Annotated in this window: 44 protein-coding genes and 2 pseudogenes; 30 read left to right on the top strand and 16 right to left on the bottom strand. The window is 35.6% G+C overall.

Features of this window, described 5'->3' with window-relative positions; translation table 11 throughout:
* Window positions 1-187: 187 nt before the first annotated feature.
* A complete protein-coding gene (locus ADH31_RS06765; protein ID WP_049509710.1) occupies window positions 188-997 on the bottom strand; it encodes a Cof-type HAD-IIB family hydrolase in 810 nt (269 codons plus the stop codon).
* 179 nt (window positions 998-1,176) lie between these two features.
* Between ADH31_RS06765 and ADH31_RS10260 the strand changes: the two are divergent.
* The 24 genes and pseudogenes from ADH31_RS10260 to msr(D) all read left to right on the top strand — a co-directional run bounded on the left by ADH31_RS10260 (window position 1,177) and on the right by msr(D) (window position 32,264).
* A pseudogene (locus ADH31_RS10260) lies at window positions 1,177-1,842 on the top strand (CPBP family intramembrane glutamic endopeptidase).
* A 137-nt stretch (window positions 1,843-1,979) separates the two neighbouring features.
* On the top strand, window positions 1,980-5,231 hold the full coding sequence (rexB, locus tag ADH31_RS06755) for an ATP-dependent nuclease subunit B (protein ID WP_049509713.1): 3,252 nt from the start codon (window positions 1,980-1,982) through the stop codon (window positions 5,229-5,231).
* Window positions 5,228-8,875 carry a helicase-exonuclease AddAB subunit AddA gene (gene addA, locus ADH31_RS06750; protein WP_049509709.1) on the top strand — a complete coding sequence of 1,216 codons (3,648 nt, stop codon included), beginning with the start codon at window positions 5,228-5,230 and terminating at the stop codon, window positions 8,873-8,875. The genes rexB and addA overlap by 4 nt, the downstream gene beginning before the upstream one ends.
* 16 nt (window positions 8,876-8,891) lie before the next feature.
* The gene (locus tag ADH31_RS06745; RefSeq protein ID WP_049509708.1) at window positions 8,892-10,076 is read left to right on the top strand and encodes a hypothetical protein; all 1,185 of its coding nucleotides are present in this window, start codon (window positions 8,892-8,894) and stop codon (window positions 10,074-10,076) included.
* A 109-nt stretch (window positions 10,077-10,185) separates the two neighbouring features.
* A complete protein-coding gene (locus ADH31_RS06740; RefSeq protein ID WP_049509707.1) occupies window positions 10,186-10,683 on the top strand; it encodes a YkgJ family cysteine cluster protein in 498 nt (165 codons plus the stop codon).
* 224 nt (window positions 10,684-10,907) lie between these two features.
* Window positions 10,908-11,951: pseudogene (locus tag ADH31_RS06735) on the top strand (glycosyltransferase).
* Window positions 11,948-12,859 carry a phosphodiester glycosidase family protein gene (locus ADH31_RS06730; protein ID WP_049509706.1) on the top strand — a complete coding sequence of 304 codons (912 nt, stop codon included), beginning with the start codon at window positions 11,948-11,950 and terminating at the stop codon, window positions 12,857-12,859. The pseudogene ADH31_RS06735 and the gene ADH31_RS06730 overlap by 4 nt, the downstream one beginning before the upstream one ends.
* Entirely contained in the window at window positions 12,840-13,286 is a 447-nt protein-coding gene (locus ADH31_RS06725; protein WP_049509712.1) for a hypothetical protein, read from the top strand. Before ADH31_RS06730 ends, ADH31_RS06725 begins: the two co-directional genes overlap by 20 nt.
* Window positions 13,287-13,500: 214 nt before the next feature.
* Window positions 13,501-15,513, top strand: a complete 2,013-nt coding sequence (locus ADH31_RS06720) for a glucosaminidase domain-containing protein (protein ID WP_049509704.1) — start codon at window positions 13,501-13,503, stop codon at window positions 15,511-15,513.
* A 76-nt stretch (window positions 15,514-15,589) separates the two neighbouring features.
* On the top strand, window positions 15,590-15,922 hold the full coding sequence (gene imm40, locus ADH31_RS06715; protein WP_049509702.1) for an Imm40 family immunity protein: 333 nt from the start codon (window positions 15,590-15,592) through the stop codon (window positions 15,920-15,922).
* 168 nt (window positions 15,923-16,090) lie between these two features.
* Window positions 16,091-16,942 carry a ribosome biogenesis GTPase YlqF gene (gene ylqF, locus ADH31_RS06710; RefSeq protein ID WP_049509700.1) on the top strand — a complete coding sequence of 284 codons (852 nt, stop codon included), beginning with the start codon at window positions 16,091-16,093 and terminating at the stop codon, window positions 16,940-16,942.
* Window positions 16,929-17,711 carry a ribonuclease HII gene (locus tag ADH31_RS06705; RefSeq protein WP_049509699.1) on the top strand — a complete coding sequence of 261 codons (783 nt, stop codon included), beginning with the start codon at window positions 16,929-16,931 and terminating at the stop codon, window positions 17,709-17,711. Before ylqF ends, ADH31_RS06705 begins: the two co-directional genes overlap by 14 nt.
* A gap of 11 nt (window positions 17,712-17,722) precedes the next feature.
* Window positions 17,723-19,273 (top strand): ClC family H(+)/Cl(-) exchange transporter, encoded by a 1,551-nt coding sequence (locus tag ADH31_RS06700; RefSeq protein WP_000392581.1) that lies wholly within the window; start codon window positions 17,723-17,725, stop codon window positions 19,271-19,273.
* 1,062 nt (window positions 19,274-20,335) lie between these two features.
* Entirely contained in the window at window positions 20,336-21,343 is a 1,008-nt protein-coding gene (locus ADH31_RS06695; protein ID WP_000763879.1) for a DUF5677 domain-containing protein, read from the top strand.
* Window positions 21,344-21,869: 526 nt separating this feature from the next.
* A complete protein-coding gene (locus ADH31_RS06690; RefSeq protein WP_000933618.1) occupies window positions 21,870-22,556 on the top strand; it encodes a DUF3800 domain-containing protein in 687 nt (228 codons plus the stop codon).
* Entirely contained in the window at window positions 22,546-23,067 is a 522-nt protein-coding gene (locus ADH31_RS06685) for a hypothetical protein (protein ID WP_000097857.1), read from the top strand. The genes ADH31_RS06690 and ADH31_RS06685 overlap by 11 nt, the downstream gene beginning before the upstream one ends.
* Window positions 23,068-23,271: 204 nt before the next feature.
* Window positions 23,272-23,412: a hypothetical protein gene (locus ADH31_RS10105; protein WP_006151551.1), complete on the top strand. Its 141-nt coding sequence runs from the start codon at window positions 23,272-23,274 to the stop codon at window positions 23,410-23,412.
* Between the two features lie 661 nt (window positions 23,413-24,073).
* On the top strand, window positions 24,074-24,703 hold the full coding sequence (locus ADH31_RS06680; RefSeq protein ID WP_000113543.1) for a TetR/AcrR family transcriptional regulator: 630 nt from the start codon (window positions 24,074-24,076) through the stop codon (window positions 24,701-24,703).
* Window positions 24,704-24,980: 277 nt separating this feature from the next.
* On the top strand, window positions 24,981-25,721 hold the full coding sequence (locus tag ADH31_RS06675; RefSeq protein ID WP_049509698.1) for an ABC transporter permease: 741 nt from the start codon (window positions 24,981-24,983) through the stop codon (window positions 25,719-25,721).
* 135 nt (window positions 25,722-25,856) lie between these two features.
* Window positions 25,857-26,594 (top strand): ABC transporter ATP-binding protein, encoded by a 738-nt coding sequence (locus ADH31_RS06670; protein ID WP_001244586.1) that lies wholly within the window; start codon window positions 25,857-25,859, stop codon window positions 26,592-26,594.
* 2 nt (window positions 26,595-26,596) lie between these two features.
* Window positions 26,597-28,279 carry an ABC transporter ATP-binding protein gene (locus tag ADH31_RS06665; protein ID WP_000811441.1) on the top strand — a complete coding sequence of 561 codons (1,683 nt, stop codon included), beginning with the start codon at window positions 26,597-26,599 and terminating at the stop codon, window positions 28,277-28,279.
* Between the two features lie 628 nt (window positions 28,280-28,907).
* Window positions 28,908-29,078: a hypothetical protein gene (locus ADH31_RS06660; protein WP_000873143.1), complete on the top strand. Its 171-nt coding sequence runs from the start codon at window positions 28,908-28,910 to the stop codon at window positions 29,076-29,078.
* Window positions 29,079-29,463: 385 nt separating this feature from the next.
* A complete protein-coding gene (gene mef(A) / locus ADH31_RS06655) occupies window positions 29,464-30,681 on the top strand; it encodes a macrolide efflux MFS transporter Mef(A) (protein ID WP_000417519.1) in 1,218 nt (405 codons plus the stop codon).
* A 119-nt stretch (window positions 30,682-30,800) separates the two neighbouring features.
* A complete protein-coding gene (gene msr(D) / locus ADH31_RS06650) occupies window positions 30,801-32,264 on the top strand; it encodes an ABC-F type ribosomal protection protein Msr(D) (protein WP_049509696.1) in 1,464 nt (487 codons plus the stop codon).
* A 117-nt stretch (window positions 32,265-32,381) separates the two neighbouring features.
* On the opposite strand, the gene ADH31_RS06645 is transcribed toward msr(D), so the two are convergent.
* From ADH31_RS06645 to ADH31_RS06630, 4 genes are read right to left on the bottom strand one after another with little or no spacing between them, the layout of a single operon-like run.
* Entirely contained in the window at window positions 32,382-32,681 is a 300-nt protein-coding gene (locus tag ADH31_RS06645) for a DUF5960 family protein (RefSeq protein WP_001072467.1), read from the bottom strand.
* Entirely contained in the window at window positions 32,668-33,036 is a 369-nt protein-coding gene (locus ADH31_RS06640; RefSeq protein ID WP_000567222.1) for a hypothetical protein, read from the bottom strand. The genes ADH31_RS06645 and ADH31_RS06640 overlap by 14 nt, the downstream gene beginning before the upstream one ends.
* Window positions 33,037-33,048: 12 nt before the next feature.
* Window positions 33,049-33,384: a hypothetical protein gene (locus ADH31_RS06635; RefSeq protein ID WP_000806926.1), complete on the bottom strand. Its 336-nt coding sequence runs from the start codon at window positions 33,382-33,384 to the stop codon at window positions 33,049-33,051.
* Window positions 33,381-33,626, bottom strand: a complete 246-nt coding sequence (locus ADH31_RS06630; RefSeq protein WP_001813542.1) for a hypothetical protein — start codon at window positions 33,624-33,626, stop codon at window positions 33,381-33,383. The genes ADH31_RS06635 and ADH31_RS06630 overlap by 4 nt, the downstream gene beginning before the upstream one ends.
* Window positions 33,627-34,526: 900 nt before the next feature.
* Between ADH31_RS06630 and ADH31_RS06620 the strand changes: the two genes are divergently transcribed.
* From ADH31_RS06620 to xerS, 6 genes are all read left to right on the top strand, one after another.
* Complete coding sequence (locus ADH31_RS06620; RefSeq protein ID WP_049509692.1) at window positions 34,527-35,795, top strand: site-specific integrase; 1,269 nt, start codon at window positions 34,527-34,529, stop codon at window positions 35,793-35,795.
* Between the two features lie 3 nt (window positions 35,796-35,798).
* A complete protein-coding gene (locus ADH31_RS06615) occupies window positions 35,799-37,649 on the top strand; it encodes a hypothetical protein (RefSeq protein ID WP_049509691.1) in 1,851 nt (616 codons plus the stop codon).
* Window positions 37,646-39,316, top strand: coding sequence for a hypothetical protein (locus ADH31_RS06610; RefSeq protein ID WP_049509690.1), 1,671 nt, complete (start codon window positions 37,646-37,648; stop codon window positions 39,314-39,316). Before ADH31_RS06615 ends, ADH31_RS06610 begins: the two co-directional genes overlap by 4 nt.
* A complete protein-coding gene (locus tag ADH31_RS06605) occupies window positions 39,309-40,022 on the top strand; it encodes a hypothetical protein (protein WP_049509688.1) in 714 nt (237 codons plus the stop codon). The genes ADH31_RS06610 and ADH31_RS06605 overlap by 8 nt, the downstream gene beginning before the upstream one ends.
* Window positions 40,023-40,030: 8 nt before the next feature.
* Window positions 40,031-41,878, top strand: a complete 1,848-nt coding sequence (locus ADH31_RS06600) for a zinc-ribbon domain-containing protein (RefSeq protein ID WP_049509687.1) — start codon at window positions 40,031-40,033, stop codon at window positions 41,876-41,878.
* A 276-nt stretch (window positions 41,879-42,154) separates the two neighbouring features.
* Window positions 42,155-43,225, top strand: coding sequence for a tyrosine recombinase XerS (xerS, locus tag ADH31_RS06595; protein ID WP_049509685.1), 1,071 nt, complete (start codon window positions 42,155-42,157; stop codon window positions 43,223-43,225).
* Between the two features lie 82 nt (window positions 43,226-43,307).
* Here xerS and ADH31_RS06590 read toward each other — a convergent pair whose 3' ends face one another.
* The 11 genes from ADH31_RS06590 to ADH31_RS06540 form a co-directional block, all read right to left on the bottom strand.
* Window positions 43,308-43,949: a hypothetical protein gene (locus tag ADH31_RS06590; RefSeq protein ID WP_049509683.1), complete on the bottom strand. Its 642-nt coding sequence runs from the start codon at window positions 43,947-43,949 to the stop codon at window positions 43,308-43,310.
* 107 nt (window positions 43,950-44,056) lie between these two features.
* A complete protein-coding gene (locus ADH31_RS06585; protein WP_006150700.1) occupies window positions 44,057-45,046 on the bottom strand; it encodes a lipoate--protein ligase in 990 nt (329 codons plus the stop codon).
* A 58-nt stretch (window positions 45,047-45,104) separates the two neighbouring features.
* Window positions 45,105-46,808: a dihydrolipoyl dehydrogenase gene (gene lpdA, locus ADH31_RS06580; RefSeq protein WP_049509681.1), complete on the bottom strand. Its 1,704-nt coding sequence runs from the start codon at window positions 46,806-46,808 to the stop codon at window positions 45,105-45,107.
* 38 nt (window positions 46,809-46,846) lie between these two features.
* Window positions 46,847-47,890, bottom strand: coding sequence for a dihydrolipoamide acetyltransferase (locus ADH31_RS06575; protein WP_049509678.1), 1,044 nt, complete (start codon window positions 47,888-47,890; stop codon window positions 46,847-46,849).
* 441 nt (window positions 47,891-48,331) lie between these two features.
* The gene (locus ADH31_RS06570) at window positions 48,332-49,324 is read right to left on the bottom strand and encodes an alpha-ketoacid dehydrogenase subunit beta (RefSeq protein WP_049503338.1); all 993 of its coding nucleotides are present in this window, start codon (window positions 49,322-49,324) and stop codon (window positions 48,332-48,334) included.
* A gap of 17 nt (window positions 49,325-49,341) precedes the next feature.
* Window positions 49,342-50,310 carry a thiamine pyrophosphate-dependent dehydrogenase E1 component subunit alpha gene (locus ADH31_RS06565; protein ID WP_000105346.1) on the bottom strand — a complete coding sequence of 323 codons (969 nt, stop codon included), beginning with the start codon at window positions 50,308-50,310 and terminating at the stop codon, window positions 49,342-49,344.
* A 177-nt stretch (window positions 50,311-50,487) separates the two neighbouring features.
* On the bottom strand, window positions 50,488-51,828 hold the full coding sequence (locus ADH31_RS06560) for an MATE family efflux transporter (protein WP_049509676.1): 1,341 nt from the start codon (window positions 51,826-51,828) through the stop codon (window positions 50,488-50,490).
* Between the two features lie 11 nt (window positions 51,829-51,839).
* On the bottom strand, window positions 51,840-52,100 hold the full coding sequence (locus tag ADH31_RS06555; protein ID WP_001105917.1) for a hypothetical protein: 261 nt from the start codon (window positions 52,098-52,100) through the stop codon (window positions 51,840-51,842).
* 10 nt (window positions 52,101-52,110) lie between these two features.
* On the bottom strand, window positions 52,111-53,382 hold the full coding sequence (locus ADH31_RS06550) for a dihydroorotase (RefSeq protein WP_049509673.1): 1,272 nt from the start codon (window positions 53,380-53,382) through the stop codon (window positions 52,111-52,113).
* 12 nt (window positions 53,383-53,394) lie between these two features.
* A complete protein-coding gene (locus ADH31_RS06545; RefSeq protein WP_001135775.1) occupies window positions 53,395-53,859 on the bottom strand; it encodes an NUDIX hydrolase in 465 nt (154 codons plus the stop codon).
* Between the two features lie 9 nt (window positions 53,860-53,868).
* Entirely contained in the window at window positions 53,869-54,522 is a 654-nt protein-coding gene (locus tag ADH31_RS06540; protein ID WP_049509671.1) for a uracil-DNA glycosylase, read from the bottom strand.
* Between the last annotated feature and the right edge of the window lie 237 nt (window positions 54,523-54,759).

The raw sequence follows: 54,759 nt of genomic DNA, 5'->3' as shown, positions 1-54,759 counted from the left end.
CAAGGCGAAGCTGACGTGGTTTGAATTTGATTTTCGAAGAGTATAAGATGTTTTATTTTTATAATTCTAGTATAAAGCATAGATATCAAAGAATCGTCAAGCATTTCTAAAGTGTTTCTAAAGTTTTTAAGTTTCTAAAAATAAAAAGCCCAGTTGGCTAGAAATACTAGTTGACTGGGCTTATTTTCTACAAAATATATTTCTCAATAGCACGTGCAACACCATCTTCTTCATTGCTAGCAGTTACGGCATCCGCGAGAGATTTGACGTAGTCGCTGGCATTTCCCATGGCAATCCCAAGCCCTGCAAATTCTATCATCTCAATATCGTTATTGGCATCACCCATGGCCATGATTTCAGAAGGTTGGATATCCAAAATCTCAGCCAAGCGAGAAAGAGCAGAAGCTTTTGTGGTACCGAGTGGCATTGCTTCATAGATAACTGGTTGTGAACGAACTCCGCTAAATCTCTGACAAAGTTCATCAGCAAATCGTTGTTCAAAATCATCTGTTTGTTCTTTTGTACCTAAGAACATACCCTGGAACATGCGATATTTTCCACTGGTAGCTTCCTCTAGTGAAATTTCAGTCAGGTCAGAAAAGACGAGTGTCGCATCGTATTTTACGATAGGATTTGGTTCGCCTCCGAGAACGAAGTAGTGTTCCTCGTCAAAGAGAGTCAACTGGACCTCACTCTTTTCAGCAAGTTCATTTAGGTATTCAATGTCTGATTTGCTAAGTTCTCTCCAGTCAACAAGGCCCCAATCACTAGTTTGGTGGGTAGAACATCCATTGTTGACGATGACGTATTCATTCTGCAAATCAAGTCCGAGTTTCTTGTAGTAGGGAAGAACCCCAAAGAGAGGACGACCAGTACAGAGAACCAGTTTGACGCCTTTTTCGACAGCCTTATGAATGGTATTAATATGAGCCTGAGGAATTTCCTTGGCTTCGTTGAGCAGAGTTCCGTCCATATCAAGGGCAAGTAGTTTAATCATAGTAGTTCCTTTTCACGTGTTTTGTCTATATTATAGCATAATTTAGTGGAAATAAGGATTACTATGTCAATTTAGGACGTTTCAATTACAATTCATGATTTGAAGAAGCTTTTTGGCAAATATATGCTATACTAAACTTGCGATATACTGATAATGGATAAAAAAGCAGAGGACTTATCATGAAAAAAAGAGCAGTACAGATTTTACTAGCCTTGTTAGTAATTATTTATAGGAAGACTTGGTTTTGGTGGATTTTTAATCACTTTACAGCTAGATTTGTAGCTGCTAGTCGAGAATTTTTTCAAATTCTTGCTTTTTTAGAGTTTATCGTTATTCTTCTAGCTATGCTATATTTACTAGTATTCGAAGGTAGAAAAATGCTTGAGTTGAAGTAGAAATGGAGATATCTAGTTTATTTGCTTCTTGCTTATGGAGTCAGTTATCTTTCAGATATTGTGTTTTCTTTTTTAACCCCAGCAACGTCCAATCAAATCGCTTTAAATGAATTGACTGAGATGACAGGGCGACAAGAGTTACCTTATCTTTTACTTATTGTTTGTCTACTAGGACCAATTACAGAAGAATTGGTTTACCGTGGAGTTCTGATGAATACATTTTTGAAAGATTCACCTTGGTATGGAGATGTTTTACTATCAGCCTGCGTCTTTGGCTATGTGCATGTCAGTTCAGGTTTAACACCACTCGCCTTTTTCACCTATGCAAGTGGAGGAACGATTTTAGCATTGCTCTACCGAAAAACTCACTCTCTCTATTATCCCATTTTACTCCATATCATGATTAACATTACAGCATTTTGGGATTTATGGATGCTTGTATTTTCATGAAGATAGTGCTTATCGATCAATGCCGGAAATTTCTGGCATTTTACTTTTTATCAGTAGTTTAAGAACTCTCTATTTATAGGATTAGCAGTCAAAAAATGGTATAATGAAAGGTAATGAAAAAATCAAACGAGGCAGAGATGAAACTACTTTATACCGATATTCGGACTTCTTTGACAGAAATCCTGACCAAGGAGGCTCAAGGACTGGTTGCCCAAGGCAAACGAGTCTTTTACATAGCTCCTAACTCTCTTTCTTTTGAAAAGGAACGTGCCGTCCTGGAGTGCTTGAGTCAGCAGGCTTCTTTTGCGATCACAGTCACGCGCTTCGCTCAGATGGCTCGTTATCTGGTTTTAAACGATATACCCGCGAAGTCAAGTCTCGATGATATCGGTCTTGGTATGGCTTTCTATAAATGTCTGTCTGAGATAGACCCTAAGGATTTACGTGTTTACGGGGCTATTAAGCAAGATCCGCAATTCATCCAACAATTGATTGAGATTTACCATGAAATGACAACTGCTAAGATGAGTTTTTTGGATTTAGAAAGTCTATCTGACGCTGATAAACGTTCTGATTTGCTCATGATTTTTGAAAAGGTAACAGCTTATCTGAATCAAGGTCAAGTTTCGCAAGGGAGTCAATTATCATATCTGATCAATGCTATCGAAGAAAACAAGGTAAGTAGTGATTTTAGTAAGATTGCCCTAGTCATTGATGGTTTTACCCGATTTTCTGCAGAAGAAGAACACCTAGTGGATCTACTTTATCGTAAGGGTGTTGAGATTGTTATTGGTGTATATGCGTCTAAGAAATCTTATACTAGCCCATTTAGTGAAGGGAACCTCTACCAAGCCAGTGTTGAGTTTCTACGCCATTTAGCTTTTAAATATCAGACTAAGGCAGAAAATACTTGTCAAGAACATGAGAAACTTGATGCCTTTGCCAAAGCCTCAAGACTACTCGAAAGTGCTTATGATTATTCTGAAATTAGCTTAGAAGTGGATGATAAGGATAGAGAAGATTTGCAAATTTGGTCTTGTCTAACCCAAAAAGAAGAGCTGGAGTTAGTTGCTCGTAGTATTCGCCAGAAATTGCACCAAGAGCCAGAACTAAGCTATAAAAATTTTCGAATCCTATTAGGTGACGTAGAGTCTTATAAACTGTCTCTGCAGACAATTTTTAATCAATATCAAATTCCTTTTTATCTAGGTAAGAGTGAGTCTATGGCTCACCACCCTTTGACTCAATATGCAGAATCCATCGGGCGTTTGAAACGATACAATTTCCGTCAAGAAGATTTGATTAATCTCTTACGCACTGGCTTGTATACTGACCTTAACCAAGAGGAAATTGATAGCTTTGAACAATATCTTCGTTATCTAGGTATTGATGGTCTTTCTAGTTTTAAACAAGAATTCACAAAAAATCATCATGGGAAATTTGATTTAGAAAAATTAAATAAGCTTCGTGTTCGTGTTCTAAATCCATTAGAAACCTTATCATCTAGTCGTAAGCAAAAAGCTGAGAATCTTCTTGCAAGATGGAGCAACTTTTTGAAAGATGCTTATTTGACCAAGCAGTTACAAACTTTATCTGCAACGATGGAAGTAGCAGAGCAAGAAAGACAAGAGGAGGTCTGGAAAGCATTTTGCCACGTAATGGAGCAATTTGCAACCGTGTTTGAAGGTTTCCAGGTCACTTTGGATGATTTCTTGGCTCTTCTTCATTCAGGCATGAGCTTGTCCAATTATCGTACAATCCCAGCAACAGTCGATACTGTCCTGGTGCAGAGTTATGATTTGATTGCACCCTTGACAGCTGATTACATCTATGCAATTGGTTTAACACAAGATCATTTGCCCAAAATTGCTCAAAACACCAGTTTGTTGAGCGATGAAGAAAGAGAATCCTTGAATCAAATGACTCAAGAAGGTTCTCAATTACTGATTGCAAGTCAAGAAAACCTCAAGAAGAATCGCTATACCATGCTTTCGTTGGCCAACTCTGCTAGGAAGCAATTAGTCTTATCAGCACCAAGCTTACTCAATGAAAACGAGAGTAAAGAGTCAGTTTATCTGAAAGAATTGCAGGACTTTGGTTTTAGCAAGATTGAAAAGAGAATTGATCGAAAAAATCTATCGAAAGATGACATTGGTTCTTATCACAGTCTTTTGTCTAGTCTGGTTGCCTATCATCAGCAAGGTGAGATGGAGACAAGTGACCAAGACTTAACGTTTGTAAAAGTTCTGGCTCGTGTGATGGGTAAAAAGTTGGAAGGCAAAGGTTTGGAAAATCCCGTCCTACCGACAAGTCCAAAGAGCAAGACTTTAGATTCTGAAACTTTGAAAGCCTTGTATCCTGAAGATCAAGATTTCTATCTATCTACTTCTGGATTAACAGAATTTTACCGTAATGAATACAGTTACTATCTCCGTTATGTCTTAGGTTTGCAAGAAGAATTGCGTCTGCGTCCTGATGCAAGAAGTCACGGTAATTTCTTGCATCGTATTTTTGAACGTGCATTGAAACTTCCGAGTTATGAATCCTTTGATCGTCGTTTAGAACAAGCTATCTCTGAAACCAGTCAAGAACGTGAGTTTCAAGCTATTTATCAGAAAAGTTTGGAGGCTCAATTTACTAAGGAAGTCCTCTTGGATGTCGCACGCGCTACTGGACATATTCTTCGACATAATGCGGATGTTGAAACGATTCAGGAAGAGGCAGTCTTTGGTGGCAAGGAACAAGCCTTTATTCAGCTAGATAATGGTCGAAATCTCTATGTTCGTGGTAAGGTTGACCGAATTGACCGTCTAAAATCAGATGGAGCTATCGGTGTTGTAGATTATAAGTCTTCTTTGACTCAGTTCAAGTTCCCTATGTTTTATAATGGTCTTAACTCGCAATTACCAACCTATCTAGCTGCCCTCAAGCAAGAAGGGAATAGAGACTTCTTTGGAGCTATGTACCTAGAAATGGCTGAACCAATTCAGTCATTACAAACTGCTAAAACTCTTTCAAAGGCAGTAACAGAAACGAATAAGACTATGAAATACCAAGGCCTCTTTCTTGAAAAAGAGATAAAAAACCTTGGAGAGTTTTACAATAAAAACAAGACTTATCAGTTGTCTGATGAGGAATTCCAGTTATTGTTGGACTATAATGCCCTTCTCTACAAAAAAGCGGCAGAGAAGATTTTATCTGGTGAATTTGCGATCAACCCTTATACAGAAAACGGTAGAAGCATTGCTCCTTATGTCCAACAATATCAGTCGATAACTGGTTTTGAAGCTAATTACCATTTAGGTCAGGCAAGATTGTTAGATAAGGTCGCTAAGAGCAATGATAAAGAAACATGGTTTAATAAAATTAGAGAGGAGTTGGAGCGATGAAATTTTTATCCCAAGAAGAGATTGAAAAGTTGCAGATAGAAGAAGCTCATTCTGACAAGAAAACAAAGAAAACTGCTGAGCAAATTCAAGCTATTTACAGTTCTGGTCAAAACATTCTGGTCTCAGCATCAGCTGGCTCAGGAAAAACTTTTGTCATGGCTGAACGAATTCTTGAACAACTAGCGCGTGGAGTAGAAATTCGCCAACTCTTTATCTCAACCTTTACAGTCAAGGCAGCAACCGAGTTAAAAGAACGATTGGAAAAGAAAATCAGCCAACAAATCCAAGAGACTCAAGATATGGAGCTAAAAAAGCATCTTGGAAGACAATTAGCTGATTTACCAAACGCTGCTATTGGAACTATGGACTCTTTTACTCAGAAGTTCCTGGCGAAACATGGCTATCTCATTGATTTCGCCCCAAACTTTCGTATCCTTCAAAATGAAAGTGAGCAGCTTCTCTTAAAAAATGAGGTCTTTCGTCAAATTTTTGAAAGTCACTACCAAGGCAAAGAACAGGAACGATTTAGTCAGTTGGTGAAGAACTTTGCAGGTAGAAGCAAAGACGCGCGTGGACTGCGTAAACAGGTCTATATGATTTATGACTTTTTGCAATCCACTAGTAATCCTCAGGCTTGGCTAGAAAATTCCTTTCTAAAAGGCTTTGAAAAGACTGATTTTTCAGTTGCTAAAGAAAACCTAGCTGAGGATATAAAAGAAAGACTTTGGGATTTAGAAAGCTTTTTCCGTTACCATTTGGAAAATGATGCCAAGGAATTTGGCAAAGCAGCTTACCTAGAATCTGTCCAACAAGTTCTTGATGAGATCGGTTCTTTAAGCCATGAATCTACTTTTGAGCAATATCTAGAAGTTTTAGACCGAGTTGTTAGTATCTCTAAGGATAAGGGAGGTCGTTCTCTTACAAATGCTAGTCGTAAGGCCGAACTGCAAGACTTGAAAGAAGCATACAACCAAGAGAGAAAAGCAAAGTTTGAAAAATTGATTGCACTCAATGACCAAATCACTTTACTAAAATTCCAAGAAGATTATCATCAAGATTCCTGGGACTTGGCAGAGACATTCCAAGTATTCATGAGAGATTTTGTTGATGCCTATCGACAACGAAAACGCGAAGAAAATGCCTTCGAATTTGCTGATATTAGCCACTATACCATTGAGATTTTGGAAAACTTCCCACAGGTTCGTCAAGAGTATCAGGAACGCTTCCATGAAGTCATGGTTGATGAGTACCAAGATACCAACCATATCCAGGAAAGAATGCTAGAACTCCTCTCAAACGGTCATAATCGTTTTATGGTAGGAGATATTAAGCAGTCTATTTATCGTTTTAGACAGGCCGACCCACAAATTTTCAACGAAAAATTCCACAGCTTCGCTCAAGATGACAAAGAAGGTCAGTTAATTCTGCTTAAAGAAAATTTCCGAAGCAGTTCAGAGGTTCTTGATGCTACGAACGATGTCTTTAAACACCTCATGGACGAGGAAGTTGGAGAGATATCTTATGACGGTATGCACCAGCTTGTTTTTGGAAATACTGATATTCAATCAAATCCAGAAAACAAGGCAGAAGTTCTCTTGTACGATAAGGATGATGATAGCGATTCTGATGATGAGGAGGAACTTGCAACTAACAAACTGACTGGTGAAATGCGGATGGTGCTTAAGGAGATAATTCACCTTCATAATGATAAGGGTGTACCTTTCAAGGACATGGCTCTCTTAACTGCTAGTCGAAGTCGTAATGATCAAGTTCTGCTCGCCTTGTCTGAATATGGTATTCCTGTCAAGACAGACGGTGCTCAAGCAAACTATTTGCAATCCCTAGAAGTCCAGGTGATGTTGGATACTCTTCGTGTCATCCACAACCCTCTTCAAGACTTTGCTTTGGTTGCTCTGATGAAGTCTCCGATGTTTAGCTTTGATGAGGATGAATTGGCTCGTCTCGCTCTTCAAAAATCTGAGGATAAAGTTCAAGAGAACTTTTATGAGAAACTAGTCAATGCTCAAGCAAATACGGGTCTTCAAAAGGATTTAATTAAGTCTGAACTTCATAAAAAAATAGAATTTTTCATGGAAACCGTCCAGGCTTGGCGTTTATATTCCAAAACACATTCTCTTTATGATCTCATTTGGAAAATCTATAGTGACCGATTTTACTATGATTATGTTGGTGCCTTGCCAAATGGACTGGCCAGACAGGCAAATCTCTATGCCCTTGCTCTAAGAGCAGATCAGTTTGAAAAGAGTAATTACAAGGGATTATCCCGTTTTATTCGAATGATTGACCAAGTCCTGGAAGCCCAGCATGATCTTGCCAATGTTGCTGTAGCACCACCAAAGGATGCTGTAGAACTTATGAGTATTCATAAGAGTAAGGGGCTTGAATTTCCTTATGTCTTTATCCTCAATATTGATCAAAAATTTAATAAGAAGGATACTATGTCTGAGGTTATCTTAAGTCGAAGAAATGGCCTTGGTCTCAAATATGTTGCTAGAGTTGCTACAGATGCCAAAGAGGAATACGTTCCATCTACGATTAAATTATCTATCCCTAGCTTGACCTATACGCAAAACGAAGAAGAACTTCAGTTAGCAAGTTATTCTGAACTCATGCGTTTACTTTATGTAGCCATGACACGTGCTGAAAAGAAACTCTATCTAGTTGGAAAAGGTTCTCGTGAAAAGTTAGAATCTAAAGAATATCCGACAAATGGAAAAGGTCTTTTGACTCGAGAAACTAGACTAGATGCTAGTAATTTCCAAGATTGGATTTGGGCCATTTATCAAGCATTTTCTAAGGAGGATTTGCATTTCACTGTGCGCTTTGAAGTTGAAGAAGACCTAAGCAAAGAAGCTATCGGAGAATTGGAAAATAAAAGCCAGCTCCAAGACCAATCCCAAGCAGATAATCGCCAATCAGAAACCATCAAAGATGCGTTGGAAATGCTAAAAGAAGTGGAAATGTATAATCAAGTCCACCGTGCAGCAATCAATCTTCCAAGTGTACAAACCCCTAGTCAGCTTAAAAAATTCTATGAACCTGTCATGGATATGGAAGGTGTAGTAGTAGCTGGTCAAAGTCAACTAAAAGAAAGTACGGTTCAATTCAACCTTCCTGATTTCTCTAAAACTAAGAAAGTTACTGGTGCTGAGATTGGTAGTGCTACCCATGAACTCATGCAGAGAATTATTCTAGCTAAGAAACCCACTTTAGAGACTTTAACAGAGGCTTTAGAGCAAGTTCAAGTAAGTTCAGCTGTCAAATCTAAAATCAATCTAGGAAAAATTTTATCCTTCTTTGATACAGCTCTCGGTCAAGAGATTCTTGCAAATCAAGATAAACTCTATCGAGAACAACCTTTCTCAATGTTAAAAAGAGACGAGAAGAGCCAAGAAAACTTTGTTGTTCGTGGAATCTTAGATGGTTATCTCCTCTACAATGATAAGATTGCTCTCTTTGACTACAAGACAGACCGTTATGAGCATGCTAGTCAGCTTATTGAACATTATCGTGGTCAATTAGAACTCTATGCAGAGGCTCTATCTCGTTCATATCAGATAGAAACAGTTGAGAAATATTTGATTCTACTTGGTAAAGACCAAGTAGAAGTCGTTAAACTTTAAAAAGAAAGGAGGCATCATGTCCATTCCTGTTAGAAAAAACTTATATGATGCAGTTTTAGAGGCCTCTAAAGCCGATACTTGGGAACAAGCTACCAAACAATGGAGTGAAGTTTCCTTGATTTTTAATGGAATCGGTCGAAGCAATTGTGTCTGCGGTAATGCTATTAAGTATGCTTATGAACTTTTTAACGGAGTTACTGGCAAACGACTTTTTCCCATTGGGAGTGACTGTGTGCGTCATTTCCAAAGAATTAGCCTAGATCAACAGCTAGAAGAGGAAGAAAAACTTCTCAGAAAGCTTGAAAATCTAACCAGAAAGGCCCAGAAAAAAGAAGCCATTCGAGTTAATAAAACAGATTTTGATGAGCGACTAATCAACTGGCTATGGGAAAAGGGAGCTTTTAAGTCAAATCGAGGTAATCAATTTTCACCAGAAAAGGATTATCAACTCTTTTTGGAAGTTTTTCAAGGTGGAAGTTGGAGTAGGGCAGAGCCTTTGAAGAAAGCTCGTATGGAGGAAGTCCTTGAAAAATTTATCAAACCCTTTCTACTTGGAAAATCTGACGATCAGCTCTATCTTGTTAAACTAGGAAAAGAAAAAATTGACTATGAGCAGGAACTTCGCATCAAGGCTGAAAAGGAACGAAAGAAGCGAGACGAGATTGCTAAACAATATGCGGATAACCTGGTTCTAGCAATGGGACCAGCTGAACGTGCCTATCAGGATTACTTTGGATTGAGCGAAACACTGACACTAGAAGAGCGCCAGTGGGAAAAGATTCTCTTCGGTAAAAATCGGACAGAACGTTCTATAAAATCAAAACAGTACCAAAGAGAACTCGAAAAGGATCAACGCATTGCTAGTCAAGATCCTCTTGAAAGAAAACAAAAGCAAGTCTGGTTGCTTAACTCTTATTTTAAGGATATACCCGAAGAAAAAGCTCGCTTTTCCCGACTTCTAATCATGTATCGAAAAACTGGAGAAATCCCATTTTCAACTGACTATCTCTCTAACACTTTGTTTGACTTTTTCTACAAAATGAAGGCTTTTGAATTTGAAATAGCACCTGATCAGGTACGTGATTTTCTAAAGGAATGTTTAGATGCGGAAAATCTATCGTCCGCACAAAAATCTTGGATAGAAGGCATTTTAACCAACTGCATCAAACCTTTTTTAGAAAGAATGATAGTTTCGTCCTGAATGGATAGACTCATTATTGTTAAAATTAGTCTTAAAAGTATTTTACATAATTTATTTTATGTATAAACTAAAAATGTTTGTGTCAACATTAAAAAAATAGAAAGAAACTATGTCAAAAGAAATCGATATCGAATATTATCACCAACTAGCCTTGCAAAAACAAAAAGAGCATCGGAAGTTTTTAGGAAATCTGAAAAAGAAAGCACCTAAAAATTTGGATAAAATTGCCCTTGAAATCCATCAAGAAGTTTTTACTGAAATTGATTGTACAGCCTGCGCTAACTGCTGTAAGAGTCTTGGTCCAGACTTCAAAGAAGCAGATATCACACGTATCGCAAAATACTTTAAAATGAAATTGCCAGCCTTTGAAGCTGAGTTTTTGCAAGTAGATGAAGACGGTGATAAAGTCTTTAAGTCAATGCCTTGTCCCTTCTTAGGAGGCGATAATCTCTGTTCCATCTACGATGTCCGTCCAAAAGCCTGTCGTGAATTTCCACATACTGACCGTAAGAAGATTTACCAAATCAATAATCTTACTATTAAAAATACTCTAACCTGCCCCGCAGCTTATCTCTTTGTTGAAAGATTAAGAGAGAAAATAGACTAAGTACTCTCATTGTATGATAAGATTCATCCTCAAATACAGTTACTATTTGGGGATTTTTGTATATTTATTTTTATCTGAAAATTCAAACTAAATTTCTTATTAATTGATAAGTCTTTTCTTTAAGCTTAAAGTTTTTTAAACCTTATCTTAAAGAAAACTGATATAAGGTATTTTTAAGCGATATTCTGTATAGTTATACCATCACCAAAGAAAGAGGTATCGATATGAACTACATAGTCATTCCAGCTTACCAACCCGATAATAAACTTATCAAACTCATCGAAAAAATTCACGAAAAGAGTGATTTTCATATTTTAGTCATAGACGACGGCAGTTCATCAAAGTGCCAAAAAATCTTTGACAAAGCAAAACAATTTGCTACTGTCATTCGTCACCAAGTGAACCAAGGTAAAGGGCAGGCTCTAAAAACAGCCTTTACTTATATCCAAGAACAAAACATTTATGGTACGGTTGTCACAGCAGATGCGGATGGACAGCACAAGGTATGGGATATTTTCCGCACGGCTAATAAAGCTTCCGAAAATCCAAACAAGCTAATCTTGGGTGTACGTGCCTTTTCTGGAAAAGTTCCCCTTCGTAGCCGTTTTGGTAACAGCTTAACCAAAGCTCTCTTTAAGCTTCAAACATGAGTAGGAGTAACAGATACGCAGACAGGTCTTCGTGCTTTTACTACAAACTTGATACCGTTTATGCTTAAGATTGAAGGCCAACGTTACGAATATGAAATGAATATGTTGCTCGAAGCAACGAAAGAATACGAGATTTTAGAAGTTCCTATTGAAACTGTCTATATTAATGACAATGAGGCTTCACACTTCCGCCCAATCCAAGACGGACTCATGATTTATAAAAATATCTTTAAATTTGCCTTATCATCTCTCAGTAGCTTTGTTGTAGACTATGTCGTTTACGCCCTAGCAATTTTGATTTTGCCGACAGTTCCTACTAGTCTACGAATTTTTCTAGCGAACGGAGTAGCTCGTGTAACTAGCTCAATTTTTAACTATTCTACAAATAAAAAACTAGTCTTTAAAAATGACGATAGCCTTGTAAAAACAGGGATGGGGTACTTTGGTCTAGCAGTCGGACTCTTTGTCTTAGACACGCTACTGATTCGTCTCTTCTTTACAGTCTTTGGAATCAACCTTCTGATTGCCAAAGTTATCGTCGGCATCCTTCTCTTCGCTGTCTCTTGGACAGTGCAGAAGAAATTCATCTTTAAGGAAAGGATATCAACTGTATTATGAAATTTTTAAAAAAACGCTATGCTTACGCCTCAGTTCTTGGCCTACTCTTGACAGGATCCTTTAGTTACTCAATGCTAAAGACCTTTGTCCTCGCTGAAACTATCTCGACAGTTGCCACAACTAGCACAAGTTCCAATGCTGCAGCAGCAAGTCAAGCTGCTAAGACAGCTACTGTCACTGACTCTAGTTATAAAGATGACAATATTTCCGTCAATTTGTCTGAAACGACGGTCAATAATACACAAGTCTACGTTGCTGATATTACTCTGAGCTCATCAGATTATCTGAAAACTGCCTTTGCTCAAAATGCTTATGGAACTAACGTAACTGCAAAAACCTCTGTAACCGCAGCTGACAACAATGCCATTTTAGCAGTAAACGGGGACTACTATGGTGCTAACTCTACAGGTTATGTTATCCGTAATGGCGTTGTCTATCGTGATACTGTTCGTGAAGATTCTAGTAATGGCGACTTAGCTATTTATAAAGATGGCTCTTTTAAGATTATTTACGAAGATCAGATCTCAGCTGAGCAACTAGTAAATGACGGTGTCGTCAATCTCTTGGCTTTTGGACCAGCCTTGGTCGAAAATGGTGAAATTGCAGTTGATACCAATACAGAAGTAGGACAAGCAATGGCTTCAAATCCTCGTACAGCTATTGGTATTATCGATGAAAACCACTATATCATCGTTGTTTCAGATGGACGTACATCAGAAAGTGAAGGTCTCTCTCTTTATCAGCTAGCTGAAGTCATGAAATCTTATGGTGCAAAGGCTGCCTACAATCTTGATGGCGGTGGATCATCTACACTTTATTTCAACGGTCAGGTTATCAATAAACCAACGACTGGTGGAAACAAAATTTCAGAAAGGGCGGTGAGTGACATTGTCTACATCGGTTACTAATTTTGGCAAAAAACGGTTTAAGAAAACAGTCATTTCTTACACACTAATCACTATTTTCTTCTTTGCATTTTCTAGAATTTATGAAGCTTTTAGTTTTGGAGAAACTTCTGTTCATATGCACTATTTATTTGTAGCACCTCTTGTAGGGGGGATTCTACTAGCAATCTTTCTCAAGGTTCTCCCTCATTTCTCTCGTATTAGTCTAAATCTATGGAATTCGGCAGTAGCGATTATTACAGCGGGTACACTTTTCCGAGGAATTGTTAATCTTTCAGGACGCTCTACAACTCTGGATACACCCTACTGGTATGTTGGGATTGGTTTTGCAATACTAGCGATCGTCACTATTTTCATCAATCCAAACCTTTGGAAGAATTCTACTAAAGCAACTAAAACAAATCGCAAAGAAGTCTATGGTCAGGCATAATGTTATAAAAAAGTAGTCGTTCGGCTGATGTTCGACTACTTTTTATTGACTTTTATTTCTAAAATATTTTAAAAATATTACAAGTTCTTTTCTTCTGAAAGATACTACTTTTATATTTTACAGAATATTGTATAATATAGTGGATAAATACTGTTTTTTACACAATATATAGAAACATCAAATACACTATTTGGGTATTTGTAAGGAGAAAAGAATGAAAAAAATATTGCTGGCAAGTACAGTTGCCCTCTCTATGGCAGGTTTTGCAAAAACGACCGTCTATGCCGAGGATTCTCAAGCTACCCATAATGTTCAATCATCAGAAAAGATTGCTACCAATACAGTAAGCAATGAGAAGAAAAATCAAAGCGAAGCTGAAAAAGTATCTTCTCAAACTCCAGAGACCAAAGAAAAACCTTCAAAAGAAACAGTAGTAGAGGTAGTTAACAAAGAAGGTTGGCAAAAAGAAAATAACCAATGGCGTTATTATGAGAATAATCAACCAGTTTCGAATTGGAAAAAAATAGCAGGAGTCTGGTACTATTTTAATCAAGATGGCATCATGCTTAGTAATACTATTTTTAATGATTACCTATTGAATAATAGCGGTGCATTGGCAGAATCTTCTTGGGTAAAAATTGACAACCAATGGTATTATGCCACTGAGGACGGGAAAGTTACTCGTAATAATTGGAAAAAGATAGCTGGTGTTTGGTATCGATTCGATGAAAATGGTATCATGATTAGCAATGCTGTTTACGATGACTATCTATTCAAATCAAGTGGAGCCATAGCTGAAAATAGCTGGGTAAAAATTGGTGATAAATGGTACTACGGTAATCAAGAAGGAAAAATCAATCGTGACAAGTGGGCAAAGATTGATGGACAATGGTATCGATTTGATGAATCTGGTGCCATGCTAAGTGCTACTATTTATAAAGACTATCTCCTCAAGACTAGTGGAGCTATGGCAGAAAATGCCTGGGCAAAACTCGAAGATAAGTGGTATTATGCTACAGCATCAGGAAAAATTATTCGCGACAAGTGGGAGAAAATCAGCGGTTCATGGTACTATTTTAATAAAGACGGTGTCATGTTAAGTAGCCAATGGAAAGAGAAATACTATCTAAAAGATAGTGGAGCCATGGCCAAAAGTGAATGGATTTTCGATGAAAAATACAAGAGCTGGTTCTATCTCAAATCAGACGGCACCTATGCTGAAAATCAATGGGTAGGTTCTTACTATCTCAAATCTTTTGGTTATATGGCTAAAAATGAATGGATTTTCGATAAGGACTACAATGCTTGGTATTATCTAAAAGAAGACGGAGCTTATGTAACTGGTAACTTCACCATTAACGGGAAAGACTATACTTTCCAAAGCAATGGAAAATGGATTTCTGATACAGCAGCATACTATAAAGTAAAACCAATTACAGCAAATGTATATAGCGCTTCAGGTGAGAAACTCAGCTATATTTCGCAAGGAAGTATTGTAGCGATTGATGGAGCAGAAGCCAAAGACGGTCGACTTCCAGTCAAAATTTCAGGTCTTTCAGGATATATGAACAAGAGTGATCTAGTAGCAGTCAGCTCTGATAGTGACTTTATTCCTCACTATGCCACTGACGGTAATTATCTTTACCATGAGTTATCACCTTACGCAAGTATTCGTGTAGCACCTCATAGTTCATCAATGGCAATTGGTAAAAAATACTATTCAGCTGATGGCAAGAACTTTGAGAACTTTACAGTTGAAAATCCTTTCTTATTTAGAGATTTAAGAAAACCAACCAATTACACAGCTGAAGAATTAGATAAAGTCTATTCTCTTATGAATATCAAAGGAAGTCGTCTGGCAGGTAAGGGAGCAATCTTTAAAGAAGCTGAAGAACGTTATCAGATCAACGCTCTCTATCTAATTGCCCATAGTGCCATAGAAAGTTCATGGGGACGTAGCCAAATTGCTAAGGATAAAAACAACTTCTTTGGTATCGCTGCTTATGATACAACACCATATGATTCAGCAAAAAGCTTTGACGATGTTGATAAGGGTATCTTAGGTGCAGCCAAGTGGATCCGCGAAAATTACATCGATAATGGCAGAACATACCTTGGAAATAAAGCGTCAGGGATGAATGTTCTTTATGCATCAGATCCATACTGGGGAGAAAAAATTGCAAGTATCATGATGAGAATCAACAGTCAGCTAGGTGAAAAAGATTAAAAATCATTAAAATCGATAACAACTGCAAAGTGGTTATCGATTTTGCTTATCATGATAAACTTGAGAAATGAACTTTATGAAGCAGAATTTTGAACATATACATACAAGAGGGATAAATTTAAATCACATAGGGATCAACGCATACGCTTATGATTATTCAGCAATCCCAGACTTACTTGATAATCTCAAAGCCAATAATCAAATTATACTAGGTGGGGATGTTTTTTGCTACAAGAATGGCCAATTGAAACATACTTATGATCATTGGTATTACGAGAAACAAGATCCAACCATTGATAGCAGTAAATCCATTTTTCAAACAGAAAAATATATCAGCAACTATGTTAAAGATCATGGTGAACACTATTATTTTTCAATTGTTTTAGACAATGAGGAATTTAATTTGTGACTGATTGACTTAGAAAACATTTTACAATCGGCATTGAATCAAGCGTCAAATATGAGAAATCATGTTATAATAAAAGATAGTGATTTATTTTTAGAAAAAGGATATCTATTTAATTTTTAAATATGAAAGAATAGATACAAATCCAATAAAAGAAAGGAATTTTACAGAATGGCAACTATTCAATGGTTTCCTGGACATATGTCCAAGGCGCGTCGTCAGGTCCAGGAAAATTTAAAATTTGTTGATTTTGTGACAGTTTTAGTAGATGCACGTTTGCCCTTGTCTAGCCAAAATCCAATGCTGACTAAAATCATCGGGGACAAACCAAGGCTATTGATTCTAAACAAGGCAGACCTAGCGGACCCAGTATTAACAAAAGAGTGGCGTCAGCACTTTGAATCACAAGGTATTCAGACACTTGCTATCAATTCTAAAGAACAAATTACAGTTAAAGTCGTAACAGACGCTGCTAAGAAACTCATGGCAGATAAGATTGCTCGTCAAAAAGAACGTGGAATTCAAATTGAAACCTTACGCACCATGATTATTGGGATTCCAAACGCAGGAAAATCAACTCTGATGAACCGTTTGGCTGGTAAGAAAATTGCCGTAGTTGGGAACAAGCCTGGTGTGACAAAAGGTCAACAATGGCTCAAAACCAATAAAGATTTGGAAATCTTGGATACTCCAGGGATTCTTTGGCCAAAATTCGAAGATGAAACGGTCGCTCTTAAACTTGCCCTTACTGGAGCAATCAAGGATCAGTTGCTTCCAATGGATGAGGTAACGATTTTCGGTCTCAATTACTTTAAAACCCATTATCCTGAAAAGCTTCAAGAACGTTTTAAACAAATGAATCTGGATGATGAAGCTCCTGAAATTATTATGGATATGACGCGTATCCTTGGTTTCCGTGATGATTATGATCGTTTTTACAATCTCTTTGTTAAAGAAGTTCGTGATGGAAAACTTGGTAATTACACATTAGATATATTGGATGATCTAAATGGCAACGATTAAAGAAATAAGAGAAGCATTAGCAAAGATAACTGATCTTGAAAGTCCCTTGTTCAAGGAATTTGAAAAAGATTCTCGTTCAGGTGTCCAAAAAGAAATTCAAAAGCGGAAAAAAGCCCTTCAATCTGACATTGATGAAAATCTCCGCTTAGAGGCTATGCTTAGCTATGAAAAAGAGCTTTACGAGAATGGAATAAGTTTCATTGCTGGAGTTGATGAAGTTGGTAGAGGTCCCTTAGCTGGCCCTGTTGTTGCTGCAGCAGTCATTCTGCCCAAAAATTGTAAAATAAAAGGATTGAATGACAGTAAGAAGATTCCTAAGAGAAAACATGAGGAGATTTTTCAAGCCGTTAAAGATAAGGCTCTTGCAATCAGTATTGGCATTATGGACAATCAAGTCATTGATCAAGTCAATATCTACGAAGCGACGAAACTAGCCATGAAGGAAGCTATCTCACAACTTGAACCTCAGCCAGAACATCTTTTGATTGATGCTATGAAATTGGATTTGCCGATTTCTCAAACATCCATCATCAAAGGAGATGCGAACTCGCTTTCTATTGCCGCAGCATCGATCGTTGCTAAGGTTACCAGAGATAAGATCATGGAAAACTATGATCAGGAATTTCCAGGTTATGATTTTTCTCAAAATGCTGGTTATGGAACGGCTAAACATTTAGAAGGTTTAGAAAAGCACGGTGTTACACCCATTCATCGCACAAGCTTTGAACCGATTAAAACGATCGTTTCAGAAGCTGAAAAAGATAATTAAAGGAGAAAATTATGGAGGAACAGTCGGAAACACTTAGTTCCAAGAAAGAATTTGCCTTTGCATCTAGTACAATTCTATCTCAAGTAGGGCGAGGTATTATCGTTGGATTAGTCGTAGGCCTTATTGTTGGGTCTTTTCGGTTTTCTATTGAAAAAGGATTTCATGTCATCCAAGGGCTTTATCATGATCAAGATAATCTTGTACGTAACCTGTTGATTATCTCCCTGCTTTATCTTGTTATTTGCTGGCTTAGCGCCAAATTAACACGCTCGGAAAAAGATATCAAAGGTTCTGGTATTCCTCAAGTTGAGGCAGAGTTAAAAGGTCTCATGTCTCTCAACTGGTGGAGTGTGCTATGGAAGAAATATGTTCTTGGTATTCTCGCAATTGCGAGTGGACTCATGTTAGGGCGTGAAGGTCCAAGTATTCAACTAGGTGCTGTTGGAGGTAAAGGAATTGCTAAGTGGCTCAAGTCTAGCCCTGTCGAAGAACGTTCTTTAATCGCGAGTGGAGCTGCTGCTGGACTTGCTGCAGCCTTTAACGCTCCAATAGCAGGTCTGCTTTTTGTAGTAGAAGAAGTTTACCATCATTTTTCAAGATTTTTCTGGGTATCTACTTTGGCAGCTAGTCTGGTAGCAAACTTTGTTTCTCTTCTCATCTTTGGCTTAACACCCGTTCTGGATATGCCAGATGATATCCCTCTCATGAGCTTGAATCAATATTGGATTTATCTGGTGATGGGAATTTTTCTTGGGCTCTCAGGTTTTCTTTATGAAAAAGCCGTTCTGAATGTCGGAAAAGTTTATGATTGGATTGGCCAAAAGGTTCACATTGATAAAGCATATCATCCGATCTTTGCCTTTATTCTTATTATTCCAGTAGGAATTTTTCTACCTCAAATACTTGGTGGGGGCAATCAGGTTGTCTTATCCTTAACAGAACAAGATTATAGTTTTCAAATTCTCTTAATTTACTTCATCATTCGCTTTATCTGGAGCATGATTAGTTACGGAAGTGGACTGCCAGGTGGTATTTTCTTACCGATTTTAGCATTAGGATCCTTACTTGGTGCCCTAGTAGGCGTTATTTGTGTCAATCTTGGACTTGTTAGCCAGCAGCAATTTCCTATCTTTGTTATCCTTGGAATGAGTGGTTATTTTGGGGCTATCTCAAAAGCACCTTTGACAGCTATGATTCTTGTGACTGAAATGGTTGGTGACATCCGAAATCTCATGCCTTTAGGGATGGTTACCCTAGTAGCTTACATCGTCATGGATTTGCTCAAAGGGGCACCGGTTTATGAAGCCATGCTGGAGAAAATGCTACCTGAATCAGCAACTGATGATGGAGAAGTTACACTGATAGAAATTCCGGTTTCAGACAAAATAGCTGGAAAACAAGTACACGAACTCAATTTACCTCATAATGTGCTTATCACAACCCAGGTACATAATGGTAAGAGTAAGACAGTTAATGGATCTACAAGGATGTATCTAGGTGATATGATTCATCTCGTAATTCCAAAAAGTGAAATTGGAAAAGTGAAAGATTTGCTTTTATAGCAGTATTTGTTTACATAATTTATGTTATGTTGTATCTGTTGATGATTTAAGAAAAATTCTTTTCAGATTTATTTGACCCGACAGATTCTTATAGATGAAAACTATATAAAAACAAAATCTCGGTCTCTAGATGATGAGATCGAGTTTTTATATTATATTCGAATAGACTGAAGAAGATTAGAAATTTTAAAACGATAAGTTCAATGAAGCAATGAATTACCAAATTTTAAGCGATTTTTCCATTATATAGCAAAACTAAAAGTTTATGTACAATCGACTTAACATGAACTAAACCATTGATATAACTGAATTAGAAACATAAAGTACATTCTTTAAAAAGTGTACTTTATGTTTGTTTTGTACATTATTCTGGAGTGGTATTTTGCAAGAACACTTTGTACAGTTTAAAAAAATATAGATAAATAAAAACACTCTAAATTTCATTAAATTGATATTAGAGTGTTTTTTTATTGTCAAAATGTACATTTGAAATATTTTTAGTTTTCACTTAAATAAAGTACATTTTCACCTGAATTGAGAGTAGTAAAAAATTCCAGTGTTCACTTAAATAAAGTACATAATTGAGTATAATTGGCTTAAAAATTTTTTTGGTTATGTGTTTTTACTAAGACAATCCGATAAAACTAAAAGTTTATGTACAATTGACTTAACTAGAGCTAAACCATTGATACAACTGAATTAGAAGCATAAAGTACATTCTTTAAAAAGTGTACTTTATTTTTATTTTGTACATTATTCTGGAGTGGTATTTTGTATGTTTTCTAGTTCATAACATCATCTGATTTAAGGGATTATTTTGTACATTTTTTACTCTAATAAGTGCAGAAGAAGTGGTGGTTCAATTGTACATTTTTTTAAAACTTATTTATGTTCCTACTTAACACAAGATATAGATTTTTATTTTGTTGATGGTATAATTAATGATAGATGATGCGCTATTTCTAAACGTAAAATACAAGATTTTCTAATTTATTTTCTTTTAGACTAGAAGATTATTGCAATAAATACTATGTATAAACTATTAAAAAGGTAGGAGCTATAATGGCCGATAAATTTGGACAGTTTTTTAAAGATACACTAAAAGAAATTCTCGTAGAACATGTAAAAGAATTAAAAAATCAATCTGAAATTGATAAATTTTATGAAAAATATGAAAAGGCTGATTTTTCAGGATTATATCTAGAAATGATTAATGACACTTCAAATCAAATGGTAAGAGATGCTAAGATGATAATGCATGAGAATACGTTACTGTTTAGAGGAGAGGAAACAGAAATAATTGCAAGAATAGAGCAAAAGTGGTCTAATGCGTTTGCTACATCTGAGACCATGTATATGATGGTTCTTGAATCTGTAAAAGATTATTCTGATTATGTAAATAAAATTGATAACAAGGAGAGAGAAAAATCTATTCATAAATACACAGCCTTAAAATACATACACGGAAGAGGTCTACAACAATTTTTAGAGATAATCACTTTAATGAAAAATGGATTTGCTGATGGTGCGTATTCTAGATGGCGTTCACTTTACGAATTAAATATTATTGCGTCGTTTATTTCAGAATATGGAGAGGAAGTTGCTGAAGCTTATATTTCATCACATAATACAGAAGATCGTTATGAATGGGCAAGAGCTTGTGGTGAATTTAGTCCTAAAAAGAGATATATAAGTTTTGACGATATCAGAAAAAAATCCAATTTCCCATCAGAATTATGGCAACAACCATATCGAATCTCTAATGAAGTCACACATGCATCATCACAAGGCACATTTAATCGATTAGGTCTAATGGACGGGGAAGAGAAAATAAGTGTAGGGCATACTGATTATGGACTAACAATACCTGGTGAACACTCTGCTATAACAATAGCGCAACTTACGGGGTTGCTTTTGATGGTATATCCATCTGGTGATTCTATAATAGCTGCAAAAATGCTAAATAAGTGGATTGATGTGGTAAGAGAGCAATATTTTAAAACACATGACTATATTTTTCCTGATGAACCCAAATTATGGAATAATGAAAAAAATTTAAGTCTAAGATAGATATTTGATAGAATAAAAAAGTACAAAAAATTAAAATTATTTTTATTAAAGACTCAGCAAAACACAATATATTGTTTTTTTTATTTGTATACATAAAGTTTTCATTGAAAATTACTACATGTTAAAACTAAAAAATTTTGTACTTTTCCCGAGACAGTGGATAAACCCTTGATACAACTGAGTTTAAGGAGTAATGTAGACTATTTGAAAAATGTACTTTATTTTATTATGTAAAATTGAAAAAGCTAGAATAACGTTCATCGTGGTATCTATATTGTAGTCCATTAGGAGATTTTTTAATGTATATTTTAGAAGAAAGTTTGGTGAAGTTGATGAAGAGCAAAAGTACATTTTTAGGTATAGAAAAACAGACACCGAAGTAAGATGTCTGTTCTCCAATCTATTTTAGATTATTGTTCTTAAAAATACATACTAATTCTTGAAGAATAATCCTTTGTAAGTCTTAGTTTTACTGGGGGTTCGTGGTATAATAGAATTATTACTACAAAAATTAGGAGTTATTAAGATGCTCAACTTATATTGTGATGAGTCTTGTCATTTGGAAAATGATGGTGAGAGTGTAATGTTAATAGGAGGGATTTCTTGTCCAGACTATGTAAGGAATATTGTCTATAAGGAGATAAAAGAAATAAAAAGAAAACACGGTATTTCTTCACGTTCTGAAATAAAGTGGAGGAAAGTTTCAAATTCTAAAATTACCTTTTATGAAGATCTTGTAAATTATTTTTTTGATAATGAGCATCTTAATTTTAGAGTAGTTATAATAGACAAAAATAAATTAAACCATAAGAAATATAATCAAACCCACGATGATTTTTACTATAAGCAGTACTTTTATTTAGTAAGAAAATTTCTCTTTGAGGATGATGTTAACGTTTTTATAGATATAAAAGACACAAATAGTATTTTAAAAGTTAACAAGTTAAAGAATATTCTTGAAAACTGGAAGCAGTCACCCAAACATATCAAAAATATTCAACAAATTCGCTCTCATGAAAACTCAATAATGCAATTAGCTGACCTATTGATAGGGGCAGTAGCTTATAAAAATAGGAGCTTTGAAAGTAGTTTAGCTAGAATCAGGCTAAGTAATTTAATCTCTAATAGAGCTAAGCATGAGTTAACAACGAATACAAAGTATAACGCAATAAAATTCAATATTTTTAAAATGGAGTTAAGTGATGAGCAGTAACGTAACAGATTTTTGTCCTATCCTTCCTCCGAAGATAACACTTGATCAATTTAATGGTGACTATGCTCTTTATGATGATTTTTTATATGAGAATGTATTTTTAGAGCAATTGTTCAACTTCAAGATAACTTTTAGAGGGAAATTTGTCGAGTTAAAGTCGTATCCGTATTTTGAAGGTAAAGAAGATAGTTATTTTCATCTTACCTGTAAAAATTTTGATATAGATTCAGAAGAACGAGAACCTGATTTAAGAAGGAGCGAAAGATTATGTTGGTTAAGACCTGCAATAGAAACGGATCATAACAAGATTTGCAAACAAGATTGTTTCTTAATATATGAACGACCGTATAAAAAATCTAATAGAATATTTTTATTAGATCCAGTAGATCGCTATTTTATTGTACTTGAAGAAAGACCTAGTTACTATTTATTGATAACAGCATTTTACATACACTATGATAATGTACTTCGAAAGAAACTGAAAGAATACGATAAATATAAAACTAACTGAGAAAAACAGAAAACGTCCCTATGATTAGGGACGTAATCGCAATCTCCTTCAACAACTTGGTCGATGAGTTAACTATATTATACCAAAACTATAAAATATTGCAAGTATTTAATTAACAGACAGCAATAATTTCAGAGATATTCTCCCAAATGTCCAAATGGATATCTCTATTCCCGCATGAAATTTATTTACAAAGAGTACATTATGGACTTACAAGAACTTTACGACAACCTATCAACTGAGTTAAACACTCTTGGTATTCGGTTAGATAAAAATATTTACCAAGGAATGCAAAAAGAATCGCTAAAAGGATTTCTTAGTGACTTTGAGAAGCCGGTGTATTAGGCACACCTTTGAAGTCAACTCAAGGATGTAGAATCTTTGGATAGCTATCAGAGATTGTTAGATGGGACTGATGACCGCCAATCTGATTATGTTAAGCAATCCATTCAGCGCTTTTACACGGAGTTTGTTGAATCAATCAGGGATGAATTATATTAAAGAACACTGATGACAAAAAGTCTGGCAAATTCCTTGTCAGACTTTAACTATATGATTTTAGTAAAGTATATTCTCACTAAAATTCAGGTTTAATAAATTTCCAGTTTTCACTTTGATAGGGTAGACTTTAGGATATTTTTGTTCCAAAAAAAAACTAAAAGTTTATGTACAATTGATTTAACTAGAGCTAAACCATTGATAAAACTGAATTAGAAGAATAAAGTGCACTCATTAAGTAGTGTACTTTATTTTTGTTTTGTACATTTTTTGTTGATGGCTTAATCAATACTACATCTCTATCAGGCAATTCAGACTCCATTTAGTCCTCTAAAACCCATGTTGAGTGTGTATCTTTGCTGGTAAAAGCTTAGAAACCTTGTAGCGAAGTAATAATGAAAAGCCTTTATTATAAAGGTTTTTCATATTCCAATAAAGAACTTGACATTATTAGTTACTTCCACTACAATAGAATTACATACCATTGGTATGATAGAAAGGGACTGGAATGGCAAGAAATAGAAACTCACATGAAACTAGACAAAAAATACTAGAGGTCTCTAAAAATTTATTTTTAGAAAAAGGATTTGATAATACGTCAATACAAGATATCATAGATGGGTTAGGTGGATTAACAAAAGGTGTTATCTATCATCATTTTGAGTCTAAATACGATATACTGCAAACAATCATTAGCGAAAATAATCAAGAAATTTTAAATTATAATTGGAGAGGAAATACTGGGTTAGAAAAGATACAAAATTCTTTGATGGACTCTTTCTCTAATTTTGAACACCAAAGGCTCGTTTACTCTGCCTCAATCATGCTTAGAAGTCCACGTTTGTTAGGAGAGCAGTATCTAGGTCTATTTTCTGATTTTTTACCCGAAATTAGAGAAAAAGTTTACGAAGGAGTTGAAGATGGGTCTATTAAAACAGAATATCCAGAAGAGCTAGCAGATTTAATTGTTTTAACTCTAAATATTTGGATTGGTTTTCAAATTTCCGTTTTTTCATTAGTAGAATTAAAGCGCAAAATGAATTTCATTAAACTTACTTTTGAAGGTCTAGGGGTACAGTTAATTTCTGATGAAATGATGGAGGTGATTTTCAACTTATTCGATCACTTAAAAAAATAGTAAATAAGTAGTCGCATGACATTCATGTTAATACTAATTTCTATTTATGTGTTATCAATTCAATAAATTATCTTACATAATTTATAGTTAAAAAATAACATACTTTAAGTGTGTTATTAAAAATCTATTATACATACCGAAGGTATGTTTGTTTTTAGTATATACATACCGATAGTATGTATAGTAACATTGTCTGAAGAATAAGCTTATTTTTAAATATTTGTCGAGATTAGTCTGAATAGTTTATTCTTTATTTACGCTTTGGAGGAAATAATCTATGTTGTCGCTTATTAAAATTGAATTAAATAAAGTTTCTAAATCTAAATTATTTTTAGCCTGGTTGTGTACTATATTTATAGTGTTAGGTATTACAGCAATCATTATTATGGGTTTAGGTACTGACAATAAACTAGGAGAATTCGCTGGTCAGGATTCTAATGTTATTAGAGTTACTGGTAAATGGGAAGGCTGGGCAATTGTAGCTTCATTGTTTTCATCTTTATTTACAAAAGCAGCATTTTTGATTTTCGAATCTTATTTATTATCTACGATTATCATTGATGAATTTAAACGAAGAACAATTTTTCAGTTGTTTTCTTACCCTATTTCTAAAATAAAGTTACTATGGGGAAAAATTCTTTTAGTCATCCTAATATCATTTATTGCCCATTTTTCTGCACATTTAGTTATTCAAATATTCATTAGATTCATGGCTGTTGTAACTGAATCTAGTTGTATCCCTGTAGCTAATCAATTAATTAACTTAGCTGGAATTACGTTTGGAACAGTACTAATAGGGTTATTACCATTTGTTTTAGGTATGATTAAGCATTCAACAGCTATAACAATGCTTACAGGACTTGGTTTAGCAGCATTACTTTCGAATGCCAGTCCAGGAAGTTTATCTAATAATATTGCTGATAACTTATTCTTTTTGATATTTGCAAGTTTCATAAGTTTAATGATTACTTCATTTTCAATTTATAATATTTCAAGACAAGATATTAGTATCAAGTAGCATAGCTGAATTTAATTGAAGGAATGTGATAATTCCTTGATGATTTCTATAAAAAAAGAGGCTGTATAAGTTGGTATTTATGCTCCAGGAGAAAAATTCTTTCATTTAAAGCTGGATATAGAAAGAGAGATAGAAATGAGAAATATTGTTGAAATAAAAGAAGTTTTTAAAACAATTGATAAAGAAGAAATTTTAAGTGGTATCAACCTTCAAATTGCTGAAGGAGAAATCTATGGTTTTTTAGGACCGAACGGTGCTGGAAAAACAACGTTAATGAAATGTATGTTAACCTTATCAACAATTACATCAGGTAGTATTGAAATTTTTGGGAAAAATCTACAAGAACACAGAGAAGAAATCCTAAGTCAGATTGGAAGTATTATTGAATCACCAATTTTTTATGATAATTGCACTGCAAAAGAAATTTTGGAAATTCACGCTCAATATATGGGGAAAAATATTATTGAATCAGATATAAAAAAAGCCTTAAGAATGGTCGGCTTAAAAAATACGACTAAAAAAGTAAAAGATTTTTCGTTAGGAATGAGGCAAAGGCTTGGTTTAGCTCGTGCCTTTCTAACAAAACCTAAATTGTTAATTTTAGATGAGCCAATCAATGGTTTAGATCCAATAGGGATTCAAGAAATTCGAAATCTTTTGTTGTCGCTTTCTAAGGAGCATGGAATTACTATTCTAATATCGAGTCATATATTATCGGAAATTTCACAGATAGCAGATAAAATTGGCTTTATCAAAAATGGAGAAATTGTAGAACAGGTTTCTATGAAAGAGATTAGGAGAGAGAATATTGACTTAGAAGAATATTTTATGTCACATTTTCTAAATGAAATTAAGAATTATGAGGTAGATTAAGGATGAAACAATTGATAAAGAACCATCAGAAGGCTTTTTATGCTTTCATGATATTTAATATACTGGTCCCTTTAACTAATATTGCTTTTGCTTATTCTATTAAAGGTATTATTGATAGTGGCATGTCCCAAAATAAAGAAGCCTTAACTCAAGCGGTACTAGTAGGAGCTACTGTTATTTTCATCTATGCAGCACTCAACTTTATATCTCTTCGATTGAGAAATAAACTTGTTAGGCAAATCATGTCAAGATACAAAAACAAGGTGTTCCAATCTATTTTAGATAGGGATTATAGAGACTTTTCTAAAGAAAAATCAGGGAAATTTATTTCCGTATTAACCGAAAATATGAAGAAAATTGAGCAAGATTATCTATACCAGTATTTTAATATTTCAAAAAACCTTTCCTTAATGATTTTTTCACTTCTAACTATGTTTATAGGTAATTGGTTTTTGACCTTATTAGTTATCATTGCTAGCATCATTCCGATGATGATTTCAGGATTTATTGGACAAAAATCAGCCTCTTTACAAAATAGAGCTATGGTTGCCGATCAGAAGTATTTAGCTAAGGTTAAAGATATTTTAGCAGGATTTCTTGTTATTAAAAGTTTTAATGTGAAAGATGCTATCTGTGAGGATTATAGTCATGAAAGTGAAAAATTTGATGAAATAAATTTTATAAAAGGGAAATTTGACGTTTTAGCTAATGTTATTTCACAGCTTTCAGGGATGATTGTTTTTTTGGTAGCCTTTGGTGGAGGGATGTATCTCGTATTTAATAGCTCTACCACAATTGGGAGTGTAACAGCTATTGTTCAACTGGTCAATTTTGTAGTAATGCCACTGAATGAAGTTGGAATGGGAATAAGTAAATTTCGTGAAGGTCAGGCAACACTAGATGCATTTGAGGTAAAAGATGTAACTGAGCTTCAGACTGGTGAAACAAAAGAATATTTCGATGATGTTATTTCTTTTTCAAATATAGACTTTTCTTACCCTAATACTAAAGAAAAAATTTTTAACCATTTATCTTTGAAGATTCAAAAAGGAGAAAAAATTGCAATTGTTGGAATGTCAGGGAGTGGGAAATCAACTTTGCTCAATCTATTACTGCGTTTTTACGATGTAACAAGTGGGCACATCTCCATTGATAATATAGATTTGCAAGCTATTTCAGCAGAGAGCCTTTATAACTTAATGACAATTGTTCAACAAGACGTTTATATCTTTGATGATACTTTAAGAGCAAATATTACTCTTAATCAATCCTTCACTGATGAGGAAATAAAGCAAGCTGTACAGCAGTCGGGTTTAGAAAGTTATGTTTTAGAAAATGAATCTGGTCTACAAACTTTATGTGGAGAGAATGGCTCAAATCTATCTGGCGGACAAAAACAAAGAGTTAGTATTGCGCGTGCCTTGATTCGAAAAACACCAATCTTATTATTGGATGAGGCTACTTCATCTTTGGATAATCAAGTAACTACTGAAATTGAAAGTTCAATCTTGGATATTCAAAATTTGACTGCACTTGTAGTAACCCACAAGTTGAATGAGAACATTTTGAAAAAATACGATAGAATTCTCTTTATGAAAGATGGCGTTATTGTTGAAGATGGTTCTTTCAGTGATTTGATGGATAGGAGAGGTGAGTTTTATAAGTTGTTTGAGTTGAGTGTGTAATTCTCTTTCATTTTATAGTATAATTTTATAAAACACTCTATCCTTTTCGTTCTATAATATATAAGCTTGCTAGCACCACATGTTGAGGCGGTAAGTTTGCTAGTCAAGGAGTAAAACGACGAAGATTAGCATTTACTTCCGCCCATGCGATAGCTGTCCGTGATTGACAAGTGCTAGCACGCAGACAGAACGGAGATAGCGAACCGCTGAGTGTGTCGCTCTGCTCGTAAAAGCTTAGAAACCTTTGAACGAAAGGGATAATGAAAGCCTTGATTGCAAGGCTTTTTGCTTTATGGTGGGTAAGTATCAGAGTGAGAAAATTTTTGGAATGAGTAGAAGTGATAGCTAGAAATTATCAGTTTCTATTTCCATTTACCCTGTGGGTACGTGTTTGTTTCCATTGACAAGGAGTTTGTGGGAATAGAAATGTACCCACCTTGTTTGAATCAAGTGAAGTGTAGTTGAAGGAAATCTGTTGAAAGCAATACTTCATTTTACCGAATAAGTAATAATTTAGGCAACTTCAAATCGATTAAAAAAAACTATTTTAAAGGTTAAGAGTAGACAAAAATTGTCCACTCTTTTTTGCAAACTCAATTTATCAATAAATGAAATGAGGGAATGTAAAATGAAATATTTTGAGGTTGAGTTAGAAAATCCTGATGAATTTTTAAAACTACAAACAGAAGATTTTGTGAAAGCTAATCGCTTGCTACTAAGGAAGATAATCCAGAGCGTTACAGTCTATGAAGAAAACTTCGTCATATCCTTTAAATCTGGCATCGAATTGGAAGTATGAGTCTCATTCCATAACTTTTATATTGAACATATCATCTTGTTGTGTTATACTATAAATTGATATAAACAAAGATGTAGGAGGAACCGAAACTATGACAGCCTCAATGCGTTTAAGATAAGCTGGCAATAAAAAAAGCAGAATCTATACCCGATGATAGGCTTTTTTGTTGTGCTTATTTATACGATATTGAGCATTCATTAGTTACGGTGAGGATATTGGTTATTTAACTATACCTTTATTTAACTATGTCTTTAATATGAATGTTTCCAAATTGTATGTATGCAGACCAAAAGCCACATTGTGGGGTTTGGCCTGCATTTTTTATTGCCTAGAATGCTATTCAAAATAGAAATTCAAGCAAAATAATATGCAGGAGATAATATAAATGGAAAAATACAACAATTGGAAACGAAAATTTTATGCAATATGGGCAGGGCAAGCAGTATCATTAATCACTAGTGCCATCCTGCAAATGGCGATTATTTTTTACCTTACAGAAAAAACAGGATCTGCGATGGTCTTGTCTATGGCTTCATTAGTAGGTTTTTTACCCTATGCGATTTTGGGACCTGCCATTGGTGTGCTAGTGGATCGTCATGATAGGAAGAAGATAATGATTGGTGCCGATTTAATTATCGCAGCAGCTGGTGCAGTGCTTGCTATTGTTGCATTCTGTATGGAGCTACCTGTCTGGATGATTATGATAGTATTGTTTATCCGTAGCATTGGAACAGCTTTTCATACCCCAGCACTCAATGCGGTTACACCACTTTTAGTACCAGAAGAACAGCTAACGAAATGCGCAGGCTATAGTCAGTCTTTGCAGTCTATAAGCTATATTGTTAGTCCGGCAGTTGCAGCACTCTTATACTCCGTTTGGGATTTAAATGCTATTATTGCCATCGACGTATTGGGTGCTGTGATTGCATCTATTACGGTAGCAATTGTACGTATACCTAAGCTGGGTAATCAAGTGCAAAGTTTAGAACCAAATTTCATAAGGGAGATGAAAGAAGGAGTTGTGGTTCTGAGACAAAACAAAGGATTGTTTGCCTTATTACTCTTAGGAACACTATATACTTTTGTTTATATGCCAATCAATGCACTATTTCCTTTAATAAGCATGGAACACTTTAATGGAACGCCTGTGCATATTTCTATTACGGAAATTTCCTTTGCATTTGGGATGCTAGCAGGAGGCTTATTATTAGGAAGATTAGGGGGCTTCGAAAAGCATGTATTACTAATAACAAGTTCATTTTTTATAATGGGGACCAGTTTAGCCGTTTCGGGAATACTTCCTCCAAATGGATTTGTAATATTCGTAGTTTGCTGTGCAATAATGGGGCTTTCGGTGCCATTTTATAGCGGTGTGCAAACAGCTCTTTTTCAGGAGAAAATTAAGCCTGAATATTTAGGACGTGTATTTTCTTTGATCGGAAGTATCATGTCACTTGCTATGCCAATTGGGTTAATTCTTTCTGGATTCTTTGCTGATAAAATCGGTGTAAATCATTGGTTTTTACTATCAGGTATTTTAATTATTGGCATTGCTATAGTTTGCCAAATGATAACTGAGGTTAGAAAATTAGATTTAAAATAAACAATATTGGAGGAATATTTATGTATCTTATTTTCATGTAACTCTTCCTGCTAAAATCGCAGGGTTTTCCCTGCATACAAGCAAATGAAAGCATGCGATTATAGACAGGAGGAAATGTTATGGAATTAATATTAAAAGCAAAAGACATTCGTGTGGAATTCAAAGGACGCGATGTTTTAGATATAAATGAATTAGAAGTATATGATTATGACCGTATTGGTTTAGTAGGAGCAAATGGTGCTGGAAAAAGCACTTTACTCAGGGTACTTTTAGGAGAATTAACTCCCCCAGGATGTAAAATGAATCGTCTGGGTGAACTTGCCTATATTCCCCAGTTGGACGAAGTAACTCTGCAGGAGGAAAAAGATTTTGCACTTGTAGGCAAGCTAGGTGTTGAGCAATTAAATATACAGACTATGAGCGGTGGTGAAGAAACAAGGCTTAAAATAGCACAGGCCTTATCGGCACAGGTTCATGGTATTTTAGCGGATGAACCTACGAGCCATTTAGACCGTGAAGGAATTGATTTTCTAATAGGACAGCTAAAATATTTTACAGGTGCACTGTTAGTTATTAGCCATGACCGCTATTTTCTTGATGAAATAGTAGATAAAATATGGGAACTGAAAGATGGCAAAATCACTGAGTATTGGGGAAACTATTCTGATTATCTTCGTCAGAAAGAGGAAGAACGTAAGAGCCAAGCTGCAGAATACGAACAATTTATTGCGGAACGTGCCCGATTGGAAAGGGCTGCGGAGGAAAAGCGAAAACAGGCTCGTAAAATAGAACAGAAGGCAAAAGGTTCTTCAAAGAAAAAAAGTACTGAAGACGGAGGGCGTTTAGCTCATCAAAAATCAATAGGAAGTAAGGAAAAAAAGATGTATAATGCTGCTAAAACCCTAGAGCACAGGATTGCGGCCTTAGGAAAAGTAGAAGCTCCGGAAGGCATTCGCAGAATTCGTTTCAGGCAAAGTAAAGCATTGGAGCTCCATAATCCATACCCTATAGTCGGTGCAGAAATTAATAAAGTATTTGGGGATAAGGCTCTGTTTGAAAATGCATCTTTTCAAATTCCGTTAGGAGCAAAAGTGGCGTTAACTGGTGGTAATGGAATCGGAAAAACAATTTTAATCCAAATGATCTTAAACCATGAAGAAGGAATTTCTATTTCGCCTAAGGCAAAAATAGGTTACTTTGCACAGAATGGTTACAAGTACAACAGTAATCAGAATGTTATGGAGTTTATGCAGAAGGATTGTGACTACAATATATCAGAAATTCGTTCAGTGCTAGCATCTATGGGGTTCAAACAGAACGATATTGGAAAAAGTTTATCTGTTTTAAGCGGTGGAGAAATTATAAAATTGTTGCTTGCTAAAATGCTCATGGGTAGATATAACATCCTAATAATGGATGAACCCAGTAACTTCCTTGACATACCAAGTTTAGAGGCTTTGGAAATACTAATGAAGGAGTACACCGGAACTATCGTGTTTATCACCCACGATAAACGATTACTCGAAAATGTAGCAGATGTAGTTTATGAAATTAGAGATAAGAAAATAAATCTGAAACATTAAATTTAAGGTAGTCGCTGGTCAGTATAGTCTGTTCTGGTTGGCGACTCCATTGTTAAAGAGTATAAAGACTTTAGATTTTATGAATATTAAAAATAGGAACAGTCAATTGAACTGCTCCTATTTTTCTGCTAAATATATTGTAGTTTTCTTATATGTATAATGATAGATTAGCGGATTCTCATCTACGGTACTTACTTCAAATATGAAGAAGTGATCGCGGTTATCTCTGGACTTTTCCTTATTGAGGACAAAGTAATTCTTACGTGAAGTCGCCATTGTTTTTAGGATATCATCAGTTAGGAAGGTCAATGGAATATTCATGTTAGAGTAGCGGTAGAAGTCACGTTCAAAATCTTGGTAGCTCTCGCTATAATAGTCCATTTGTAGGTGATTACGCTGAAACTCAAGCTGATTCATAGAGCACCTCCTCGACAAGTTCAATACTAATAATGTCTTTTAATTTCAAATTGATGTGACCTGTTGTAGTTTTTATCAAAATGAAATCTTTGGTCAGACTTGGTATTGTTCCAGTGTAGGAAACACGCTTGTTTTTTTCAATCACTTGAATGCGTGTGCGTAGCTGCCCGGCGTATACTTGACTGAGGAGTAATAATTTCTTCTCTAGTGATAAGTCAGACATGTACGTTACTTTGTTTGTATCATCAGAGAGTGCTGATGCATGTTCAGATAGGAAAAAGCCCATCCATTTTTGCATCTTTGTATCCTGGTACTCTCTTGCTGATTGAAATGGTAAATATGAACGGTCAATCATATCAAATCCTTTCTATGCAGAGGCAAGGGTATTTTTATCAAATTGAATCGTAAAACCTTGAATTCCCCCACCTGTGTAACATTCTTTAAAGCGATTGATTACCTCAGTATAGATTATCACAGATGAGCTTGTTGGCTTAATGCTAAATGTAAATTCCAATGGTAATCGGTTTTCAGATTTAGCATGTACTAGTCGTATCGATATTTCAGTTGTTTTGAGTTTTCTCTGACGAAGTTTTGAAGTTGCTGTTTCAACGATTCCATGTAAAAATCTTTCAAGCATTTCAATATCATTACATCCTTTGCTACGGATTTCTGAAAATTGTACTGTATTTTTTTCTTGTTTCATTTTAATCCCTCCAATCCACCCGCGGAATGACCACCGATAAGTTTACTGCGTTCAATATTTCTGGAACCTTCAGTTAGGACGGTTCCTTTTTGTATGGCTAAAAAACCAAACTGTTCTCTGACAACATCAATAGCTGTCTGAAGTCTATTATCTTTTTCAATTTGTTCTACATCATCAAAGAGTGATAGTAGAGTATAGCTTTCATCTACGAAGCCACTATAAGATACACCAATTTGTCTCACTGCACCAGAGGTGTATTTTTTCGGAATAATACAAGTACATGACTCACCATTGTTTTGGGGAGATTTGCGGGTTCAATTTTATTCTGAGCATTTATAGATTTTTTCATCTCAGTCCTAGAATAGCCAATATGAATAGAAACGACAGTAGTCAATACTAGGGCTACTGTTCCGTTCCACAGTATCATTTAAAAATCATTTTCACACCCTTTCGTCTATTAGTATAGAAGAAAGCTCTCAGCACATGAGGAGAAATCATGAGGGATATTCTCAGTTGAATAAGTAAGAGTATAATCTACATCTCCAAAGTAGGAGTGGCCAGTTCCAGCAGAAAGACCTTCATAGGTTTTATAACTGAATAGATCGACTACTTTGTTGTCGAATTTTTCCTGTTCTTCAAGTAATCCTGAGGAATAGACGACAACTTTAAAATCAAATAAGCTAAAAACGCTCTAAAATCATTAAATTGATATAAAAATGTTTTTTATTGTCAAAATATACAATTAAAAAAATTTCCAGTTTTTTTAAAATCACTATCTCAGATGACAATTTAATCAAAATATGATATAATACAGAAAAAGTAAAAATAACAAAAGTAACTTACAAAAGTAAAAGAAAAAAAGTAAATAGATAGCCACGGCGGATATTCCTTTCATTGTTTAGAAGGAGTTGCTGTGGTTATCGTTGTTGCTGAGCTAATTAATTGCTCTTATTACTTAGATGAAGTTACTTTTGTTATTGAATTAATTCAAATAATAATAACGATCAATGAAAGTACTCATCGATATTCCCTTTATGCAGTTTAGAGCACAAAGGAAAATGGTACTGATTTGATCGTTTTTTTGTGTATTGACATCCTAAAACCCAGTCAGAACCTTCAGTCATATTAAACAAGGAGATAACATGAGATTTGTTGTATATAAACATTCACTAGTTTTAGGTGATAACAACATCGTGACAAAGCAATTTATCGTTCTGAAGCACGATGACGGCAACTTACAATTTACTGATTTTCATCGTTATGTTAAATCTACTTCAAGAATCAAGTCTATTTCAGATGATGGGAATAAACGCTTTTCTTACGTTGTTAAGTTTCTAAATTTTATATTTGGTACTTCTGGACTTAAAAGTATAGATCAACTTACACTTGAAATGGTTAGAGAATTTTTTACGCTTTATGGATTATCTCAGTTACCAGGAGATAGAGAAAAAAGAAAGAAAAGCACCGTTGAAAAATGCGTAAATGCAGTTCTTGACTTCTTAACTCTTTATTTAAGTGAGCGAGAGGGAAAGGCTAAGTTAAAAGCAGAAGAATTGTATTCTACGACAACTTTTACGAATAGTAGAGGACGGGTTATAAAGCGTAAAGAACCAAATTTTGAAATATACGTAAATGATAGCAACACTGAGAAAGCTATTTTTCGTGATATGCCAAATAGTGCTTTTGAGATGTTATTTTCTCACATAGCACACTATCATAAAGATCTACTCATGGTTGTGGCCTTGGGAGCCTTTGTTGGCTTAAGACCATCAGAAGCATGCAATGTAAGACGTGAAGATAGTCCTCTAGGGCCAGGTATTTTGTTTCACCAAAGTGATGGGCAAGTATTTAAGATTGAGATCGATCTACGAAAAGAAATACCTCTCCGAAGCGATTTAAAGCCAACTGGACGGATTAAAAAGGAAAGACTTCAAGCAGTACCTTATATCTTTCTGGAGGTCTTTTTAGACACTTATAATGACTATATGACTTATCTGGAAGGTAAGAAGTATGAGAAAGACTATGGGCCATTAAATCTTAACAGACGAGGAAAAGCATTGTCATACAATGTATACTATCAACGTTTTCGTAAGATTATTCGTGAAGAGATGATCCCAATCTTTTTAAAGTCCGATGATGCAGAGGTTGTTTTCTTCGGTCAACTTTTACAGGAACATAATATTTCCCCACATATTTTCAGACATTGGTACACCACACAGTTAGTCTTATCAGGAGTTTCTGAGATCAGTGAACTCATATCTGCAAGGGGTGACAAATCGCCTGAGAGTGCTTGGGTTTATCTACAAAATAAAGGTGAAATCGCAAAACAATATGGTCAAGTTAATAATGGTGTTTTTGATTATATGAATTGGCGAGCAAATGAACTTTTTGGTGATAAATTAGAAAGGTAATGTATGACTTATTCAATTAAATCTTTGATCGAAAATCTGTTAAGTGAACTCGGAAAAAACGATATACAGTATAAAGGCAAAATTAGTAAGTTTTTAGTTGATAACAATTGGTTTAACATAGAAATTGATTTGGATAACTATTCTATCTCAGATAAAGATGCTCAATTATTAATAGAAAAAATAACCAATTATCTTCTTGGACCAACTGGTTTAGCAGGAATTCAGCCTATATTTAAACAAAAATTCCCATTAACTTACAAATATTTTCAGCAATACTCAGAAGATAGCAACTTATCCAAAGAAAGCATGTTTTATGTTCAAGATTTTCTTGCTTATTATTTAAAAAGAGATTTATTTCTCTGTAATGATAATGAGATTGAATTGTTGGTTGAAGAAGCAGTATATGCGCTTGAAAAGCAAAAAGGCGAAGTTTTTATTGATTTTTTAAAGTGGTTAATGAATAAAACGAGATGTAACTATCACAAAAGATATGAATTTACACCTCGATACACATTAGAACAGGAGACTAACGCTTACGAGTTAGACGAATATTTAGAATTACTGTATTTTCTTTTTAATGACGATTACATTAGAAAAGAAGATATGCTTTACAAAGCAGCAATCTCAAAAGACTACGCAGATACATGGCTATTTCTAGCACTTCATTTTATATGTGCGCTACGTGGAACAGATTTAGAACAACTTGGGCATCCACAACTTCCTAGAACACCGAAAGAAGTTCTAAAATCAGTTAGAAGTGGGGATTGGAGTAGCAGTGAGGCAAGAAGAACTCTTTTAAGTATTACAACTCGTTTAACTTATTTAAATATTACTCCAAACAAAACAAAGGGAACTAAAAATATTAGTCAGATTAAATTTCAGGTCCCTGAGAGCTGTCAGGTATTGATTGGAACGTTGTTGGCTATCTGTGAAGCTCATTATCAGTTGAATAAAGATAATAATAATGAACCTTTAATTCGACAAATAAAAGAATATAAACGAATTAGCCGATATATGGGGAAAGAAATTGGAGACTTATTTCTTGAAAGGAATTTTAGTTCTAGATCTGCAAATAAATCCTATCTTCAAACTGTTGCCATGTTAGCAGATGATGTTTTGCAAGAAAAATCTGAGTTAAATATTAAAGGCTATTTTTTAGCTGCATTAGCCCGTAGCCATAAAGGTTCATTCGATGAATTTGCTCAAACCACAACAACGTACCTAAAAGATGCCCAACTAAGTCAGCTTAAACCAGAAATGGTTGCGAGAGAACTATTTGAACGAGGTGTTTTATCTATGATTCCATCAATGCTCCTGACGATTGTTACTAGAGGAAAGTATAAAGAATTAAGTCCTAGTCAACAAACTCAGATGATTAAACAGTTAGATTTGACACCAAATGAGATCGAAAAAACATTGGCTTTAAGTATTCAGGCAGAAGTGAAATCGCAAAAGGCATTAAAGATTTTGGTAGAAGAAGAAGCAGAGCCTAATCAACTTCTTACTATTTGTCATCGTATAGGAAACGGTGAAGCCTTCTCAAAACAAGGTGAAAGCATGTGTCTTTTGTCTGCACTTGGAAAGATTTGTCCATATGACGATAGACAACATTGCATTGGTTGTCATTATGAACTACAAACTAAATCTACTTTATTGTTATTAGTAGGAGAATTCAATCGTTTGAACAAACAATACTCTAGAGTTCGAACTGATTTAGAAAAAGGTAAAATTCGGAGTATTTTAGAAGAACAAATAAAACCTTGTTTAACTGAAATGTTGCAAGCTTTATGCGAGCAATATGGGGATGACGTGTTGCATGATTACGAAGAAATAATAAAGGAGTTAATAAATTGAACAATCAAACTAAACTTTTTAAAACTGAAAATTATTTTGAACCATTTAACTGTGATTGTGTTCTGCGAGCAAAAGAAGTTTTCGATGATTATTTTGAAAAAGGAATTATTCTAAGTTACGATTTTGATCATAAGAAATGGGAAACTACAAATGAATATGCCAATATTAGCCTGTTTTTTAACATTCCTGAGTTTCAATATAGGAGATTTTATCAATCAATTTTTCAGTTGCCTTATAAGGAATTTATCGATTACTTAAAAAGTTTTATTGTTTTCTCAATGAAACAACATGTTTTAGAAACTTTGCAGCTATTTCTAAGAGATATTAAACGTATTATCAAAAATACAACCAAAGATACGTTTTTAGATTTAGAAAATATCTCTGTAATATTTCCTGGTTTATGTATTGACTTTTTCTCAAATCTTCCCTGTTCAGATGATATTCAACTAAGTCAACTATTGGAGCAATTGGATAATAAATTAACTCTCAACCTTCAAAAAAGGCAGAAGTCAAAACAGCAAAGACAATTAGCGCAATTTCAATCCTATTTTACTTTTAATGACATTTTAAATGATTATTGGTCTCAAACATTATCTAAGAAAGAACGTCTATTTTATTATCCATTGTATCTCTGGTGGCAGATTACAGCGATTTTACCCTTAAGGCCAAGAGAATTTCTTTTAATTCAAAGAAACTGTTTGACCAAGAAAGATGGAAAATATTTTCTTACATTAAGGAGAAATATAATCAAAGGAAGTGATCGACTTGTTGAACATAAAATTTCTGAAGATTATATTTTGAATACTTATGAAATTACTAATTCATTAGCTTCTGAAATAAAGACTTATCTCAAACTTACGGAAAATGATCGTTCTACTAAATTAGATACATTATTTGTGACTGATCCCCATTATAATCGTTGGGGTCGTCGAACAGGTGTTAATAACCGATTTTTAACTTACACTAATCTCAATACTATTTTGAGGTATTTTTTTAATGAGATCATTTCTCAAAAATACGGTTATCAAGTTAATTATTTTAGTTTTCCAGCTAGATTAGATGAAAACGAGATTAATTTGATTCATATTGGTGATACGAGACATATTGCAATGATCAATTTAATTGCAGAAGGGGCTAGTCCTGTTACAGCTATGCTTTTAGCTGGTCATGAAAGTGTGACAACTTCATCTCACTATTTTTCAAATTTAAGCCAATTTATTGAATGTCGTAGTTATCAAATGTATCGTAAACTAACGAGTAAAAACACGAATTACGCCATAAGTAAGAGGCAGCCATTTTATACAGCAAAAGGACAATACATCACTTTAGAAAATAAAGGACGGTGTTACTCACCCCGCTTTGCGAAAGGTGATTATTCAGATTGTCTGAAAGTTATTAGTGAGCATGCAGAACTAGGTGCTTGTACGAGCTGTCCTTTTTACCGTAAAGCAGGTAAAGATTATTTTTCAATGGATAAAACATTTAAAAAGTCAGTTGATGAAAAAGCTATGGTTGTAAATGAAGCGATTAGAAAAGTTAGACAAGGGAAGGGTCATATTGAAGATATTGGAGAAGCTTTGTTGAAATTAAAAACAGTTAGCAATACCTATCAAGATTACTTAAATGCTAAACAACTTTCTTTAGAGGAGAACAAGTCTAATGGCTAGAAAGAAATCAATTTCTGATGATGAATTGATTCATTTGTTTGAACAGTATTTAATTTCCCAGTGTTCCTGTGATTTAAGCTTGGTAAAAATTCCTCGGTTCGGTGACTATGTGAGGAATCATGGCTATCAAAATGTTGCGGATACAACCATTAGACGTAATAAAAGATTCAGGGATTTTTTAAAAGAAAGTGAAATTAAATATCAAGATGAAAATTATGAGACTGTGATTACTTACAAAACCATAGATCCTGACAATTTTATGGCAAAAAATCGTACTCCAGGTGCTATGAAAAGAGCATTGGTGGAAATTAGCCAATACTATAAGAAAATAGCAAACATTGCGGCTAGCTATAAACAAGAAGCAGATAAATTACGTGCTTTAAATTCTGAACTACAGTCAACTAATGAAGATTTAAAACAGAAGCTACAAAGAGAAAATGAGTTAAGTGATGAGAATCAAAAACTATTACAAATAATCAAAACAAGTGTCTATCCAGAAATTGCGAATGAGCTTTTAAAAGAAGAAGGATTGTTAAAATATTCTCAAAAGGTTATCAGTGAGGATTTCCTAGCAGAGAATATCATTACCGCTGATTCAGAAATAGATTTTCATTCTGGTGGTCTTATTGAACAAGAAAACCCTCAAAAATCAACTAAAGTGGTTTCTATTAAAAACTTACTGGACAGCAAAACTAATTATAAATGAGGAAAGAAATGAACAAGAAAGTTAAAGATAATCCAGCTATTTACATGTACTGGGATCAAAAACGAAATGTTCTTGACCCAAAAAAATTTTCGTCAAATAGTTTAAAATATGCCTATTGGTCTTGCCCTTATTGTCAACACCATTGGGAAGCGAAAATCATTGATGTGCAGCTTGACAGTTATGAATATCTTAGGTGTTGCCCCCATTGTGGATTAGGTGAACGTTCCATTGATGAAAATGAGAGTGTTCTTCAGGTTTATCCTGATTTCAGAAATTATATAAACTACAGCGTTGAGCAGGATGAAGAATTAGATGAGAAACTTCTTACCTTGCCGTTCAATAGTAAAAAAAAATTCAATTTTAAATGTCCGACGTGTCAATTAAGTTGGAAAGATTCTGCGACAAATAAGAGGTTATTTCAACTAACAAGTGGGGATTTATTTCATTTTGGCTGCAATGAAACTACCTATCATTGCGATTACAAATCAGTTTATCCAAATTTAGCTAAAATCTATAGCGATCATTTAAACAAATTTAAATTTAACGAACTGAAGCTGAGTTACAATATAACAGTACCTATCCATTGGGAATGTGATAAGTGCCATTGCAAATTTGAATTATCTTTTGATAGATTATTGAACCGAATTAAAAGAGGTGGTCATTACTGTTTGGAGTGTCATTCTTCATTTGAAGAGTTGTTAGATAAAGATTACGAGGTTTCTCCTCTATCTTTTTTAAATTCTTCCATGCTCAAGGAGTGGTCTGAAAGGAACAATATTACACCTAATCAAGTTGATGCATTGTCTAATGTTCATGTGTTATGGGAATGTACGAACTGTCACGGAGAGTATTCATGCTCACCATTTGAAAAAACAGATAGATCTTGTCCATTTTGTTCAAATAGAGAAAAACTTCAAGACTTTAATACACTAAATGAAACACATCCCTATTTGAAGGAATTTTGGGACCTCAGTAATGAAAGGGATTTTTCCGAATATTGGTTTAAGTCGAAGAATGTAGTTAGTTGGGTTTGCCCTTGTTGTAAAATCAACTTTCAATGTAGCCCAGCCGAAATGATCAGTCGAACCGATTTAGAAAATCAAAACTTTCAAACATGTCCTAATCAATGTGACTGGAGGACTGAGATATTTAAAAATAATATTTTCCTTAAAGAACCAAAACTCATCAAAGAATGGAGCGCTAAAAATAAAATTCCTATTCATTTAGCTCAGACAACGATTGAGACCAAAAAATATTGGTGGGATTGTTCAAAGTGTCATGGGACATATTTATGTTCTATCCCAATTCGAAGAGAAGTTTCTCAGTGTTGTCCTTACTGTAACAACGATAAGCCTCTGAAGGGGTATAACACATTTGATTATTTGTACCCTGAACTAGCAACATTGTGGGCACCAAATAATAAAGTCTCTATAGATAGTTTTGTTCCATTATTAACTGAAAAAAGGTTTTATTTATGGCGCTGTAAAGAATGTAACTTCGAATTTCATGAGCGCTTCAGCATTATACTAAATAAGTATTTAAGTTCCGAGACAAAAGATCTTAAAGAAATGTGTCCATTTTGTGCAGAATTAAAAGAAAGACAAGATAATATCTCTTTTGAAGATTTAATGAATGAGTGGGACTACCTTAATAATCTTATTCTAGGAGATCCAGAAAGAATCACAAATAGTACGAAATTAAGATTTTGGTGGATTTGTAAGAACAATCCAGAGCATCGTTATAGAATGGCTATCGTAGATAAGATTGCAAATATAAAACGATCTATCGAGCCATGCATGTTTTGTAAAGGGCGTAGACGAAAAAGAGAACATTTTGTCCCTTATAAGAAAATTTAAAAACAGGTTCAAATTTGAACTTGTTTTTTTATCATAGATTTTTATAAAGTACATTATTTTAAAAGATTGTATTTTTAGTTTTCAAGTAGATAATGTACAGTATTTAAGTATGCGAAAGATTTAGTTTTCGCAGGAATAAAGTACATTTTTTGCTCAAAAAAAAATTTTTGTTAACCTATAATATCTCCTATAACTTCTTTCCGAAAAACTATAATTTTCTTGAAAAATATAGTTAGCTATGCTATACTACTAGTATAGAAAGATTTGGAGAAAAACATGAAACGTGAAATCTTATTAGAACGGATTGATAAACTCAAACAAGTCATGCCCTGGTATGTTCTCGAATACTACCAATCAAAACTGGCTGTTCCCTACAGTTTTACAACCTTGTACGAATATTTAAAGGAATACGATCGATTTTTCACCTGGGTTTTGGAATCGGGTATATCGGATGCTGATACTATGGCAAATATTCCTTTGGATGTTCTGGAGAACATGACCAAGAAAGATATGGAATCTTTTATTCTTTACTTACGTGAACGTCCTTTGCTTAATGCTAATACGACAAAAAATGGAGTTTCCCAAACAACCATTAATCGTACTTTATCAGCGCTTTCTAGTCTCTATAAGTATTTGACTGAAGAGGTTGAAAATGAGCAAGGAGAACCTTATTTCTACCGCAATGTTATGAAGAAAGTTGCTACCAAGAAAAAGAAAGAAACCTTGGCGGCTCGAGCTGAAAATATCAAACAAAAGCTCTTTTTAGGCGATGAAACAGAGGGATTTTTGAATTATATCGATGAAGAATACCCCAAAACTCTCTCAAATCGCGCCCTATCCTCTTTTAATAAGAATAAAGAGCGAGATTTAGCCATCATTGCACTGCTTCTTGCCTCTGGTGTCCGTCTCTCTGAGGCGGTTAACCTGGACCTTCGTGATCTCAACCTCAAAATGATGGTGATTGATGTTACTCGTAAGGGTGGGAAACGCGACTCGGTAAATGTAGCCGCCTTTGCTAAGCCTTATCTAGAGCAATATCTTGCTATTCGCGACAAACGTTATAAGACAGAAAAGACTGATACAGCCCTCTTTCTAACTTTATATAGAGGTGTTCCAAACCGTATTGACGCTTCTAGTGTCGAAAAGATGGTGGCAAAGTATTCTGAAGATTTCAAAGTCCGAGTGACACCCCACAAACTACGCCACACACTTGCAACGCGTCTATATGATGCAACCAAATCACAGGTTTTGGTCAGTCACCAGCTGGGACATGCAAGCACACAAGTTACCGATTTGTATACCCATATCGTTAATGATGAGCAAAAGAATGCCTTGGATAGTTTATAAGATGCATAATATAAATTATGTAACGTTTTAGAGTTAGAAAAAGAGCGTAGGATTTTTTCGAATCTTACGCTCTTTTATTATTCTATAAAAATTCGATCCAATAATTTCTGTGTGGCTCAATTATGACTGGCTTTCCCCAAAATGACTTTAGATAAGCCAGATTCGCAGGGGTTACGGGTCTTTTTTCTTCATTGTACTTCTCAGCACTTTCTTTCGTTAAAAAACATTTAACAGCTTCATATCGCGTACCATCACTAGCTGTACGATCAATACCCATATAAGCAATTTCATCACCTTTTTGAGGAATGTCAGTAAGAAGTTTTCCAATAAAGTAGACTGTTTTATTTTTCATTAATTCATAAGCTTTAGTATTTTCAAGTCGGTTATTCGCTGCAGCATACATAATACAAAAACTATCCACGATGTCTTTCATATACAGCAAAGCTTCTTTACTAACGATAATTTCTTCAGGTGCAAGACCCCCAATAATCAAGTCTTTAAAATGAGCTTGCTGAATAACATTGTCTAAGGCCATTCCAAGAGGGATTTGGACAGCTTGAAAACCTAAAGGCTCTAACTCTTGTCTTTTCTTATCAAAGTGCTCTTGTGTGATACTGACATTCAAATCGTATGGATTTGTAGTTTTTTGATTCTTAAAAAATGCTACCACAGTACGATCTAACTGTTCAAATAGACCAAGATTTTCAATTGGAACTTTTATCATTGATGTTATTCCTCTTTTATTTTTAATTCTACTATATTATACTCTCATCAATGTTTAATATCAAATTTAAACAAAAGAAATCCACATTACATGGATCTCTTTTGATTTTATTCTACTACCGCTTCAGCAATTTCTTCAGCAGTAATCCCTGCGAAGTAACGACCTAGGTTAATGGTTTGAAGTGCTTTGAGGACATCTTCACGTTCGTATTTGACACCACGAAGAACGTCTTCTACTGCTGCAACATCTTCGATACCGAAAAAGTCACCGTAAATCTTGATGTCTTGAATTTTTGATTCAATAACATTAGCAAAGATTTCAACCTTACCGCTTGGGAATTTAGTTCCACGACGGACATTGTATTCAGGTGATTTGCCATAGTTCCAGTCCCAAGTTCCAAACTTAGTTTCTTTGATTCGATTGATTTCAGCCAATTCTTCATCTGAGAATACATACTCAGTCATCTCAGGGTATTCTTTTTTCATGTATTCCAAAAGCAAGTCACGGAACTCTTCAACAGTGATTTTTTCAGGCAGTTCGTCTACGATATTGGTTACTCGTGCTCGAACTGATTTAACACCTTTTGATTCGAACTTATCTTTAGAAACCTTAAGTGCGTTAGCTAGGACTGACAAATCTACGTCAAATAGAAGACAACCATGGTGCATGATGCGTCCGTTGATATAAGCTTGTGCATTCCCACAGAATTTCTTACCGTCAATCTCAAGGTCATTGCGGCCTGTAAATTCAGCTTTAACACCAAGTTCCGCCAAGGTATTGATAACTGGAGTTGAGAAGCTCTTGAAGTCAAAGGCCTTGTTTTCATCTTCTTTTGAAATGATTGTATAGTTGAGGTTGTTCAAATCATGATAAACTGCTCCACCACCACTGATACGACGTACTACTTCAATTCCGTGTTCACGAACGTAGTCTCGGTTGATTTCTTCGATGGTATTTTGGTGACGACCTACAATGATAGATGGTTTGTTAATCCAAAGCAGGAAAATTTGATCCTCGTCCAAAAGGTGTTTAAAAGCATATTCCTCTAAAGCAATATTAAAGGCAGTGTCATTTGAATGATTGATAATGTATTTCATAAGTTACCTTCTAATACGATAGAGACTGGAAAATAATTCCAGTCTAGTCTATCTATCTTTATTTTTTCTTAGGTGAATGGATTGCCATTCCAAGAACATCCGCAAACGCTTCGTACATTACTTCAGAGTATGTTGGGTGTCCGTGGATAGTCTTAAGCATTTCTTCAACAGTGATTTCCATTTCAATGATACTTGACGCTTCATTAATCAATTCTGCAGCTGCAGGACCAATGATGTGGACTCCAAGGATTTCACCATATTTCTTGTCAGCAATAACTTTAACGAAACCTTGAGCTGCGTCTGATGCAATGGCACGACCGTTTGCTGCAAAGTTAAATTTACCAATTTGAACATCGTATTTTTCACGAGCTTGTTCTTCTGTCAAACCAACTGCTGCTACTTCAGGAAGTGTATAAATAGCTGCAGGAGTCAAGTTCAATTTGGCAACAGCGTGGTTTCCTTTAAGCGCATTTTCAGCCGCAACTTCACCCATACGGAAGGCGGCGTGAGCCAACATCTTAGTACCGTTGATATCACCTGGTGCGTAGATACCTGGAACAGAAGTTTCCATGTATTCGTTGACTTTGATACGACCACGTTCTAATTCAAACTCAACTTCACCAATACCTTCAAGATCTGGAACACGTCCGATTGATAGAAGAGCTTTGTTCGCAATGATATCATCTTTTCCTTCAACCTTGATACGAAGTTTGCCATCTTCTTCAATGATTTCTTGAAGTTTAGTGTCTGTCAAGATAGTCATACCTTTACGTTCAAGGATTAAACGAAGATTCTTAGATACTTCAGCATCCATAGCTGGAACGATACGATCCATCATTTCGATAACAGTTACTTTTGAACCAAATGTCATGAAGGCTTGGCCAAGCTCGATACCGACAACTCCACCACCGATGATAACGAGGCTTTCTGGTACTTCGTTCATTTCAAGGATGTCATCACTAGTCATCACAAGAGATGATTCCATACCAGGAACGTTGATTTTGCTTACTTTTGAACCACCAGCAAGGATGATCTTCTTAGTTTCAAGCAATTCAGAACCATTTACCAAGACATTCTTATCTTTAGTAATAGTACCGATACCTTTATGAACATCAACTCCATAGCTACGAAGTAATCCTGCAACCCCACCAACAAGAGTATTAACAACTTTAGATTTAGTTTCTAATAGTTTTTCCATATCAACAGTGAAGTTAGGATTTTCAATCACGATACCACGATTTGCTGCATGACCGATATTCTCGATAATTTCAGCGTTATGGAGGTAAGTCTTAGTTGGGATACATCCGCGGTTCAAGCAAGTTCCACCAAGTTCAGATTTCTCAACAAGAGCAACCTTACCACCCAATTGAGCTGCTTTAATGGCAGAAACATAACCAGCAGGTCCACCACCGATAACAACGATGTCGTAAGCATCATCGTTGTTACCATCATCGTTTGAGGCACTTACTGCAGGTGCTGGGCTAGCTTCTGGTGCAGCTGCTCCAGCTGTTGGGATATTTTCCCCTTCTTCACCAAGATAACCGATAACTTCAGTAACAGGGACAGTCTCTCCGTCACCTTTTAGGATAGCGATCAAATAACCGTCTTCTTCTGCTTCCAATTCCATGCTGACTTTGTCAGTCATGATTTCCAAAAGGATTTCTCCTTCTTTTACAAATTCTCCGACTTTTTTATTCCATTGGACGATTTGTCCTTCTGTCATATCCACGCCGGCTTTTGGCATAATTACTTCTAAGGCCATATCTTACTTCCTCTATCTATTTTTCTAAAACAAATACTTTAAACCAACATTGAGATTGGGTTCTCAATCAAAGCTTTTAAGTCTTTCATAAACTTAGCACCAGCCATACCATCTACGACACGGTGGTCAATTGTCAATCCAAGACTCATAATTGGACGAATCACGATTTCACCATTAACTACAACTGGTTTCTCAACTGTTGAGCTAACCCCGAGAATTGCTGAGTTTGGTTGATTGATGATAGGACCAAATGATTGAACACCAAACATCCCCAAGTTACTGATTGTGAAGGTTGAATTTTGCAATTCGCTAGGAGCTAGTTTACCATCCAAAGTACGTCCGATGACATCTTTGAATGCAACAACCAATTCAGACAAGCTCATTTTTTCTGCATTATAAACAACAGGTGTCATCAATCCATTATCCATACCAACAGCCATCGCAAGGTTGACGTAGTTGTGGGTGATAATTGTCTTACCATCTTCTGTCAATGAAGCATTGATGTATGGGTGTTTCATAAGTGTTTTAACAACCGCAAGTGAAAGCAAATCTGTAACAGTGATTTTCTTACCTGTTGCTTCCATAATCGGATCAAGAACTTTCTTACGAAGGGCAAGCATTTCAGACATATCTACATCGTAGTTAAGCGTGAAGGTTGGAGCAGTCAAGTATGATTCAACCATACGTTGTGCAATAACCTTACGCATAGGAGTCATCGGAATACGTTCGATTTCTCCATAAGGTGTCACGTTATCTGGAACTTCTTCGACTTTCTCAATTTGAGCAGGTGATTTAATCGTATCGTTTTCGATATTTTCAGGAAGGAAGGCTAAAACATCCTTCTTCATAATCTTACCACGGTGACCAGTTCCTTGGATTTCCTGCCAAGCAATATTATGCTCTAGTGCAATTCGTTTTGCGAGTGGTGAAATGCGAACCACATTAGTGTCTTTATATGTTTCCACGTCTTCTTTGTGGACACGACCGTTTGCGCCTGAGCCAGAAATGTCGTAGAGATTGATCCCTAAATCATCTGCTAATTTTCTAGCTGCAGGAGTCGCTCTTAGCTTATCATCAGCCATGGCCTCTCCTATTCTATTATAAGATACTAAGGGCGTCAAAAGTCACAGTGAAAATAGGAAACTTGACGAAGAAACTTTAGTTTCCAGGAAAGTTTATCTTTTTCACACAGACTTTAGCCCGAGTTCAACTCTACAAGCAACTTGGACACGGAACGTGTCTCAAGTTGCTACGGTTGCCGCTATCGAGCGGCCAACCTAGTAGACTTACTAAGTTTTTTGCCAAATATTATCGATTCGTCAAAAAACTGTCGCAACTATACAATCAACTTGGATACAAAATATATCTCAAGTTACAACTGTTGTAGCTATCAAGCGATCAACCTAGTAGTCTTACTAAGTCACTCATCGAATGATAACGATTCGATTCGTTCCTTGTCGCTTTTTATCAATTTAAAACGAAAGATAAAATACTAATGCATATTACATAATTTATGTTATGTATTATTGTTTGTTGTGAGTTTTACGAATGGCATCTTTGATGCTTTCAACTGTCGGAATCATTGCATTTTCAAGATTTTGTGCATAAGGCATTGGTACATCCTCACCTGCACAACGGCGAATAGGTGCATCCAAGTAATCAAATGCTTCTGATTCAGAAATGATAGCTGAGATTTCACCGATAAAACCACTTGTCTTGTGGGCATCGTTGACAAGAACTACTTTTCCAGTCTTCTTAACTGAATTAATAATGATGTCTTTATCAAGTGGAACCAAAGTACGTGGATCTACCACTTCTACTGAAATCCCTTCTTCAGCCAATTCTTCAGCTGCTTGCATGACACGACGAAGCATTTTACCGTAGGTTACTACTGTTACATCAGTACCTTCGCGTTTGATTTCTCCGACACCAAGTGGGATAGTATAGTCTGGATCAACAGGAACCTCACCTTTTTGGTTGAATTCTGATTTGTATTCAAGAATGATAACAGGGTTGTTATCGCGAATAGAAGACTTGAGAAGTCCCTTCATATCAGCTGGTGTACCTGGAGCTACTACTTTCAATCCTGGGATATGCGTAAACCATGTTTCTAATGATTGTGAGTGTTGTGCTGCAGAACCTACACCATTACCAGCTGCACAGCGGATTGTCATTGGTACTTGACCTTTTCCACCAAACATATAACGAGTTTTAGCGGCTTGGTTAACGATAGCATCCATGGCAATTACAGAAAAGTCCATAAAAGTCATATCTACGATTGGACGAAGTCCAGTCATTGCAGCACCAGCAGCTGCACCAGAAATTGCAGCTTCAGAAATCGGACAGTCACGAACACGTTCTGGACCAAATTCTTCAAGCATACCTACTGAAGTACCGAAGTCTCCACCGAAAACTCCGACATCTTCACCCATCAAAAGCACATTTTCATCACGACGCATTTCCTCAGACATTGCAAGGATAATGGTATCGCGGAAAGACATTAATTTAGTTTCCATATTTTCTCTACTTCTCCTTAGTCTGCGTAAATATCTTCAAATGCTGATTCTAGTGGAGGGAATGGACTTTCTTCTGCAAATTTAACAGATGCCTCCACTGCTTCCTTAACTTGTGCTTGAATTTCTTCAAGTTCCTCTGCACTTGCAATCTTGTTCTCAACAAGGTACTTGCGAAGATTTTCGATTGGGTCTTTTTGTTTCCACTCTTCTACTTCTTCACGTGTACGATATTTACCTGGGTCTGAAGATGAGTGACCAAGCCAACGGTAGGTTACACTTTCGATCAATACAGGACCTTTACCAGAGCGAACATGGTCCACTGCTTTCTTAAATCCTTCGTAGACATCGATTACATTGTTACCATCTTCGATAAACATACCAGGAATACCGTAAGCTGCGCTACGTTCATGGATATGTTGAACATTGGTCATTTTCTTAATATCTGCTGAAATTCCGTATCCGTTATTGATACAGTAGAAAATAACAGGAAGATTCCAGATTGAAGCCATATTCACCGCTTCGTGGAAGACACCTTCGTTTGTTGCACCGTCACCAAAGAAGCAGACAACGATTTTACCAGTGTTTTTCATTTGTTGAGTAAGGGCAGCACCTACTGCGATTCCCATACCACCACCTACAATACCGTTGGCACCAAGGTTACCTGCATCAAGGTCAGCGATATGCATAGACCCGCCTTTACCTTTACAAGTTCCAGTATATTTACCTAGGATTTCAGCCATCATACCATTAAGGTCAATACCTTTAGCGATGGCTTGACCGTGACCACGGTGATTTGAAGTGATCAGGTCATCTGCGTTTAGAGCTAACATAGCCCCGACGTTAGCAGCTTCCTCACCAACAGAAAAGTGCGTCATTCCTGGCACTTTTCCTTTTTTTACTAATTGAGCAATTTTTAAGTCCATACGACGAATTTCTTCCATCTTACGGAACATCTCAAGCAAAAGATTTTTATCTAAAGTTGACATAATCTTGCCTTTCTAAGTTTAAATTCTTATAGTTCTATTTTACTTTATAGGTTAATTAGTGTCAAAAAATATGCTTGCAATTTTTCACAATATAAAAAAAGAAAAGTCAGTAAAATCAAGACTTTTCTTTATATAAAATACAAATTTCACAAGCTTTTTTCATCATTTTTCAACAAATTATTTGAATCTTTTCATAATAACTTGTAAACGCCACTGATAAAGAATTCCACTTACCATTAAACTAATGATAAGAGCAATCCAATAGGAGTACGCACCTAAACTAGTCGAATAATCAAGATATAACCCAAGCGGAATCCCAACACCCCAGTATCCAAGAAGACCAAGGCAAAAAGGAACAATCGTATCCTTGTAACCTCGTAAAATCCCTTGTAATGGTGCTGCAAAGGTATCAGCTAACTGGAAGAACAAGCTATAGGTCATAAAAGATGCTGTCAGTTGGATAAATTCTGAATCTTGACCATATAGTCTGGCTACATTTTCACGATAAATGTAGAGAAAACTAAGTGTTAAAACCGCAAACACCATTGCTGTTAAACGACCAATATGGATATACTGTTTAGCATCGTCTAACCGTTTAGCTCCTACCTCATAAGAAATCACAATGGCCATGGCAGTTGAAATACTCATAGGAAAAGCATACATCAGATTTGAAAAGTTCATAGCTGACTGATGACTGGCAATAATAAGTGATGAGAATTTCGCCATAATTAAACCAACAACTAAAAAAATGGCTACTTCAGCAAATACCGTCCCACCAATTGGTAGACCAAGATAAATAGCTTCCTTGATTTTTTTGATTTGTAGGGGCATAGGTTTTTGGAGTTGATATTCCTTAAGCTTTTTATGCTTTATTAAGACCAAAGTCGAAATCAGCAACAAGGCCCAGTAAGCGAGGGAAGTTCCCAGACCTGCTCCTGCACCTCCTAACTCAGGAAAACCAAAAGCTCCATATATTAGTAAATAGTTAAATCCACTATTTAAAGGAAGTAAAAGAAGCATAAGATACATAGACAACTTTGTTAGTCCTAGCGTATCAAGTAGCGATCGAATAACACTAAAAAGCAAGAGAGGAATAATACCGATGGCTAGGAGCCACAGATAACGTATGGCAACACTGGATACAGCCACCTCCAGCCCCATGAATTGTAAGACAATTGGTGCTAAAAAGAAAACCAAGCCAAAAAGTACGATAGATAAGGCTAAAGCCAAATAAAGAAATTGATAAAAATCCGAAGAAACTTCTTTCTTTTTTCTTTGTCCCAAATGGTGACCAATAATAGGGACCAAGGCCGAGACAATCCCTGTCAGGAAGGTAAAGAAAGGATTCCACAAACTAGTTGCAATTGAAACACCCGCTAGATCCAGTGTATTATATTGGCCTGTCATCGTGGTATCGACAAAAGATGCGGAAAAATTAGCGAATTGATAAATTAGAATAGGAAAGAAAATTTTTAAAAATAAGATGATTTTGTCTTTAATAGTTTTTGTTGTATGCATACCTACTCTTTCTACTCCTTTTCATCCAAGCCAAAAAGCTTTAAGCCATATTTTCTCAAGCTCAAGGGTGGATTACTAGCTTTTGATGTCGTGTGCCAACAATTACATGAGGCGCAATAATAGCTTCTAACCAAACCACCATTATCATACTCTACAGCATGGTCAGCTTTTTCCTTGGTTTCATACTGAATTTTAGCACGGTTAGCGGCTGGACAATATACTCCATGGCAAGCATTTCGTTTACGATTTCTAAGTTTACGAAAATAATTCATCCTCAAGCTCCTAATCTGCTTGATAAACGATTTGTCCCTTACAGATAGTATATTTAACCTGCCCTTTTAATTGTTCACCAATGAATGGTGAATTAGCTGCTTTAGAAGCAAAATGTGTGTCAACGATTCGGTCAGCTTTATCATCAAAAATCGTAATATCAGCTGGACCATTTTCAGTTAGATAACCTGCTTCAAAATTATAAAGTTTGGCTGGATTGTAGGTCATTTTTTCTAGCAATTGCATTAAACTCAACTCGCCAGCTTCCACCAGATAGGTTAAACCTAGTGACAAAGAAGTTTCCAAACCTGTCATACCTGATGGAGCTTTGGTAATATCCTCAACATTTTTTTCGTCAGCATGGTGAGGCGCGTGGTCAGTAGCAATGACAGAAATGACTCCAGATTTTAAACCTTTAATGACGGCGCGACGGTCTGATTCCAAACGAAGAGGTGGATTCATCTTAGCGTTACTTCCTTTAGTCAAAAGCAGAGCTTCAGTCTTAGAAAAATGCTGGGGTGCTACTTCTGCAGTTACGTTTGCTCCCATATTTTGAGCAAACTCTACAACTTTAACACTTTCTTCCTTAGACAAATGCTGGATATGAACATGAGCCTTGGTTGCATAGGCAATCATGACATCACGCGCAATCATTGCATACTCTGCAACCCCAGTAGCACCGCAGATATGGAAATGTTCTTTTGCGATATTTTCGTTAAAACCAAGCGTACCATTTAAACCAGGATCTTCTTCATGCAAGCTGATAAAGGTGTTGAGTTTTTTAGCTTTTTCCATAGCTTCCTTGACAACTTTACTACTTTCAAGAGGAATTCCGTCATCAGAAAAACCAACAACACCAGCTTCTAAAAGCGCCTTAAAATCTGTCAAATCTTGGCCATTAAAGTTTTTGGTAATCGTTGCGACAGATTTTACATTAATTTTTTCCTTGGTCGCAGATTGAAGAACTTCCTGCAAAGTCTCAACATCTGAGATAGTTGGATTGGTATTAGCCATCATAACGACAGTTGTAAAACCACCTGCTGCGGCTGCTAAAGCACCTGTATGAATGTCTTCTTTATGTGTTTGACCTGGTTCACGAAAATGAACATGGATATCTACCAATCCAGGCGCAACTACAAGACCAGTAGCATCTATTACTTGAGCACCTTCTTCCTGGATTTCAGGAGCAATTTGAACAATTTTCCCTTCATCAACCAAAACATCATAAACTTGATCCAAACCAGACTTTGGATCCATCACACGGCCGTTTTTGATTACTAACATAACAATACTCCTTTATTCGTAGAAATCCACTTGGGTATCCAATAACTTATCACCATCATAGACAAACTTTGCTGAAAAGAAGGGTTTATCTTCTAAAAGCCACTCGACAAAGGTATGGTCACCTTCCCAGGTCGGTTTGCTTAAAACTTCATCGTAAGGAACCCATTCTAATGTTCCTTCATTACAGTCAATCAATTCACCCTCAAATTCTGTCACCTTAAAGACGTAGGTGTACCAGTCCAAGTCCGGTGTAAACTCTGGAAAGGTGATAACTCCTTTTAATACTGGTTTTGCTTTTAGACCAGTTTCTTCAAGAATTTCACGAGCAGCACATTCTTGTGGAGTTTCCCCCCGTTCTAACTTTCCACCTACACCGATCCATTTCCCTTCATGGACATCATTAGGCTTTTTATTGCGATGAAGCATGAGCAATTCTTTTCCATTATCAATGTAGCAAATTGTCGCTAACTGGGGCATATTCTCTCCTTATCTAAGCCAATCAATTGGCTCTTGTCCACTTTCTTTTAAGAATGCATTGGCCTTGGTAAAAGGCTTGGAACCCCAAAATCCTCTGTAAACTGAAAGAGGACTTGGGTGGGCTGATTCGATAATCAAGTGCTGAGGATTTGTAACCAAGGACTTCTTCTTACGTGCATAAGCACCCCAAAGTACAAAAACTACGGGTCTATCAATATTATTGACAACCTTGATCACAGCATCTGTAAAAGGTTCCCATATCTGCCCAGCATGACCATTTGCTTGACCAGCAGGAACCGTCAAGCAAGCATTGAGAAGCAAGACCCCCTGCTCGGCCCAAGTAGTCAAATCATGTGAAGCTTTTAGACCAATATCATCAGCAAGTTCCTTTAGAATATTTTGCAAGGAAGGAGGTGCTGGAATAGAATCTGGAACTGAAAAACTCAAGCCCTGAGCTTGACCAGGCCCATGATAGGGATCTTGGCCTAGAATCGCCACCTTAACCTCTTCCAGAGGAGTTGTTATAAGAGCCTGAAAAACCTTTTCTTTAGGAGGATATACAGTTCCTTGGGCATAAACCTGCTCCATAAAGTGATTGATTTTCCCAAAATAACCCTCAGGTAATTGCTCTTTAATCAAAGCATGCCAAGATGAGTGTTGCATAGTCAACTCCTTCGTTTATACTGCCTCTATTATAACAAAAAGTGGCTATCTAAACCACTTTTAAAAGTATCTATTGAGATTTGAGAAGTTTTATAGAGAATTTATACTAAAGAGCCTTTATTCACCACCTTTTCTCGTGTTAGAAAGGATAAATTCTTTGTCGATTTCATCAATAATCAATTCTGTTCGAGTATTAAGTTTTTCATCAAATCTTTTATTCAATTCCTTTACAACGCT

Origin of the sequence: Streptococcus pseudopneumoniae, assembly GCF_001072375.1 — a bacterium.
Classification (GTDB): domain Bacteria; phylum Bacillota; class Bacilli; order Lactobacillales; family Streptococcaceae; genus Streptococcus; species Streptococcus pseudopneumoniae_L.
Note: the sequence above shows the minus strand (reverse complement) of the source record. Positions and strands in the feature narration are given on the sequence as shown.

Coding starts and splice junctions, on each gene's coding strand:
- ADH31_RS06765 (WP_049509710.1), bottom strand. CDS start 997: ATGATTAAACTACTTGCCCTTGATATGGACGGAACTCTGCTCAACGAA.
- rexB (WP_049509713.1), top strand. CDS start 1,980: ATGAAACTACTTTATACCGATATTCGGACTTCTTTGACAGAAATCCTG.
- addA (WP_049509709.1), top strand. CDS start 5,228: ATGAAATTTTTATCCCAAGAAGAGATTGAAAAGTTGCAGATAGAAGAA.
- ADH31_RS06745 (WP_049509708.1), top strand. CDS start 8,892: ATGTCCATTCCTGTTAGAAAAAACTTATATGATGCAGTTTTAGAGGCC.
- ADH31_RS06740 (WP_049509707.1), top strand. CDS start 10,186: ATGTCAAAAGAAATCGATATCGAATATTATCACCAACTAGCCTTGCAA.
- ADH31_RS06730 (WP_049509706.1), top strand. CDS start 11,948: ATGAAATTTTTAAAAAAACGCTATGCTTACGCCTCAGTTCTTGGCCTA.
- ADH31_RS06720 (WP_049509704.1), top strand. CDS start 13,501: ATGAAAAAAATATTGCTGGCAAGTACAGTTGCCCTCTCTATGGCAGGT.
- imm40 (WP_049509702.1), top strand. CDS start 15,590: ATGAAGCAGAATTTTGAACATATACATACAAGAGGGATAAATTTAAAT.
- ylqF (WP_049509700.1), top strand. CDS start 16,091: ATGGCAACTATTCAATGGTTTCCTGGACATATGTCCAAGGCGCGTCGT.
- ADH31_RS06705 (WP_049509699.1), top strand. CDS start 16,929: ATGGCAACGATTAAAGAAATAAGAGAAGCATTAGCAAAGATAACTGAT.
- ADH31_RS06700 (WP_000392581.1), top strand. CDS start 17,723: ATGGAGGAACAGTCGGAAACACTTAGTTCCAAGAAAGAATTTGCCTTT.
- ADH31_RS06695 (WP_000763879.1), top strand. CDS start 20,336: ATGGCCGATAAATTTGGACAGTTTTTTAAAGATACACTAAAAGAAATT.
- ADH31_RS06690 (WP_000933618.1), top strand. CDS start 21,870: ATGCTCAACTTATATTGTGATGAGTCTTGTCATTTGGAAAATGATGGT.
- ADH31_RS06685 (WP_000097857.1), top strand. CDS start 22,546: ATGAGCAGTAACGTAACAGATTTTTGTCCTATCCTTCCTCCGAAGATA.
- ADH31_RS10105 (WP_006151551.1), top strand. CDS start 23,272: ATGGACTTACAAGAACTTTACGACAACCTATCAACTGAGTTAAACACT.
- ADH31_RS06680 (WP_000113543.1), top strand. CDS start 24,074: ATGGCAAGAAATAGAAACTCACATGAAACTAGACAAAAAATACTAGAG.
- ADH31_RS06675 (WP_049509698.1), top strand. CDS start 24,981: ATGTTGTCGCTTATTAAAATTGAATTAAATAAAGTTTCTAAATCTAAA.
- ADH31_RS06670 (WP_001244586.1), top strand. CDS start 25,857: ATGAGAAATATTGTTGAAATAAAAGAAGTTTTTAAAACAATTGATAAA.
- ADH31_RS06665 (WP_000811441.1), top strand. CDS start 26,597: ATGAAACAATTGATAAAGAACCATCAGAAGGCTTTTTATGCTTTCATG.
- ADH31_RS06660 (WP_000873143.1), top strand. CDS start 28,908: ATGAAATATTTTGAGGTTGAGTTAGAAAATCCTGATGAATTTTTAAAA.
- ADH31_RS06645 (WP_001072467.1), bottom strand. CDS start 32,681: ATGAATCAGCTTGAGTTTCAGCGTAATCACCTACAAATGGACTATTAT.
- ADH31_RS06640 (WP_000567222.1), bottom strand. CDS start 33,036: ATGATTGACCGTTCATATTTACCATTTCAATCAGCAAGAGAGTACCAG.
- ADH31_RS06635 (WP_000806926.1), bottom strand. CDS start 33,384: ATGAAACAAGAAAAAAATACAGTACAATTTTCAGAAATCCGTAGCAAA.
- ADH31_RS06620 (WP_049509692.1), top strand. CDS start 34,527: ATGAGATTTGTTGTATATAAACATTCACTAGTTTTAGGTGATAACAAC.
- ADH31_RS06615 (WP_049509691.1), top strand. CDS start 35,799: ATGACTTATTCAATTAAATCTTTGATCGAAAATCTGTTAAGTGAACTC.
- ADH31_RS06605 (WP_049509688.1), top strand. CDS start 39,309: ATGGCTAGAAAGAAATCAATTTCTGATGATGAATTGATTCATTTGTTT.
- ADH31_RS06600 (WP_049509687.1), top strand. CDS start 40,031: ATGAACAAGAAAGTTAAAGATAATCCAGCTATTTACATGTACTGGGAT.
- xerS (WP_049509685.1), top strand. CDS start 42,155: ATGAAACGTGAAATCTTATTAGAACGGATTGATAAACTCAAACAAGTC.
- ADH31_RS06590 (WP_049509683.1), bottom strand. CDS start 43,949: ATGATAAAAGTTCCAATTGAAAATCTTGGTCTATTTGAACAGTTAGAT.
- ADH31_RS06585 (WP_006150700.1), bottom strand. CDS start 45,046: ATGAAATACATTATCAATCATTCAAATGACACTGCCTTTAATATTGCT.
- lpdA (WP_049509681.1), bottom strand. CDS start 46,808: ATGGCCTTAGAAGTAATTATGCCAAAAGCCGGCGTGGATATGACAGAA.
- ADH31_RS06575 (WP_049509678.1), bottom strand. CDS start 47,890: ATGGCTGATGATAAGCTAAGAGCGACTCCTGCAGCTAGAAAATTAGCA.
- ADH31_RS06570 (WP_049503338.1), bottom strand. CDS start 49,324: ATGGAAACTAAATTAATGTCTTTCCGCGATACCATTATCCTTGCAATG.
- ADH31_RS06565 (WP_000105346.1), bottom strand. CDS start 50,310: ATGTCAACTTTAGATAAAAATCTTTTGCTTGAGATGTTCCGTAAGATG.
- ADH31_RS06560 (WP_049509676.1), bottom strand. CDS start 51,828: ATGCATACAACAAAAACTATTAAAGACAAAATCATCTTATTTTTAAAA.
- ADH31_RS06555 (WP_001105917.1), bottom strand. CDS start 52,100: ATGAATTATTTTCGTAAACTTAGAAATCGTAAACGAAATGCTTGCCAT.
- ADH31_RS06550 (WP_049509673.1), bottom strand. CDS start 53,382: ATGTTAGTAATCAAAAACGGCCGTGTGATGGATCCAAAGTCTGGTTTG.
- ADH31_RS06545 (WP_001135775.1), bottom strand. CDS start 53,859: ATGCCCCAGTTAGCGACAATTTGCTACATTGATAATGGAAAAGAATTG.
- ADH31_RS06540 (WP_049509671.1), bottom strand. CDS start 54,522: ATGCAACACTCATCTTGGCATGCTTTGATTAAAGAGCAATTACCTGAG.